At 68.0% G+C, this 55,852-nt stretch carries 53 protein-coding genes and 3 riboswitches (2 of these 56 cut by a window edge); of the genes, 32 read left to right on the top strand and 21 right to left on the bottom strand.

What is annotated here, in order from left to right; all coding sequences use genetic code 11:
- The 3 genes in view from EJO71_RS10250 to EJO71_RS10240 are tightly spaced (at most 15 nt apart) and all read right to left on the bottom strand, a layout consistent with a single transcriptional unit that may run on beyond the window.
- On the bottom strand, positions 1-283 hold the beginning of the coding sequence (locus EJO71_RS10250) for a pseudouridine synthase (RefSeq protein ID WP_125948107.1). It extends 638 nt beyond the left edge of the window; the window shows 283 of its 921 coding nt (coding positions 1-283); the start codon lies at positions 281-283; its stop codon lies off the left edge, out of view.
- Positions 280-1,593 carry a leucine-rich repeat-containing protein kinase family protein gene (locus tag EJO71_RS10245; RefSeq protein WP_125948108.1) on the bottom strand — a complete coding sequence of 438 codons (1,314 nt, stop codon included), beginning with the start codon at positions 1,591-1,593 and terminating at the stop codon, positions 280-282. The genes EJO71_RS10250 and EJO71_RS10245 overlap by 4 nt, the downstream gene beginning before the upstream one ends.
- Before the next feature lie 15 nt (positions 1,594-1,608).
- A complete protein-coding gene (locus EJO71_RS10240) occupies positions 1,609-2,673 on the bottom strand; it encodes an MBL fold metallo-hydrolase (protein ID WP_125948109.1) in 1,065 nt (354 codons plus the stop codon).
- Positions 2,674-2,794: 121 nt separating this feature from the next.
- Between EJO71_RS10240 and EJO71_RS10235 the strand changes: the two genes are divergently transcribed.
- From EJO71_RS10235 to iaaH, 9 genes are all read left to right on the top strand, one after another.
- Positions 2,795-3,214, top strand: a complete 420-nt coding sequence (locus EJO71_RS10235; RefSeq protein ID WP_125948110.1) for a MerR family DNA-binding transcriptional regulator — start codon at positions 2,795-2,797, stop codon at positions 3,212-3,214.
- Positions 3,215-3,241: 27 nt separating this feature from the next.
- A complete protein-coding gene (gene can / locus EJO71_RS10230; protein ID WP_125948111.1) occupies positions 3,242-3,982 on the top strand; it encodes a carbonate dehydratase in 741 nt (246 codons plus the stop codon).
- Positions 3,983-4,025: 43 nt separating this feature from the next.
- On the top strand, positions 4,026-5,846 hold the full coding sequence (gene aceK / locus EJO71_RS10225) for a bifunctional isocitrate dehydrogenase kinase/phosphatase (protein WP_125948112.1): 1,821 nt from the start codon (positions 4,026-4,028) through the stop codon (positions 5,844-5,846).
- A gap of 45 nt (positions 5,847-5,891) precedes the next feature.
- Positions 5,892-7,076, top strand: a complete 1,185-nt coding sequence (locus EJO71_RS10220; RefSeq protein ID WP_125948113.1) for an acetyl-CoA C-acyltransferase — start codon at positions 5,892-5,894, stop codon at positions 7,074-7,076.
- 89 nt (positions 7,077-7,165) lie between these two features.
- On the top strand, positions 7,166-8,413 hold the full coding sequence (locus EJO71_RS10215; RefSeq protein WP_125948114.1) for a glutamate carboxypeptidase: 1,248 nt from the start codon (positions 7,166-7,168) through the stop codon (positions 8,411-8,413).
- A gap of 33 nt (positions 8,414-8,446) precedes the next feature.
- Positions 8,447-9,574 carry an acyl-CoA dehydrogenase family protein gene (locus tag EJO71_RS10210; protein ID WP_125948115.1) on the top strand — a complete coding sequence of 376 codons (1,128 nt, stop codon included), beginning with the start codon at positions 8,447-8,449 and terminating at the stop codon, positions 9,572-9,574.
- A 17-nt stretch (positions 9,575-9,591) separates the two neighbouring features.
- Positions 9,592-9,978, top strand: coding sequence for a hypothetical protein (locus EJO71_RS10205; protein WP_125948116.1), 387 nt, complete (start codon positions 9,592-9,594; stop codon positions 9,976-9,978).
- Positions 9,979-10,025: 47 nt separating this feature from the next.
- Positions 10,026-10,859, top strand: coding sequence for a metallophosphoesterase (locus EJO71_RS10200; protein WP_125948117.1), 834 nt, complete (start codon positions 10,026-10,028; stop codon positions 10,857-10,859).
- Between the two features lie 95 nt (positions 10,860-10,954).
- Positions 10,955-12,475, top strand: coding sequence for an indoleacetamide hydrolase (iaaH, locus tag EJO71_RS10195; RefSeq protein WP_276311651.1), 1,521 nt, complete (start codon positions 10,955-10,957; stop codon positions 12,473-12,475).
- Between the two features lie 14 nt (positions 12,476-12,489).
- On the opposite strand, the gene EJO71_RS10190 is transcribed toward iaaH, so the two are convergent.
- Complete coding sequence (locus tag EJO71_RS10190) at positions 12,490-13,248, bottom strand: helix-turn-helix transcriptional regulator (RefSeq protein ID WP_125948118.1); 759 nt, start codon at positions 13,246-13,248, stop codon at positions 12,490-12,492.
- A 134-nt stretch (positions 13,249-13,382) separates the two neighbouring features.
- Here EJO71_RS10190 and EJO71_RS10185 point away from each other — a divergent pair, with 134 nt between their 5' ends.
- From EJO71_RS10185 to thiC, 3 genes are all read left to right on the top strand, one after another.
- A complete protein-coding gene (locus tag EJO71_RS10185) occupies positions 13,383-15,206 on the top strand; it encodes a hybrid sensor histidine kinase/response regulator (protein WP_125948119.1) in 1,824 nt (607 codons plus the stop codon).
- A gap of 56 nt (positions 15,207-15,262) precedes the next feature.
- A complete protein-coding gene (locus EJO71_RS10180) occupies positions 15,263-15,682 on the top strand; it encodes a YchJ family metal-binding protein (protein WP_125948120.1) in 420 nt (139 codons plus the stop codon).
- A 40-nt stretch (positions 15,683-15,722) separates the two neighbouring features.
- Positions 15,723-15,828: riboswitch (TPP riboswitch) on the top strand.
- Between the two features lie 91 nt (positions 15,829-15,919).
- The gene (gene thiC / locus EJO71_RS10175) at positions 15,920-17,803 is read left to right on the top strand and encodes a phosphomethylpyrimidine synthase ThiC (RefSeq protein ID WP_125948121.1); all 1,884 of its coding nucleotides are present in this window, start codon (positions 15,920-15,922) and stop codon (positions 17,801-17,803) included.
- A gap of 272 nt (positions 17,804-18,075) precedes the next feature.
- Here the strand turns inward: thiC and EJO71_RS10165 are convergent, their stop codons facing one another.
- The 5 genes from EJO71_RS10165 to pgaA are packed head-to-tail and all read right to left on the bottom strand — an operon-like array spanning position 18,076 to position 25,416.
- Positions 18,076-18,873 carry an SDR family oxidoreductase gene (locus EJO71_RS10165; RefSeq protein WP_125948122.1) on the bottom strand — a complete coding sequence of 266 codons (798 nt, stop codon included), beginning with the start codon at positions 18,871-18,873 and terminating at the stop codon, positions 18,076-18,078.
- Between the two features lie 37 nt (positions 18,874-18,910).
- Positions 18,911-19,534 carry a poly-beta-1,6-N-acetyl-D-glucosamine biosynthesis protein PgaD gene (gene pgaD, locus EJO71_RS10160; protein WP_125948123.1) on the bottom strand — a complete coding sequence of 208 codons (624 nt, stop codon included), beginning with the start codon at positions 19,532-19,534 and terminating at the stop codon, positions 18,911-18,913.
- Positions 19,524-20,801 carry a poly-beta-1,6-N-acetyl-D-glucosamine synthase gene (gene pgaC, locus EJO71_RS10155; RefSeq protein ID WP_125948124.1) on the bottom strand — a complete coding sequence of 426 codons (1,278 nt, stop codon included), beginning with the start codon at positions 20,799-20,801 and terminating at the stop codon, positions 19,524-19,526. The genes pgaD and pgaC overlap by 11 nt, the downstream gene beginning before the upstream one ends.
- The gene (gene pgaB, locus EJO71_RS10150; protein WP_125948125.1) at positions 20,798-22,879 is read right to left on the bottom strand and encodes a poly-beta-1,6-N-acetyl-D-glucosamine N-deacetylase PgaB; all 2,082 of its coding nucleotides are present in this window, start codon (positions 22,877-22,879) and stop codon (positions 20,798-20,800) included. The genes pgaC and pgaB overlap by 4 nt, the downstream gene beginning before the upstream one ends.
- The gene (gene pgaA, locus EJO71_RS10145) at positions 22,879-25,416 is read right to left on the bottom strand and encodes a poly-beta-1,6 N-acetyl-D-glucosamine export porin PgaA (protein WP_164546779.1); all 2,538 of its coding nucleotides are present in this window, start codon (positions 25,414-25,416) and stop codon (positions 22,879-22,881) included. Before pgaA ends, pgaB begins: the two co-directional genes overlap by 1 nt.
- Positions 25,417-25,797: 381 nt before the next feature.
- Here pgaA and EJO71_RS10140 point away from each other — a divergent pair, with 381 nt between their 5' ends.
- The 4 genes from EJO71_RS10140 (at position 25,798) to EJO71_RS10125 (ending at position 29,294) form a co-directional block, all read left to right on the top strand.
- Positions 25,798-26,646 carry a creatininase family protein gene (locus tag EJO71_RS10140; RefSeq protein ID WP_125948127.1) on the top strand — a complete coding sequence of 283 codons (849 nt, stop codon included), beginning with the start codon at positions 25,798-25,800 and terminating at the stop codon, positions 26,644-26,646.
- A gap of 124 nt (positions 26,647-26,770) precedes the next feature.
- Entirely contained in the window at positions 26,771-27,433 is a 663-nt protein-coding gene (locus EJO71_RS10135) for a response regulator transcription factor (protein ID WP_125948128.1), read from the top strand.
- A complete protein-coding gene (locus EJO71_RS10130; RefSeq protein WP_240651314.1) occupies positions 27,430-28,830 on the top strand; it encodes an ATP-binding protein in 1,401 nt (466 codons plus the stop codon). Before EJO71_RS10135 ends, EJO71_RS10130 begins: the two co-directional genes overlap by 4 nt.
- A gap of 116 nt (positions 28,831-28,946) precedes the next feature.
- On the top strand, positions 28,947-29,294 hold the full coding sequence (locus EJO71_RS10125) for a DUF4148 domain-containing protein (protein WP_125948129.1): 348 nt from the start codon (positions 28,947-28,949) through the stop codon (positions 29,292-29,294).
- Between the two features lie 16 nt (positions 29,295-29,310).
- Here the strand turns inward: EJO71_RS10125 and EJO71_RS10120 are convergent, their stop codons facing one another.
- The 11 genes from EJO71_RS10120 to EJO71_RS10070 all read right to left on the bottom strand — a co-directional run bounded on the left by EJO71_RS10120 (position 29,311) and on the right by EJO71_RS10070 (position 38,011).
- On the bottom strand, positions 29,311-30,282 hold the full coding sequence (locus tag EJO71_RS10120) for a threonine dehydratase (RefSeq protein ID WP_125948130.1): 972 nt from the start codon (positions 30,280-30,282) through the stop codon (positions 29,311-29,313).
- A 20-nt stretch (positions 30,283-30,302) separates the two neighbouring features.
- Positions 30,303-30,935, bottom strand: coding sequence for a LysE family translocator (locus EJO71_RS10115; protein WP_125948131.1), 633 nt, complete (start codon positions 30,933-30,935; stop codon positions 30,303-30,305).
- A gap of 7 nt (positions 30,936-30,942) precedes the next feature.
- Positions 30,943-31,635 carry a VOC family protein gene (locus EJO71_RS10110; RefSeq protein ID WP_125948132.1) on the bottom strand — a complete coding sequence of 231 codons (693 nt, stop codon included), beginning with the start codon at positions 31,633-31,635 and terminating at the stop codon, positions 30,943-30,945.
- Positions 31,636-31,659: 24 nt separating this feature from the next.
- Entirely contained in the window at positions 31,660-32,583 is a 924-nt protein-coding gene (locus EJO71_RS10105; protein ID WP_171022529.1) for a PhzF family phenazine biosynthesis protein, read from the bottom strand.
- Between the two features lie 5 nt (positions 32,584-32,588).
- Positions 32,589-33,230, bottom strand: coding sequence for a glutathione S-transferase (locus EJO71_RS10100; protein ID WP_125948134.1), 642 nt, complete (start codon positions 33,228-33,230; stop codon positions 32,589-32,591).
- Positions 33,231-33,265: 35 nt separating this feature from the next.
- Complete coding sequence (locus tag EJO71_RS10095; protein WP_125948135.1) at positions 33,266-34,102, bottom strand: PhzF family phenazine biosynthesis protein; 837 nt, start codon at positions 34,100-34,102, stop codon at positions 33,266-33,268.
- 12 nt (positions 34,103-34,114) lie between these two features.
- Positions 34,115-34,753, bottom strand: a complete 639-nt coding sequence (locus tag EJO71_RS10090; RefSeq protein WP_125948136.1) for a LysE family translocator — start codon at positions 34,751-34,753, stop codon at positions 34,115-34,117.
- Positions 34,754-34,772: 19 nt separating this feature from the next.
- Entirely contained in the window at positions 34,773-35,975 is a 1,203-nt protein-coding gene (locus EJO71_RS10085; RefSeq protein ID WP_125948137.1) for a PLP-dependent aminotransferase family protein, read from the bottom strand.
- A gap of 64 nt (positions 35,976-36,039) precedes the next feature.
- Positions 36,040-36,447, bottom strand: coding sequence for a VOC family protein (locus EJO71_RS10080; protein WP_125948138.1), 408 nt, complete (start codon positions 36,445-36,447; stop codon positions 36,040-36,042).
- Complete coding sequence (locus EJO71_RS10075; protein WP_125948139.1) at positions 36,447-37,415, bottom strand: DMT family transporter; 969 nt, start codon at positions 37,413-37,415, stop codon at positions 36,447-36,449. Before EJO71_RS10075 ends, EJO71_RS10080 begins: the two co-directional genes overlap by 1 nt.
- Positions 37,412-38,011 (bottom strand): LysE family translocator, encoded by a 600-nt coding sequence (locus EJO71_RS10070; protein WP_125948140.1) that lies wholly within the window; start codon positions 38,009-38,011, stop codon positions 37,412-37,414. The genes EJO71_RS10075 and EJO71_RS10070 overlap by 4 nt, the downstream gene beginning before the upstream one ends.
- A gap of 122 nt (positions 38,012-38,133) precedes the next feature.
- Between EJO71_RS10070 and EJO71_RS10065 the strand changes: the two genes are divergently transcribed.
- From EJO71_RS10065 to EJO71_RS10055, 3 genes are all read left to right on the top strand, one after another.
- Positions 38,134-39,579, top strand: coding sequence for a PLP-dependent aminotransferase family protein (locus EJO71_RS10065; protein ID WP_125948141.1), 1,446 nt, complete (start codon positions 38,134-38,136; stop codon positions 39,577-39,579).
- Between the two features lie 216 nt (positions 39,580-39,795).
- Positions 39,796-40,548 (top strand): PhaM family polyhydroxyalkanoate granule multifunctional regulatory protein, encoded by a 753-nt coding sequence (locus EJO71_RS10060; protein ID WP_125948142.1) that lies wholly within the window; start codon positions 39,796-39,798, stop codon positions 40,546-40,548.
- A 45-nt stretch (positions 40,549-40,593) separates the two neighbouring features.
- The gene (locus EJO71_RS10055; RefSeq protein ID WP_125948143.1) at positions 40,594-41,874 is read left to right on the top strand and encodes an FIST C-terminal domain-containing protein; all 1,281 of its coding nucleotides are present in this window, start codon (positions 40,594-40,596) and stop codon (positions 41,872-41,874) included.
- A 6-nt stretch (positions 41,875-41,880) separates the two neighbouring features.
- Here EJO71_RS10055 and EJO71_RS10050 read toward each other — a convergent pair whose 3' ends face one another.
- Complete coding sequence (locus EJO71_RS10050) at positions 41,881-43,182, bottom strand: D-amino acid dehydrogenase (RefSeq protein ID WP_125948144.1); 1,302 nt, start codon at positions 43,180-43,182, stop codon at positions 41,881-41,883.
- 92 nt (positions 43,183-43,274) lie between these two features.
- Positions 43,275-43,391: riboswitch (glycine riboswitch) on the bottom strand.
- Positions 43,392-43,394: 3 nt separating this feature from the next.
- A riboswitch (glycine riboswitch) is annotated at positions 43,395-43,495 on the bottom strand.
- 116 nt (positions 43,496-43,611) lie between these two features.
- On the opposite strand from EJO71_RS10050, the gene rfbB reads away from it, so the two are divergent.
- The 13 genes in view from rfbB to EJO71_RS09985 are tightly spaced (at most 40 nt apart) and all read left to right on the top strand, a layout consistent with a single transcriptional unit that may run on beyond the window.
- On the top strand, positions 43,612-44,685 hold the full coding sequence (gene rfbB, locus EJO71_RS10045) for a dTDP-glucose 4,6-dehydratase (RefSeq protein WP_125948145.1): 1,074 nt from the start codon (positions 43,612-43,614) through the stop codon (positions 44,683-44,685).
- A complete protein-coding gene (rfbD, locus tag EJO71_RS10040) occupies positions 44,682-45,572 on the top strand; it encodes a dTDP-4-dehydrorhamnose reductase (RefSeq protein WP_125948146.1) in 891 nt (296 codons plus the stop codon). Before rfbB ends, rfbD begins: the two co-directional genes overlap by 4 nt.
- A gap of 20 nt (positions 45,573-45,592) precedes the next feature.
- The gene (gene rfbA / locus EJO71_RS10035; RefSeq protein WP_125948147.1) at positions 45,593-46,480 is read left to right on the top strand and encodes a glucose-1-phosphate thymidylyltransferase RfbA; all 888 of its coding nucleotides are present in this window, start codon (positions 45,593-45,595) and stop codon (positions 46,478-46,480) included.
- Positions 46,477-47,838, top strand: a complete 1,362-nt coding sequence (locus EJO71_RS10030; protein WP_125948148.1) for a glycosyltransferase family 2 protein — start codon at positions 46,477-46,479, stop codon at positions 47,836-47,838. The genes rfbA and EJO71_RS10030 overlap by 4 nt, the downstream gene beginning before the upstream one ends.
- Positions 47,839-47,866: 28 nt before the next feature.
- Complete coding sequence (rfbF, locus tag EJO71_RS34740; RefSeq protein ID WP_240651347.1) at positions 47,867-48,640, top strand: glucose-1-phosphate cytidylyltransferase; 774 nt, start codon at positions 47,867-47,869, stop codon at positions 48,638-48,640.
- On the top strand, positions 48,622-49,707 hold the full coding sequence (gene rfbG / locus EJO71_RS10020) for a CDP-glucose 4,6-dehydratase (RefSeq protein WP_240651315.1): 1,086 nt from the start codon (positions 48,622-48,624) through the stop codon (positions 49,705-49,707). Before rfbF ends, rfbG begins: the two co-directional genes overlap by 19 nt.
- Positions 49,694-50,248, top strand: coding sequence for a dTDP-4-dehydrorhamnose 3,5-epimerase (rfbC, locus tag EJO71_RS10015; protein WP_125948151.1), 555 nt, complete (start codon positions 49,694-49,696; stop codon positions 50,246-50,248). Before rfbG ends, rfbC (EJO71_RS10015) begins: the two co-directional genes overlap by 14 nt.
- Position 50,249: 1 nt before the next feature.
- On the top strand, positions 50,250-51,476 hold the full coding sequence (locus tag EJO71_RS10010) for a class I SAM-dependent methyltransferase (protein ID WP_125948625.1): 1,227 nt from the start codon (positions 50,250-50,252) through the stop codon (positions 51,474-51,476).
- Positions 51,473-52,327, top strand: coding sequence for an NAD(P)-dependent oxidoreductase (locus tag EJO71_RS10005; protein WP_125948152.1), 855 nt, complete (start codon positions 51,473-51,475; stop codon positions 52,325-52,327). Before EJO71_RS10010 ends, EJO71_RS10005 begins: the two co-directional genes overlap by 4 nt.
- A 40-nt stretch (positions 52,328-52,367) precedes the next feature.
- Positions 52,368-53,378 carry a class I SAM-dependent methyltransferase gene (locus EJO71_RS10000; RefSeq protein ID WP_206169000.1) on the top strand — a complete coding sequence of 337 codons (1,011 nt, stop codon included), beginning with the start codon at positions 52,368-52,370 and terminating at the stop codon, positions 53,376-53,378.
- Positions 53,375-54,115, top strand: a complete 741-nt coding sequence (locus EJO71_RS09995; RefSeq protein WP_125948154.1) for a cephalosporin hydroxylase family protein — start codon at positions 53,375-53,377, stop codon at positions 54,113-54,115. The genes EJO71_RS10000 and EJO71_RS09995 overlap by 4 nt, the downstream gene beginning before the upstream one ends.
- A 23-nt stretch (positions 54,116-54,138) precedes the next feature.
- Positions 54,139-54,681: a dTDP-4-dehydrorhamnose 3,5-epimerase gene (gene rfbC, locus EJO71_RS09990; protein WP_125948155.1), complete on the top strand. Its 543-nt coding sequence runs from the start codon at positions 54,139-54,141 to the stop codon at positions 54,679-54,681.
- A gap of 17 nt (positions 54,682-54,698) precedes the next feature.
- Positions 54,699-55,852, top strand: partial view of a UbiA family prenyltransferase gene (locus EJO71_RS09985; protein WP_164546780.1) — the 5' portion only. Its footprint extends 310 nt past the window's final position; 1,154 of the gene's 1,464 nt are visible here — the first part of the coding sequence; it begins with the start codon at positions 54,699-54,701; its stop codon lies off the right edge, out of view.

The following is a 55,852-nucleotide window of genomic DNA, read 5'->3' as shown; positions in this document are numbered from 1 at the left end:
CCTGCTCCTCGAAAGGGATGCTCGCCTCGCCGTCGAGCGTGCGGTAGTAGTACACGCGCAGTGGCGATTGATAGCGGCGAGCGGCGGTCACGGGCACGCCGTGCTCGTCGATGACGTCTCCCGCTTCGATGCGCTCCAGCCAGGCCTCGCGCGTGATGGCGGGAAAGCGCTCGACAAGGAATTCGGCGATGGTCGGCCACGGGCCGTGCGGCAGGCCGGTGCAGCTCGGGCCGACGCCGTCGCGCGTGGGCAGCGGCAGCCGGGGCGGGCGGCGCCGGGTCATGGCGACGAAGATGCGCGTTGCAGCAGCGACAGCGCCTCGGCAAAGGTCGGGCGCGCGGCGGCGTCTGGTTGCAGGCAGCGGTCTTTCAGCGTGGCCACCGATGCGGGTGCCGCGTCGGTGCAGCGCTCGAGCAGTTCCTCGAGCAGGCAGCCGAAAGCGCGCACCTCCAGCGCCTGGAAGGCTTGCGCCTGCGCTGCATCGAGCGCACCCGTGAGCCACGCGGCACCGAAGTCGCCGAGCCGTCCGCCGCTTTGCGCGTGCCACAGGATGTTGTGTGCGTAGAGGTCGCCGTGAAGAATGCCTTGCGCATGCAGGTGCAGCATGGCCGATGCGATGTCGCGGGCGATGCGCAGGGCCGTGCGGGATGTCCACCGCGCTTCTTCGGCATAGACGTCGCGCGTGCACGATGCGAGGCTCGGCGGTCCCGCGAGGGTGGCGAACATCGGGTCGACCAGCGCCATCACCAGGCCCTCTGTGCCATCGGGGTGTCCGTCGATGCGGCTCTGCGCGGCGATGAGCGTCGGATGCGCGCCGGCCGCGATGCTGGCGGCCATCTCGCTGTGCGGCCAGCCGTCGCTGGTGACCGCGCCCTTGAAGAGCTTGACCGCCACGGGCTGGGCGGTGGCGGGGCCGAGCTCGGCCCGGTGGATCACGCCCGAGGCGCCTTCGCCGAGCTTCTCGCCCAGTGTCAGGTCGCTCCAGTCGACGTGCGGCACCGACAGGGCGACGATCGCCGCATCTTCGGCCTGCGTGTCGAAGGGATTGCCCGCGCAGGCGAGCCATGACAGGCGCGGCAACGAGGGCAACCACCCGGGCAGGGTCTCGAAACGATTGGCCGAGATGCGCAGCAGTTCGAGCCGCTCGAGCGCGGCCATCGATGCGGGCAGTGCGCGCAGGCGGTTGCCCGCCAGCATCAGCTTCTGCATCCGTGTGCATGCGCCGAGTGAATCGGGCAGCTCCTCGATGTCGTTGTCGGTGAGGATCAGCCAGCGCAGCGAGGGCGGCAGTGCTTCGGCCGGAACGCTGCGGATGCGGTTGGCCTTGAAGCCGACGATGTCGAGGCCGCGGCATCGGCCGATCGATTCGGGCAGTTTGGTGAAGCGGTTGTCCGAGCAGAACAGCACGCGCAACCTGTCCAGGCGGTGCAGGTCGTCGGGCAGCGAGTCGAGCGCATTGCCCGACAGGTTCAGCACTTCAAGTGAATCGGCAAGGTCGAAAACCTCGCGCGGAAACTCGGTGAGTCCGCACGAGAGATCGATACGTGTTGCGCCTGCCAGCCGGCCCGCGCGCAGCTGAGCCAGCGTGTCCATGCGGGGGAGTTTAGGTCAGGCGGCTTTGGCGCCGAAGCGGTAGATGCCGTCCTTGCCCAGTTCGCGCTTCACCTGGCCGGAGAACCACAGCAGGTGCAGGTGGGCCACCGTTTCGCCCATCGCGAAGGTCATCTGGTGCAGGTCGAGTTCGCGCTTGAACAGGATCGGCAGGCCCTCGGCGGCCGTCAGCGCGCGCGCCGTGCAGGCTTCGAGCAGTTCGGCCAGCCGGTCGCGGTGATGCTCCTGCAGCTGGTCGACGCGGCGATGGATGCCGCGGAACGGCTTGCCGTGCGAGGGCAGGCCCAGCGTGTCGGCCGGCAGCGTCTTGAACCTGTCGATGCTGTCGAGGAAGAGGCGCAGCGAATTCGCCTCGGGCTCGCCCGCGTACACGCTCACGTTGGTGGAGATGCGCGGCAGCATCATGTCGCCGCCCAGCAGCAGCTTGAGCTCGTCGCAGTACAGCGAGATGTGCTCGGGCGCGTGGCCGTAGCCGCTGATGCAACGCCAGGCGTGGCCGCCGATGTTCACGATGTCGCTATCGAGCATGCGCACGAAACTGTCGGGCACCGAGGGCACCATGTTCGTGTAGTAGTTGGTGCGCGCGCGGATCTTGGCGACCGCCTCAGGGTCGGTCAGCCCGTGCGAGGCGAAGAAGCGCGCCGCCTGCTCGCCGCCCGCCAGGGTGTCGCCGGCGGTGCTGAGCACGCGGGCAACGTGGTAGTCGGTCGAGCTGATCCACAGCGGAGCGTTCCAGCGCTTGCACAGCCAGTCGGCCAGGCCGATGTGGTCGGGGTGCATGTGCGTGACGATGACGCGCAGGATCGGCATGCCCTGCAGCTGCGTCTCGAAGACCTGCTCCCACTGCGCGCGCGCCTCGTCGCGGGCGATGCAGCAGTCGACCACCGTCCAGCCCTCGACGCCGTCAATGCTGTCGCGCAGCAGCCAGAGGTTGATGTGGTCGAGCGCGAAGGGCAGCCGCATGCGGATCCAGCGTACGCCGGGCGCCACTTCCAGGGTCTGGCCGGGCTCGGGGAGCGTGTCGCCGAGGGGGTAGTGGAGTTCGCGTTCGAGGATGTTCATGTAAGATTGACGTTTACGTAAACGTCATGAGTCAAGGGCACCATTGTAGGGATCGCGGCGCAAACCTGCTGTCGCGCCTGTAACGCGCCCCGAAAGGCCCCTTTTCCGGACCATCGCCGTCATGCCCGCGCAAACCTTCACCATCAGCCAGCTCGCGAAGGAGTTCGACCTCACGACGCGGGCCATCCGCTTCTACGAGGACATGGGCCTGCTCACGCCCGAGCGCGCCGGCCTGCAGCGCATCTACAGCACGCGCGACCGGGCCCGGCTCACGCTCACGCTGCGGGCCAAGCGCCTCGGCCTGAGCCTGACGGAGGCAAGAGATATCCTCGACATGTACGACAGCCCGCGCGACACCGTCGCGCAGCTGGAAAAGTTTCTCGGCGTGCTGGGTGCCCACAGGGCCCAGCTCGAGGCGCAGCTGGCCGAGCTGCAGGCCAACCTCGCGGAAGTGAAGGAGCACGAGAAGAAGGGGCGGGCGACGCTCGCCAAGGCGCAGAAGGCCGGCAAGGCCACCAAACCGGCCGAAGCCAAGGCCTGATACACGACTCATCGACAATAGCCGACTATGTCCGACAAATCCGATAACCTCGACGACCTCTTTGCCCACAACCGCGCCTGGTCCGCGCAGATGGAGCGCGACCGGCCCGGTTTCTTCACCGGCCTGGTCAAGCAGCAGACGCCGCGCTACATGTGGATCGGCTGTTCCGACAGCCGCGTGCCCGCCAACCAGATCACCGGCCTGGAGCCGGGCGAAGTGTTCGTGCACCGCAATGTCGCCAACATCGTGGTGCACTCCGACCTCAACGCGCTCTCGGCGATCCAGTTCGCGGTGGAGCACCTGAAGGTCGAGCACATCATGGTCGTGGGGCACTACGGCTGCGCCGGCGTCAAGGCCGCGCTCAGCGGCAAGCGCATCGGCCTGGCCGACAACTGGATCCGCCATATCCAGGACGTGCGTGACCGCCACCACGTGATGCTCGAGAGCCTGCCCGACGAGGACGCGCGCGTCGATGCGCTGTGCGAACTCAACGTCGCCGAGCAGGTGGTCAACGTGGCGGTCAGCACCGTGATGGTCGATGCATGGGCGCGCGGCCAGAAGGTGCGCATCCACGGCTGGACCTTCGGCGTGCACGACGGCCTGCTGCAGGACCTCGGCCTGAGCGTGGACGGCACCCAGCCGCTGGACGCCGCCTACAAGGCCACCGTGCAGCGCATCCGCCACAAGTGGAGCAAGCCGGGCGAGGTGGTGCGCTCGATCACGGCGCAGGGCGCGCAGCCCAAGGCCGAAGACACCGGTCAGGCCTGACACCAAGCGGCCCGCTGCCTTCCTTCCGCGCCTTCGCCCCGCCATGTTTCCGCAGCGCCTCGATTCGCCGCTGGCGTACGACATCGCGAAGGCGATGATGGACGGCTTCAACCGGCACTACCGGTTGTTCAGGGCCGAATCGGCGCGCGCCAAGCACCGCTTCGAAACCGCTGACTGGCACGGCCAGCAGCGCGCGCAGCGCGAGCGCATCGAGTTCTACGACCTGCGCGTGAGCGAGGCCGTGGCCCGGCTCGAGAAAGAGTTCAAGGCCGGCGAGCAGCCCATGGACGTCTGGCACCAGGTCAAGCTGCACTACATCGGGCTGCTGGTCGACCATCACCAGCCCGAACTGGCCGAGAGCTTCTTCAACTCGGTGACCACCAAGATCCTGCACCGCGCGTACTTCCAGAACGACTTCATCTTCGTGCGCCCGGCCATCAGCACCGAGTACATCGAGCCGCGCGGCGCACCCACCTACCGCCCCTACTACCCCGGCCCCGACACGCTGGCCGACACCATCGAGCAGATGCTCGACGACTTCGCGTTGCTGGGCAGCTTCGCCAACAAGCGGCGCGACGCGGAGCGCGTGGCGCACGTCATCCTGAACCGCTTCCACCAGGTCAAGCTGCGCGCCAACTTCCAGCTGCAGGTGCTCTCGGGCCTGTTCTTCCGCAACAAGGGCGCCTACGTGGTCGGCAAGATCATGAACGGCTTCACCGAGCTGCCGTTCTCGCTGCCCATATTGCATGACAGCCACGGCCGGTTCTACATCGACGCGGCCCTCTTCGGCGAAGACGACCTGCAGATGCTCTTCAGCTTCGCACGCGCGTACTTCATGGTCGACATGGAAGTGCCATCGGCCTGGGTGCAGTTCCTGCGCTCGCTCATGCCGCGCAAGCCGCGCGCCGAGATCTACAACGCGCTGGGCCTCGCCAAGCAGGGCAAGACGCTCTTCTACCGAGACTTCCTCTCGCACCTGAACTACTCGAGCGACCGCTTCCGCATCGCGCCCGGCATCAAGGGCATGGTCATGCTGGTGTTCGACCTGCCGTCGTTTCCGTTCGTGTTCAAGGTCATCAAGGACTTCTATCCGCCGCAGAAGGACACCACGCGCGAGCAGATCAAGGGCAAGTACATGCTCGTGAAGCAGCACGACCGCGTGGGCCGCATGGCCGACACGCTGGAGTACAGCGACGTGGGCTTTCCGCTCGACCGCTTCGAACCCGAGCTGATCGAGGAGATCCGCAAGTTCGCGCCCAGCCAGCTCGAGATCGGCGACCGCGACGGCAACGGGGAAATGGAAGTCGTGGTCAAGCACGTCTACATCGAGCGGCGCATGATCCCGCTCAACATCTACCTGCAGGAAGCCTTCGATACGCTGGCCGACCCCGAGAGCCCGGCGCACGCCAGGCGCGCGAAGGACCAGCTGGAGCACGCGGTGATCGAATACGGCAACGCCATCAAGGACATGGTGGCCGCCAACATCTTCCCCGGCGACATGCTGTGGAAGAACTTCGGCGTTACGCGCGGGGGCAAGGTCGTGTTTTACGACTACGACGAGATCGAATACGTCACCGACTGCAAGTTCCGCAAGGTGCCCGCGCCGCGCAACGAGGAAGAAGAGATGAGCGGCGAGGTCTGGTACTCGGTGGGCCCGAAGGACGTGTTCCCCGAGACCTTCGAGCCCTTCCTGCTCGGCAACAAGGACGTGCGCGAAGCCTTCATGGCGCACCACGCCGACCTGCTCGACGCCGCCTTCTGGCAGCACCACAAGGAGCGCATCCAGGCAGGGCAGATGCTCGATGTGTTCCCTTACGAAGAGTCGCAACGCTTCCAGCACGAAGGACACGCGACGCATTTCTGATCGATCGTTCCCGATTCCGTTTTCGCATTACTGAAGGAGACCTCCATGTCCGAATCCATCGTCATCGTCGGCGCCGCCCGCACCCCCATGGGCAGCTTCCAGGGCGACTTCGCCTCCCTCTCCGCGCACGACCTCGGCGGCGCCGCCATCAAGGCCGCCGTCGAGCGCGCCGGCATCGCGCCCGACAGCGTGGGCGAAGTGCTGTTCGGCAACTGCCTGATGGCCGGCCAGGGCCAGGCGCCGGCGCGCCAGGCGGCCTACAAGGGCGGCCTGCCCGACAGCGCGGGCGCCGTCACGCTCAGCAAGATGTGCGGCTCGGCAATGAAGGCTGCGATGCTCGCGCACGACCTGCTGCTGGCCGGTACGCACGACGTGATGGTGGCCGGCGGCATGGAAAGCATGACCAATGCGCCCTACCTCATGCTCAAGGGCCGCGGCGGCTACCGCATGGGCCACGATCGCATCTTCGACCACATGATGCTCGACGGCCTGGAAGACGCCTACCAGCCCGGCCGTTCCATGGGTACCTTCGGCGAGGACTGCGCCGCCAAGTACGAGTTCACGCGCGAGCAGCAGGACGCCTTCGCCATCGCCAGCGTCGAGCGCGCCAAGAAGGCCACCGAAACCGGCCTCTTCAAGGACGAGATCACGCCCGTCACGGTCAAGGGCCGCGGCGGCGACACCGTGATCTCGGTCGACGAAGGCCCGGGCAAGGTCAAGCTCGACAAGATCCCCACGCTCAAGCCTGCGTTCAAGAAAGAGAACGGCACCATCACCGCCGCATCGAGCTCGTCGATCAACGACGGAGCCGCCGCGCTGGTGATGATGACCGAGTCGCACGCGAAGAAGATCGGCGCCAAGCCCATCGCCCGCATCGTCGGCCACGCCACGCACGCGCAGCAGCCCGAGTGGTTCTCCACCGCGCCCGTCGGCGCCGTGCAGAAGCTGTTCGCCAAGACCGGCTGGAAGGCGCGTGACGTCGACCTGTGGGAAGTGAACGAAGCCTTCGCCGTGGTGCCGATGGCGCTGATGCACGAGCTCGACGTGTCGCACGACATCGTCAACGTGCACGGCGGTGCCTGCGCGCTGGGCCACCCGATCGGCGCCAGCGGCGCGCGCATCATGGTCACGCTCATCCACGCGCTGAAGGCGCGCGGCAAGAAGCGCGGCGTGGCGACGCTGTGCATCGGCGGTGGCGAAGGCACTGCCGTGGCACTCGAATTGCTATAAGAGCAACGGCTGGGAACGCCGGGGAGAGGCGTTCACCAGTTTTTTCATTCAGACAACCCGAACGAACAATGCGTAGAGCAGGAGATTTCATGCGCCCATCCATCCACCGCACAGCCATCGCCGCCGTGCTGGCCACCGCCTTCGTCGCGAGCGCCGCCCTGGCCCAGAAGCGCGACAACGTGCTGTTCCAGGCTGCCACCGACGAGCAGCCGGCCGTGATCAAGACGCTGGAGAAGCTGGTCAACATCGAGACCGGCACCGGTGACGCCGAGGGCATCGCCGCCGCCGGCAACTTCCTCGAGGCCGAACTGAAGAACCTGGGCTTCACCGTCACGCGCAGCAAGTCGGCAGGTCTCGTGGTGGGCGACAACATCGTCGGCAAGATCAAGGGCCGCGGCGGCAAGAACCTGCTGCTGATGTCGCACATGGACACCGTGTACCTGAAGGGCATCCTCGCGAAGGCGCCGTTCCGCGTCGAGGGCGACAAGGCCTATGGCCCCGGCATCGCCGACGACAAGGGCGGCAACGCCGTCATCCTGCACACGCTCAAGCTGCTGAAGGACTACGGCGTGCGCGACTACGGCACCATCACCGTGCTGTTCAACACCGACGAGGAAAAGGGCTCCTTCGGCTCGCGCGACCTGATCCAGGAAGAAGCCAAGCTGGCCGACTACGTGCTCTCCTTCGAGCCCACCAGCGCCGGCGACGAAAAGCTGTCGCTCGGCACCTCGGGCATCGCCTACGTGCAGGTCAACATCACCGGCAAGGCATCGCACGCGGGCGCGGCGCCCGAACTGGGCGTGAACGCGCTGGTCGAGGCCTCCGACCTCGTGCTGCGCACGATGAACATCGACGACAAGTCGAAGAACCTGCGCTTCAACTGGACCATCGCCAAGGCGGGCAATGTCTCGAACATCATCCCGGCCAGCGCGACGCTGAACGCCGACGTGCGCTACGCGCGCAACGAGGACTTCGACGCCGCCATGAAGACGCTGGAAGAGCGCGCGCAGCAGAAGAAGCTGCCCGAGGCCGACGTCAAGGTGATCGTCACGCGCGGCCGCCCGGCCTTCAACGCGGGCGAAGGCGGCAAGAAGCTGGTCGACAAGGCCGTGGCCTTCTACAAGGAAGCCGGCGGCAACCTCGGCGTGGAAGAACGCACCGGCGGCGGCACCGACGCGGCCTATGCCGCGCTCTCCGGCAAGCCCGTGATCGAAAGCCTGGGCCTGCCGGGCTTCGGCTACCACAGCGACAAGGCCGAGTACGTGGACATCAGCGCCATCCCGCGCCGCCTGTACATGGCAGCGCGTCTCATCATGGACCTGGGTTCCGGCAAGTAAGCACGAACAGAAGAAAAGACAGGAGACAACGCCATGCTGCTCAGCGCAGACCAGGAAGCCATCCGCGACGCGGTGCGCGATTTCTCGCAAGCCGAACTCTGGCCCAACGCGCCGAAGTGGGACCGCGAGCACAGCTTTCCCAAGGAAGCCCATCAGGGCCTCGCGGCGCTGGGCGCCTACGGCATCTGCGTGCCCGAGGAGCATGGCGGCGCCGGCCTCGACTACCTCACGCTCGCGCTGGTGCTGGAGGAAATCGCGGCCGGCGACGGCGGCACCAGCACCGCCATCAGCGTGACCAACTGCCCGGTCAACGCCATCCTCATGCGCTACGGCAACGCGCAGCAGAAGAAGCAGTGGCTCGAGCCCCTGGCGCAGGGGCGGATGCTCGGCGCCTTCTGCCTCACCGAGCCGCAGGCCGGCAGCGATGCATCGAGCCTGCGCACCACGGCGCGCAAGGACGGCGACGGCTATGTGATCGACGGCGTGAAGCAGTTCATCACCAGCGGCAAGAACGGGCAGGTGGCCATCGTGATCGCCGTGACCGACAAGGGCGCAGGCAAGCGTGGCATGAGCGCGTTCATCGTGCCCACCGACACGCCCGGCTACAACGTCGCGCGCCTCGAAGACAAGCTGGGCCAGCACAGCAGCGACACCGCGCAGATCAACTTCGACGGCTGCCGCATTCCGCGCGAGAACCTGATCGGCGCGGAAGGCGAGGGCTACAAGATCGCGCTCGGCGCGCTCGAGGGCGGGCGCATCGGCATCGCCGCGCAGAGCGTGGGCATGGCGCGCAGCGCATTCGACGTGGCACTGGCCTATGCCAAGGAGCGCCAGGCCTTCGGCGGTTCGATCTTCGACCAGCAGGCCGTGGGCTTCCGCCTTGCCGAATGCGCGACGCAGCTCGAGGCCGCGCGCCAGCTCATCTGGCATGCAGCCAGCCTGCGCGATGCCGGCCGGCCCTGCCTGAAGGAGGCCGCCATGGCCAAGCTCTTCGCCAGCGAGATGGCCGAGCGCGTGTGCAGCGCGGCCATCCAGACGCTGGGCGGCTACGGCTACGTCAACGACTTCCCGCTGGAGCGCATCTACCGCGACGTGCGCGTGTGCCAGATCTACGAAGGCACTTCGGATATCCAGAAGCTGTTGATCCAGCGCGCCATCTAGGCAATGAATCAGCGTCGATGAAAACCTCTTTTGCACTGGCCACGTTGCTTGCCAGTTCGCCCTCTTGTTTTGCGTTGACCTTTGCCGGAGCCACAGAGAATCTTCTGTACTTCGAAGCTGCGACGCTTAGCGCGGATTACTGCGAGAAGCAAAATTTCCCGGTCCGCAACCTTCTCACGAAATGGCAAGCCACACACGAGCCTCTCTATCTGCGAACGATCCAGACTGTGCGGGCCGAAGGTGTCAAGCGCGGTCTGGCGACGGAAAAGGAACAGAATGAGCTCCTGTTCGAGATCATGGGGATGGCAAGCAAGGCCGCGCAAGCAAGCTTGGCTCGCAGAGACCCGCCGTGCCGGAAGTTTGGCCAGTTCATTGATGAAGTGGCGACCTATTTCAAGCGGTAGGGCCGTTGATCGAACTCCCTAATGGCGTTGATCCAACGCGCGCCGGCGTGAGCGCACACCGCGGGCGCCGCTGGGGCTGGATCGCCACGGCACTCATGCTGGCGGCGCTTGCGGTCTGGGGCTTCGTCATCGAGCCGCGCTGGGTTGCGGCGCGCGTAGAGCCACTGGGCTCGGCGGAATGGACTGCACCTGCGGGCCTCAAGGTCGCTGTGGCGGGCGACTGGCACCTCACCACGCGCTCCGCATGGCGTATCACCAGCGTCGAGCGAGCCGCGCGCATCGTCGACGAGATCAATGCCGCGCAGCCCGACGTGGTGCTGCTGCCCGGTGACTTCCTGGCGGGTTCGGGCGACGACGAACCACTGCCCATCGAGGACATGGCCGCCGTGCTCGGCCGTCTCAAGGCGCCTCAGGGCGTGTACGCGGTGCTCGGCAACCACGACTGGTGGCATGGCGGCGAGCGCACAGCCAAGGCGATGAGCGCACAGGGCATCCGTGTGCTTGAGAACGCCTCGATGCGCCTGCCGGGGCACGACATCTGGGTGGTCGGCATCGGCGACCACTCGACCGGTCATTCGGAGCCCATGCGGGCGCTGGCCGGCGTGCCGCCCGGCGCGGCGACTCTGGTCATGATGCACGACCCCTTCAGCTTCGCGACCATGCCGCGCACGCGGGGGCTGGTGGTGGCATCGCACACGCACGGCGGGCAGGTCAGCCTGCCGGGGCTCGGGGCACTGATCGTTCCGGGCGCGGCCCCGCGCGAATGGGCCTACGGCTGGATCACCCACAAGGGCAGGCGCATGTACGTGACCAGCGGGCTCGGCGTGAGCATCCTGCCGGTGCGCTTCAACATGCGGCCCGAGTGGGTGATGTTCCGGTAGGGCGGCGATCCGTTCCTGCCTGTCATCGGTTTGGATGACAGACAGGCATCGCGCGTCGGCGCACCATGGCCGCCTCTCTCCCGGAGGCTCTTGTCATGATCATCCAGAAATCCGTTCCCCTTGCCGCGCGGCTGGCCCTTCTGCCATTCGTCGTCGCGCTCGCCTTTTCCGCCCAGGCCCAGTCGGCGGCGCCCGACATCGCGACGCTGACAGCGACGGAGGCCATGCGTCAGCTGTGCGCAGGCACGCTCACAAGCGAGCAGCTGACGGAGGCCTACATAGCGCAGGCCAAGGCGAAGGCGAACCTCAATGCATTCATCGCTCTCGACGAGGCCGGAGCCCTGAAGCAGGCGCGAGCCGCCGATGCGTTGCGCAAGCGCGGCGGCACCTGCAAGCCGCTGGCGGGGCTGCCCGTGGCCATCAAGGACAACATCCAGGTGCAGGGCCTGCCCGCCACAGCCGGCTCGCCTGCGCTCAAGGGCTTCGTGCCTGCCGCAGACGCTCCGGTGGTCGCCAAGCTGCGCGCCGCCGGCGCCGTCATCCTCGGCAAGACGAACATGCACGAGCTGGCTTTCGGTGTCACCGGCTACAACCCCGGCTTCCACAGCGGGCCCGACGTGGGCGTGCGCAACGCCTACGACGCGACCCGCGTCGCCGGCGGCTCGTCCTCGGGCAACGGCACGGCCCTTGGCGCGCGCATGGCGCCGGCCGCGCTGGGCACAGACACGGGCGGCTCGGTGCGCATTCCCTGCGCGTTCAACGGCTGCGCGTCGCTGCGTCCCTCGATGGGGCGCTATCCGCAGCAGGGCATCGCGCCGATCTCGCACACGCGCGACACCGCCGGGCCGATGGCGCAGTCGATGGCCGACGTGGCGTTGCTCGACAGCGTCATCGCCGGCGGCAAGCCTCCGAAGCCCGCCAACCTGAAGCGCGTGCGTCTGGGCGTGGTACCAGCCTTCCTCGCGAATCTCGACGCCGACACCCGCGCCGCCACCGACGCAGCGCTCGCCAAGCTGCGTGCAGCCGGCGTCACGCTGGTGGATGTGGAGATGCCGAAGCTGATGGAGCTCAACGGCGCGGTCGGCTTCCCGCTTGCGCTCTACGAGGCGAACGACGACATGGTGGCCTACCTTGCGAAGTACCGCACCGGCATCGACATCGCGCAGCTCACCGCAGGCATCGCCAGCCCCGACGTCAAGGGCACCTTCGAGGCCTTCGTGATTCCGCGCAAGCTGCCAGCGCCGAATGGCGTGGTCGACGCGAAGCCGGTCTACGACAACGCGATGCGCGTCGCGCGCCCCGCGCTGCAGAAGCTCTACCGCGACACCTTCACGAAGAACAGGCTCGACGCGCTGGTGTTCCCGACGGTGCCGCGCGTGGCGCTGGCAGCCGCACCCGAGGCCAGCAGTCCCGAGAACTTCGGCGCCCTGATCCAGAACACCGATCCCGGCAGCAACGCCGGCATTCCGGGCGTGCAGCTGCCCTCTGGCCTCGGCGCGACGACGGGCCTGCCGGTGGGGCTGGAGCTGGACGGGCCGGCCGGCAGCGATCGCCGGCTGCTGGCCTTGGGACTTGCAGTGGAGCAGGTGCTGGGCCGCCTGCCGGCGCCGAAGTAACTGGTCGGCAGGCGTCAGCGCGCGGCCGGCATGGTCCGGCCAGCCAGAGCCGAACGGCGCTCGATGCCCAGCTTGTCGAAGATGCGGCGCAGGTAGGTGCGTACGGTGGGCACGCTCACCGCCATGCGTCGCGCGATCTCCTTGTCGGTGAGCCCTTCGCGCACGCAACGCGCCACTTCCTGTTCGCGTGCGCTCAGCGATGTCCATGTGGCGTCGTGCGCGCCGGCCGGCGAGGGCAATGCGGCCGACGCCACGCGCTGCGCCCTCTGAAGCGCCCCGATGAACGCGGGCTCGATCAGGTCCAGCAGCGCCTTCTCGTGATCGCCGAAGTCGCCGCGCCCCTTGCGGCGCCAGATGCGCAGGTCGCCCAGCGCGCGATCGCCCTCGAACGCATGCAGGTTCATGCCCCAGTGCAGCCCGTCGCGCGCGAGGAAGTCGTTGAAGAACGGGGTGCGCATCAGCTCGCGCTGCGGCATCACCTCGGTCACGCGCGTGGCGCGGCGGTGCGACTGCAGCACGAAGGTGATCGGGTCATGGTGCTGGTGCCACTGCGCGTAGCTGTCGAGGTTCGCCGGGTCCATGTGCAGCGCGACGCGCGCGCCGAAGCTGCCGCTTTCGGCGTCCCACACGAACGAGGCGAACTGGTCCGCGTGCAACAGGTCGAGCAGCGCCCAGCCCAGGCGCTCGCGGATCTTGCGCTCGTCTCGGTCGTCTTCGGCCAGCAGCGCAAAAACGCCGCGCAGGGCCTGCTGTTCAGGGGCTGTGAGGTACATCGCCGACTTTCTCGATGGGGCCGTTGTAACGCTAACGTTTAGCAAGCGCCGCGCCAAGAGTGGATGTCCGCGGGCGCGCACGAACGAGCCATCCGCAATGCGCGCAAAATCGGGCGCCGGTTTCCTGTCCGCCAATGCAGTCGCCTTCCCCCAGCTCCACCCGCGCGCCTTTTCCGGCGGCGATGTTGCAGCGCCTGCGCGACTACTGGGTCGAGTCGCCCAACCCCAATCCGCTGGTCGACCAGAGCCTCGCGCGGGCCTATGTGGACGACACCTACGACACGCCGCTCATGGCGGCCAGCGTCGCCGCCATCTTCTGGATCACCTTTCTCGTGCTCACGCACAACCTGGGCGCGCTGGTGTGGGGGCTGCTGGTGCATACCTCGCAGTGGCAACGGCACCGCCACCTGCGTCGCTTCGACCCCGCCAGCATCGACGTTGGCAACGCGGTGCGCATGCGGCGCCGGCTCGAAGTGCGCATGCTGGTGCCGGGGCTGGTCTGGGGGCTGGCACCGTGGCTCTTCTTTCCGCACGACAACCTCACGCTGATCCTGCTGATGTACTTCTTCATCAGCGGTGTTTCCAGCGTCGTCATCGCGGCGCTCGCGCAATGGTGGCTCGCCGCGCTGTGCTTCAGCGTGCCGATGTTCCTCGGCATGGCGCTGCGGCTGGTGGTGGAGCCGGGCAGCGTGACCATCCTCATGGGCTGCCTGGTGGTGTCGCAGATGTTCGCGGCGCTCTATTACGCGCGCAAGCAGAACCGGCTGATCGTGCGCTCCATCGAGCACGGCTTCGAGAACGCGCGGCTGGCCGATGCGCTCGCCCGCCAGCTCGATCACGTGGCCCAGCTCGCGGCGCAGCGCGCGCGCATCTTCGCGGCCGCCAACCACGACCTGCGCCAGCCGATGCATGCGCTGGCGATCTTCGTCGACGCGCTCAACACCCGCAGCGCACCGAGCGCCGACAACCTGCGCTTCATGCGCGACAGCGTCGATGCGCTGCGCGGTTCGGTCGATGCCCTGCTCGACATCGCACAGCTCGACGGCGGCGTGGCCCCGGTGCGGCTGGAGGCGGTACAGCTGGACCCGGTCTTCGAGGCACTCAACGGTCGTTTCGCCGCTCTGGCCGATGCCAAGGGGTTGGCCCTGCGCATTCGCCCGACAGAGGCCGTGGTGCGCGCCGATGCGCGCATGCTCGCGCGGCTGCTGGGCAATCTCGTGGACAACGCCATCAAGTACACGCCGTCGGGCACGGTCTTCGTCTTCGCGCGCCGGCTGCAGTCTTCGTCCGGTGGTGCGTCCGCGGCGTGGCGCATCGAGGTTCGCGACTCGGGCGTGGGCATCGAGGCCCGGCACCAGGCGCATGTGTTCGAGGAGTTCTTCCAGGTCGACAACCCTGGCCGCGACCGAAGCAGGGGCCTCGGGCTGGGCCTGTCGCTGGTGGCGAGCATGGCGCAGGCGATGGGCTCGAACATCCAGGTGCGCACGGCGCCGGGGCGTGGAAGCACCTTCTCGCTGGTGCTGGAGGAGGCGGTCGTGTCGGCCGATCGGATCGCGCTCGCCGACGAGGAGCCGGCCGGGCCCGCCGCCGGCACGGCCCTGGCGCCGATCCGCATCCTCGTGCTGGACGACGAGCAGCCCGTGCGCGAAGCCATGCGCTCGCTGCTGACCGGCTGGGGCCACGAGGTCGCGCTGGCCTCGAATCCGCGCGAAGCCCTGCAGCACGGCGGCGTGTTCGACCTGATGCTGAGCGACCTGCGGCTGGGCAGCGGGCTTTCCGGCCTGGCTGCGGCGCAGGCCCTGCAGGCGGTCGGCAAGGCGCGCAACGTGGTCGTCCTCACCGGCGAGACCGCGCATGCGACGCGGGCCGAAGTCGAGCGCGCGGGCTATGCGCTGATCTACAAGCCGGCTGGCGCGCAGGCCCTTCAGGAAGCCATCGCCGCGAGCCGGCCTTCCTAGCCTCGGGGCTTGCCCTGTCGGCACCCGGGCCGCGAGGTGTTCCAATAGCGGTCTTCATGAGTGCCATCGATCCCCCTACCGGGCCTTGCCCCTGCGGCCGAACCGACCGCCGCGACAAGCCCATTGCCTACGCCCTGTGCTGTGGCCGCTATCTCGACGATTTCGACAACACCCCCGCACCCGACGCCGAATCGCTGATGCGCTCGCGCTATTCGGCCTTCGTGCTGGAGCGCGGCGAATACCTGCTCGCCACCTGGCATGCGTCGAAACGGCCGGCTTCCGTCGAGTTCGAGCCGGGCGTCAAGTGGCTGGGGCTCGACGTCCGCTCGCGCTCGGTGCTCGATGCGGACCACGCCGAAGTCGAGTTCGTCGCGCGCCAGCGCGGCCCCTCGGGCGCCGCCACGCGCCTGCACGAGCGCAGCCGCTTCGTGCGCGAAGACGGGCGCTGGTACTACCTCGACGGCGACCTGCAGTAACAACCCCGGGTTGACGCGCCGGGCCGGGGCTCGCACAATCGGCCCCGCTCCGGGGTGCACGCATGTGGCGTGCTGAGATGGCAAAGCTGCCGACCCGCGAACTTGATCCGGGTCATACCGGCGTAAGAAGAGCTGCACTCCCTGACTCCGGTCCGTCACTCCCCCTTCCGTGACGGGCATCCCGAAGTCCACCGAGCGATTGCGGAGCACCCTTTCCCTCAACAAGGAGTGCCTCCGATGAATGCCCCCGACAAGTTCACCTCGCTGCTTTCGCTGACGCGCGAGCCCTTTCCCGCGTCGCACAAGTGCGTGATTCCGGGCAGCCGGCCCGACCTGTTCGTGCCCGTTCGCGACGTGCAGCTGACCAACGGCGAGACCGTGTCGCTCTACGACACCTCGGGCCCGTACACCGATCCGAAGGTCGAGATCGACGTGCGCCGCGGCCTGCCCGACGTGCGCGGCGCCTGGGTGCTGGAGCGCAACGACACCGAAAGCTACGAAGGCCGCTCGCACCATGCGCTCGACGACGGCGCCAAGAACGAGGACCGCGATGCGCAACGCCTGGCCGAACTGCGCGCCGGCGCCTCGGCGCTGCAGCGCACGCCGCGCCGCGCGAAGTCGGGCGCCAACGTCACGCAGATGCACTACGCGCGCCGCGGCATCGTCACGCCCGAGATGGAATACGTGGCGCTGCGCGAGAACGGCAAGCGCGAGTGGATGGCCGAATACCTCGCCAACGAGGAGCGCGCCAAGCGCGTGGCGGGCAACCCGATGGGCGCGAGCATTCCGCGCATCATCACGCCCGAGTTCGTGCGCGACGAAGTGGCGCGCGGTCGCGCGATCATCCCGGCCAACATCAACCACCCCGAAGTCGAGCCGATGGCCATCGGCCGCAACTTCAAGGTGAAGATCAACGCCAACATCGGCAACTCGGCCGTCACCTCGAGCATCGAGGAAGAGGTCGAGAAGCTGGTGTGGGCCATCCGCTGGGGCGCGGACAACGTGATGGACCTGTCGACCGGCAAGAACATCCACACCACGCGCGACTGGATCGTGCGCAACAGCCCCGTGCCCATCGGCACCGTGCCGATCTATCAGGCGCTCGAGAAAGTGGGCGGCGTGGCCGAGGACCTCACCTGGGAGATCTACCGCGACACGCTCATCGAGCAGGCGGAGCAGGGCGTCGACTACTTCACCATCCACGCCGGCCTGCGCCTGCCGTTCATCCATCTCACGGCCAACCGCATGACGGGCATCGTGTCGCGCGGCGGCTCGATCATGGCCAAGTGGTGCATCGCGCACCACAAGGAGAGCTTCCTCTACACGCACTTCGAGGACATCTGCGACATCATGAAGGCCTACGACGTGAGCTTCTCGCTCGGCGACGGCCTGCGGCCCGGCTCGGGCGCCGACGCCAACGACGAGGCCCAGTTCGCCGAACTGCGCACGCTGGGCGAGCTCACGCAGATCGCGTGGAAGCACGACGTGCAGACCATGATCGAAGGGCCGGGCCATGTGCCGATGCACATGATCCAGTCGAACATGGACGAGCAGATCAAGCATTGCCACGAGGCGCCGTTCTACACGCTCGGGCCGCTGACCATCGACATCGCGCCGGGTTACGACCACATTGCCAGCGCCATCGGCGCGGCGATGATCGGCTGGGCCGGCACGGCGATGCTCTGCTACGTGACGCCGAAGGAGCACCTGGGGCTGCCTGACCGCGATGACGTGAAGCAGGGGATCATTGCGTACAAGATCGCTGCGCATGCTGCCGATGTGGCGAAGGGGCATCCGGGGGCCCGGTCGCGGGACGATGCGTTGAGCAAGGCGCGGTTCGAGTTTCGTTGGCAGGATCAGTTCAACCTGGGCCTGGACCCTGACACTGCGCGCGAATTCCACGATGAGACCTTGCCTAAGGATTCGAGCAAGGTGGCGCACTTCTGCTCCATGTGCGGGCCGAAGTTCTGCTCGATGAAGATTACTCAGGAAGTGCGGGAGTACGCAGCGAAGAAGGGCGTGGCCGAGGCCGCTGCCGTGGCTGAAGGCATGGAGGAGAAGTCGAAGGAGTTCATGGCGGGCGGGGGCGAGATGTATATCCCCATCCGGGCCGTGTCTTGAGATTGCTTTCCGGGGCCGGGACTCGCCCCGGCGGGCGACCTGCTTTCTTTTGCTTCGCCAAAAGAAAGTAGGCAAAGAAAAGGCGACCCCACTGTCTGCGTCCCTCCGCTTCGCTGCGGGCAACCTGCGGTGCTCGCGTTTCGCGGGGGCTCGCCCAAACTCGCTTCGCTCAAACAAGGGCGAGCCCTGATCCGCGAAACGCTGCGCTCCTCGGCGCAGCCAGAGGGGAGGGGAGACGGACGGGCCTTTGCTTCGCTCGGCCCGCTTTTCTTTCAGATCATCGGAGTGACTGCGCCGTCCATTGCCACGATGGCGCCGGTCACATAACTCGCCTTCGGCGACGCCAGGAACACCACTGCGTTGGCGATCTCTTCCGGCGTCGCGATGCGGCCGAGCGGCAGCCTTGCCTTGGCGCGCTCCAGCGCCTCGTCGGTGCCGATGCCCTGCAGCTTCGCGTCGGCCTTCATGCCTTCCTGCAGCCGCTCGGTCAGCGTGAGGCCGGGGTTCACGGCGTTCACGCGCACGCCCTTGCCGGCATAGGCGGCGGCCATGCCGGCGCTCACGAGCATCAGGGCGGCGTTGGCGGCGCCGCCGGCCATGTGCACGGGGCTCGCGACCTTGCCGCCCTGGCCGATGACGTTGACGATGGCGCCGCGTCCGCGCTGGCCCATGCGCCTGACCACGGGGTGGATCATGTGGACGTAGGTGAAGTACTTCGCGTCCATTGCGTCGTGCCAGGACGCGGCCGTGAGTTCGTCGGGCGGGGTGCGGCGCGCGGCGCCGGCCGAGTTGACGAGGATGTCGACCGGGCCGAAGGCCTTTTCGGCTGCGTCGAGTGCCGCCTCTGCGCCGGCCGGGTCCTTGAGGTCGGCCGCATGGATCGACACGCGGCCCTCGGCCTGCGCGAACGATTCGACGAGCGTCCGGCGGCCCTGCTCGAGGTTGGCGACGTCGCGCGACACGAGGCTCACGCGCGCGCCTTCGCGCAGGAAGCCCAGCGCGCAGGCCAGGCCGATGCCCTTGCTGCCGCCGGTGATGAGAACGTGCTGGTCCTGGAGCTGGAGGTCCATGAAACGGGTCCTTGGTGTGTGGGGTGCGGCGATTGAATCACCGCCGCGAAACCCCTGCACGCGCCCCGGCCGGATGGGCTGCGGGCTCTCGGCGCCTTTTCGTCGTCTCGGGCTCCAGCGCGCCGGGCGCGGTATCGATGGCGTCGCGCAGGTGGCCGTTGTTGTCGTGGTGCACCAGCAACTGCCGTGTGCGCTGCCAGGTCGACAGGCGCGCCGGCGGCACCTCGATGTAGGTGGCCAGCGCAGACAGCGACGACTTCTCCCGCTCGGGCGGCGCCTCCCGACGGTGCTGGCGGCGGCGCCATGGCGCCATCACCAGCATGGACAGCAGGATCGCGCTGATCACCAGGCCGTACAGGCTCAGCAGGTGCAGCACCTCGGGTTGCGAACGCGCGCCCAGCACGTAGGGCCATGCATACCAGACTGCGCAGAACCAGATGGTGACGGTGATGGCGGGGCGCAGCAGGCGCAGCCACAGGTACATGGCCAGCGCGCGCTGCGGCGAGCGGCCGCTGCCGAAGGCGCGCAGCGGGATGCGCGCGGCGTCGATGATCGGCTCGTCCACCGGGGGCTGCCCCCAGGAGCGGCTGCGGCTCGGGGGCGAGGCATCGTTGTGCGTCTCGGGCGGATAGCTCGAGGGGAAGACGGACTCATGGGACATCGGAAACTCCTCGGTCGGGACTTGTCCACACCGCGCGTTTTCCCCGGCGGCGTATCAGGGCTTTGGGAAGGGCGATGACGGTGGTGGCCATCGTGATGGTCCAGAAGGCGATCGGATACCAGATCGTTCCGGCGAAGTAGCGCATCAGGTCGCGGTCGTAGCGGCGGTCGATCCACAGGCTCAGCAGCATCTGCAGGATGCAGGTCATGGCCAGCAGCGTGCCCTGCCAGTGCGGCAGCAGCGCCGAATGCCAGGACGAGTCGTGCGGCAGGAAGGGCCGCACCAGGCTGATGACCAGCACCAGGGCCATGGCATAGGCCCAGAAGATGCTCGTCATGTACTCGAAGTACACGGGCCACATGCGCCAGTGGCGCGGCCGCAGGATGTGCGAGGTGCAGCGCAGCATGGTCTGGATGCCGCCGATGGCCCAGCGCAGGCGCTGCTTCCAGAGACCGCGCAAGGTCTCGGGCATCAGGATCCAGCACAGCGCGCGCGGCTCGAAGCGCAGCTGCCAGCCGGCGATCTGCAGCTTCCAGCTCATGTCGATGTCCTCGGTGAGCACGTCGGGGCTCCAGAAGCCCACGTCGATCACCGCGCGGCGGCGGAACATGGCGATCACGCCCGACACCGTGAACAGCGTGCCCGCCAGCTGCTGCGAGCGCTTGATGAGGCCGATGATCGAGGAGAACTCGCCCACCTGCATGCGCCCCAGCAGCGTGGTGCGCGTGCGGATGCGCGGGTTGCCGGTGACCGCGCCGATGCGCTCCGAAGCCAGCATCGGCAGCAGCATCCACGCGATGGCGTCCTCGTCGATCAGCGCGTCGCCGTCGATGCCCAGGATGTACTCGCCGCGCGCGAGCTGGCAGGCGGTGTTGAGCCCGACGGCCTTGCCCTGGTTGCTGGCGTTGTGGATCACGCGCAGGCGGCCGTACTCCTGCGTCATCTGGTCGAGCAGCTCGCCTGTGCCGTCGGTGCTGCCGTCGTTCACGGCAATGACCTCGCAGTACGGGTAGCGCGTGCGCATCAGCTGCTCGATCACCTCGCGCAGGTGCGGCGCCTCGTTGAAACACGGCACGACCACTGTGACCAGCGGGCGCGAGGGCAGCAGGTCGAGCGGATTGACGTCCACGTCGCGCTTGCGCTCGAAAACCATCGCATGCGAGAGGCCGCCCGCCATCCACACGTAGGCCATGAAGAACGGGTAATAGAAGACGAAGCCGAACAGCAGCGAGGGCAGCGTCTGCGCCAGGAACTCGACGGTGCTCATCGTGGATGCTCCTGCGGCGCGGCCTGTGCCGGCAACTGCACCGGCACCTGCGCTGCAGACGTCGCCCGCAGCGCGCGCGGCAGCATCGTGCGCACCGAGATCGCGCGGCGCACGGTCTCCAGCGAAGGCTGGTCGTTGAGGAAGTCGTCGGGGTAGTAGCCCAGGTGGCGCACGCCGGCGCGCTGCAGCAGCGTCCACTGCCGCGTGAGCTCCGCGTCGGGCACGGGCTTTCCGGTGCGCCAGTCGCGCGCCTGCAGCTCGAACACGGTGCCGTCGAGGCCGCGCGGCGTGTCGGCGGCGCGCCTGGCCAGGCGCGCGAGCCAGCCGTCGGCATCGGCCTCGCGCTCCATGCGCGGCATCGCCATCAGCGCGACGTAGTCGTAGGCGGCGAGCGAGGCCTCGTAGTTCTGCGCGAACCATTGCTCTGCCTGCGGCTCCAGCACCGGCCGCGCGTAGAGGTTGCGGGCGGTCTCCAGCGCGGGCCGCCAGGCGCCCGTGCGCGCGGCGAGCTCCTGCGTGAATTCGATCAGGTAGCGCGTCTTGGCCGTGGTCCAGCGCGCCATCAGCCCGGGGTTTGCGCGGATCGCCGCCACGTCGGCCGGCAGGCCCCATTTCGCGTAGGTGGCGAGCGCGGCGGGGCTGGCGTCCTCGTCGTCGGACAGCGTCGCGTCGTCGTGGAACAGCAGGCCCTCGAAGAAGGTGTAGCGGCCCAGGTCTTCGTAGATGTCGCCGACCAGCGCGCGTACCGCGGGGTCGAAGGGCGTGAGCCGGTGGTAGCGGCCGGCCGGCATCGCGCCGCCTTGCGCCGTCACCGTGCGGGTGGCGAGCGGGTTCGATGCCGGCAGCTTGAAGGCCGTCACCGGCATCCAGGCGTAGACCTTCACGCCGGCGCGGCTGCGCAGCTGCCAGGCCGCGCGGGCGAACAGGTCGGCGCGCATCGGCAGGTGGCGGTTGGGAAAGTACAGCGCGTCGGCCACGCCGTCGCCGTCGGGGTCGGCGTAGGCCTGAAGGAACACCGCGCGCGGGCGCACGGCGGCCACGCGGTCGATCAGCATCGAGAGGTTGCGCTCCTGCTGGGCCGGGTCGGGGTCGTACACGTAGTCCAGGTCCACATGCATCACGCGGTTGACCGGACGCACCTCGCCGCCCACGGGGCTGCGCAGCATGCGATCGAACGAGGGCGCCTCGTTGTCGTAGGCCGCCAGCGCGCGGCGGATGCGCGCGAGCGGCACGGCGGCCGTGTTCGGTCCGTCATCGAGCGTGAAGGTGATGGGCATGCCCGCGCGAGCCGATGCCTGGAGCGCCGCCGTGTTGTACGCGCCGTAGGGCCACACCATCGAGCGCACCTTCGCGCCGGTGCGCTTCTCGATGAGTTCGCGGCTGCGGCGCAGGTCGGCCTCGACGCGCCGCACGTAGGCGTCGTCGTCCTCGTAGCGGCCGGTCTTCGGGTCGTAGCGGTGCGTGGCCGCGGCCGGCAGCAGGTTGCCCTGCGGATTGGCGACGATGCCGGTGTGCATGGCGTCGCTGTGGCTCGCGAATTCGACGAGGCCCGAGCGCGCCATCTCGGCGGCCTCGCTCCACAGCAGGAAGTTCTCGCGCGGCGCGGGCTTGTCGCCCCAGTGCACCTGCTGTCCTTCGGGCACCTCGAGCCAGCTGGTCACCAGCGCCATCACCGCCGGATAGTTGTAGCGCTTGAGCAGCGGAAAGACCTTGGTGTAGGCGCTGCGGTAGCCGTCGTCGAAAGTCAGCAGCACCGGCCTGGGCGGCAGCGGCTTGCCGCCGGCGCGCGCGTCGACGATCTGCTGCAGGCTCACCGGGTGGTAGTCGTTGTACTGCAGCCAGGCGAGCACGCCCGCGAAGGTGTGCTCGTCCATGGCGGTCTCGTCGGGCGAGGTCTCGAAGCTCTCGCGAACGTTGGCGCGCACGTCGTGGAAGGAGATCACGCGAAAGCTCACGCCGTCGTCGGGGTCTGCGGGCGGCAGCGGCTGCGCGAGCGCCGGCAGCGAGAGCGCCATCAGCAGCAGCCACGGCAGGACCGTGCGCAGGAAGGTGAAAGGGTTCGTCGTCGTTCTTCGCATCACGGCAGGGGCGTCGAGAGGTTCAGGAAGACGCCGCGCTGTCGCTCGCGCACGCCGTCGTAGGGATGGCTGGAAACGAACGCGCCGTAGCGCAGCGTGAGCCGTGGCCCGAAGTTCCAGCGGTGCTCGTAGCGCAGACTCCATATCGGGCCGCTGCCGAAGCCGGCCTGCCGGTAGCTGCCGCCGCCGAGCTCGACGATCTGGAAGAACTGTCGGTCGTCGCGCTTCCAGTTGAGCCACTGGGCGCGCACGCCGAGCTGCACGCTGCCGTCGCTCGACGGGTTGAAGTAGGGCGCCTCGACGGCGCGGCCGCGGCTCGCGTCGGCACCGAGCCGGGTTTCGAGCTGGAAGGCCGGCGTGCTGATCCAGCGCTCGCGCCAGCCGATGTCCAGGCCGTTGCGCACGTTGCCGTCGCTGAAGTCGAGCTGCTGCCACTTCAGGTCGAAGCGGCGCGACTCGTCGACCACATAGCCCACGCTGGCGCCGACCTCGTGCGCGCCGATGCCGGCCACGCGCGCCTTCCACGGCAGCTCCTTGCTGTCGCCGTCGTAGGTGGCCGACAGCCGCCACGCGTCGCCCGCGCGGTAGTCGAGCCGGCCGGCCACGCTGTTGCGATAGGGGCCCGCGTTCGCGTGCTGCACGATGCCTTCGGCCAGCCAGCGCCCTTGCTGCCAGCCCAGGCCGAGGCCGCCGCGCGCCCAGTTCGCGTTGCCGATGTCGGTGCTGCCGCGGCCCAGCGTCTGGTCGTAGAACACGCGCCACCGGTCGTCGATGAGGCCCGAGCTCAGCCGGCTGTCGATGCGCCATTCATGGCTGGCGATGGCCGCGCCGCCGGAGGAAGCCTCGGCGTCCACGTCGAGCCGCGGGCCGACGAGGGCGCGCCGCTTGCGTTCCATCTCGCGCACCTGCACCGAGTCGGGCAGGTCGGCCGTGAGCGATTCGGCGCGCCGGCGGGCCTCGGCGAACTCGTCCGCGTCGAGCAGCGCCTCGACATGGCCGATGCGCGCGCCGGTGTCGTAGGGGGAGTCGGCCGCCAGCGCCTCGAAGCGGGCGACGGCAGCCTCGGGATGCTCGCGCAGCCGCGCGGTGAGCGCCGCGCCCTGGGCATAGCCGGCGTTGAGCGGCGCTTCCCGCGTCAATACCGAGAAGCTCCGCTGCGCGAGTGCCGGACGGTCGGAGTAGAGCTGGACGAGGCCGCGCAGGCCGGTGACCTCGGTGTACTCGCCGTTCGGGCGGCCCGCTTCGGGCGCGAGGCGCAGCATCGCGGGCGTGGCGGCTTCGATCCGGTCGAGCAGCGCTTCGGCGTCGGCGAACCGGCCCACGTCCAGGTAGGCGTAGATCAGCCCGTAGTGAATCTCGCTGGGCATCGGCAGGTCGGCACCGCCGCTGGCCACGGCCGCCTCGTAGAGCGGAACGGCCTCGATGGAGCGTCGCTCCTGCGCGAGCGCCCGGGCCGCGGCCTCGAGCCCGTAGGCGGGGAGCTCGGTGCCCGTGGCGCGCAGGCTGTCGTAGAGCGCGATGGCATCCGCAGGGCGGCCGCGTTCGACCAGCGCCAGCAGGCGATCGGATTGCAGCCGCACCCGTACCGTGCGCCATGCGGCGGCATCGGCGGGGTCGGCCTTCGGGGCTGCCGCGTCGGCCCGCGCCAGCGCGGCTTCCTGGTCGGCCAGCACCCGGTCGAGCGCGACCACGCGCTCCGCGCCCAGCCGCTGGTCGCGTGCGCGTATCGCCCAGCGCAGCCGCTGCGCCAGCGCCTCCTGCTGCAGGGTGGAAAGCGCCAGCGGCGAGAAGCTGCCCGGAGCGGCGCGTTCCGCCGCCTCCGCGTTCTCGAAGGCGCTCGATGCGGCACCGCTGGCCGCGAGCAGGAAGTCGGCCTCGCGGCGGAGGTCGAGGCGTCCGGGCCGCAGCGCATTGGCCTCGGCGTAGGCGCCGAGCGCCTGCAGCGGGTCTTTGTCGGCACGCGCCAGGGCGCCGCGCAGTTCCAGCAGCGCGACGCGGTCGTCGATGCGCGTGGGCGCGGGTTGCGACAGCGCGCGGTACAGCGCCCGGGCGCCGGCGATGTCGCCGCTGTCGAGGCGCCACCAGGCTTCGTGGACGCGCGGCTCGCGGGCATCGGGCTGCCGTGCGCGCCAGATGCCGATGACTTCGCCCTGCAGGCCGGTGTCATGGGTGCGCCGTGCCGCGAGCGCGAGCGGGCCCAGGGCGTAGTCCTCCAGCTTCGAAGGAGTGGCCTGGCGACCCAGCGCCACGGCCTCGGCGTACTGGCCGTCGGCGGACGCGATCGCGACGGCATCGGAGGCCACGCGCCGGCGGGCGTCGTCGCCGATCGGCGATGCGAGCCATGCCTTCAGCTGGCGCAGCGCTTCTGCCGCGTTGGTGCGGCCTTCGCGGCGCGCGACGATCAGCGCGTCGTGCTGGCGCGCGTCATAGGGCAATGTGCTCCGGTCGACGACGGGAGGCAGGGCCGCAGGCGGCGTGAGAGCCGGCTGCGCGAACGCCGCCGGCGCGCCGAGGAGCAGCGTGCATGCCAGTGGCAAAGGGGGAATTTTTTGCGCATTCCGCGCGAATCGGAGAAGCGCCGGGCCGGCGAGCGCCGGTTTGCGCTTGGCCGAGACCGTGCCTCCAGCTTTTTTCTGGATGAACACCTTGCTCCCTTGGAAACTCGAAATACGGTCCCCGGGAGGCCATGACGACGCCGCGAGAACCGGAGATGCCGATGTGACAGGCCGGCAGCCTCGGAAAAACTATTCAGGAATCACTCTAGACATGATTGTTAACAGTGGCAAACAAAAGTCCGAATAATTGGTTATATGTGTGAACAGATCCGCGTTTTTGGCGCCTGCGCTGATCGCTTTTGTCGGACAGGTGCCCAAAGAGTCCGGCGTCCGTCCGACCCGGGCCCGACCTAAGATCGCGCGATGAACGCTGCTCCCCAAGCCCCTTCGCCTTCGTCCTCCCCGCTCCCCCGCTTCTGGTCCCGGCTCACCACGCGCGACTTCGCCTCGCTCGACCCGGCGGCCACCGTCGCGGTGCTGCCGCTGGGCGCGACCGAGCAGCACGGCCCGCACCTGCCGCTGGGCGTGGACACGGTGCTGGCCGACGGCATCGTCGCCGCGTCGCTGCCGCTGCTGCCGGCTTCGCTGCCGGTGCTGTTCCTGCCGACCCAGCAGATCGGCCTCAGCCCCGAGCACGCGCGCTTCGCGGGCACGCTCACGCTGTCGGCCGAGACGCTGATCCGCCTCTGGAGCGAGATCGGCGCGGGCGTGGCGCGCGCGGGCGTCAAGAAGCTGGTGCTTTTCAATGCGCACGGCGGCCACGTCGGCGCAATGGACATCGTGGCGCGCGAGCTGCGCGCGGCGCACGGGCTCATCGTCTACAGCGTGAGCTGGTTCAACCTGCCGCTGGGCGACGCGGGCGCGCAGTTCAGCGCGCACGAGCACCGCTTCGGCGTGCATGCGGGCGAGATCGAGACTTCGATGATGCTGGCGCTGACGCCGCAGCTGGTGCGCATGGGCGAGGCGCGCGACTTCCCCTCCACCTCCGAGCAGCGCGCGGCCGGCTACCCGATCCTGGGCAACGGCAGGAGCGCCAAGCTCGGCTGGGCGATGGAGGACTACAACGCCCACGGCGCCGCCGGCAACGCGGCGGCGGCCACGGCGGAGCATGGCCAGGCGGTGATCGATGCCGCGGCGCAGCAACTGGCGCTGCTGCTGGAGGAGGTGTCGCGGCTGCCGCTGGACACCGCCAACACCGGCCCGCTGCCCTGAGCCCTGGCGCAGGGAACGATCGGCGGGGGCTCGCTTCGGCGCCCGTGTCGCGTTAACGTTGATCTAACGGTTCTGCGCTAACTTCGCGGCGCACCAACGAACCAATGAAGCAACGGGAGCCGTCGTGCGCGTGCTGCTTGTCGAAGACGATGAAATGATCGGAAACAGCCTGGTCCGCGGCCTGGAGAGGTCGGGCTGGGCCGTGGACTGGGTGCGCGACGGCCTGCTCGCGCGCAGTGCGCTGGCCGACGGCGACTACACCTGCATGCTGCTGGACCTGGGCCTGCCGGGGCTCGACGGCGTCGAGGTGCTGCGCCACGCGCGCGGCCTGGGCAACGCCACGCCCATCCTGATCCTCACGGCGCGCGACAGCCTCGGGCAGCGGGTCGAGGGGCTCGACCTCGGCGCCGACGACTACCTGCTCAAGCCCTTCGAGTTCCCCGAGCTGCTGGCGCGCATGCGCGCGGTGGTGCGGCGCCGCCACGGCGCTGCCAACTCGGTGATCGGCAGCGGCAGCGTGCAGCTCGACCTCACCACGCGCGAGGTGCTCTACCGGGGCACGCGCGAGACGCTCACCGCCCGCGAGTTCGCGCTGATGCACGCCATGCTCGAGCGCCCCGGCGCCATCCTGTCGCGCGAACAGCTCGAGAACCGCATCTACGGCTGGGGCGAGGAAGTGATGAGCAACGCGGTCGACGTGATCATCCACAACATGCGGCGAAAGCTCGGCGCCGACACCATCCGCAACGTGCGCGGCCTGGGCTGGCGCGTGGTGGATTCCCCGTGAGCTCCGCGATGACCGCCGCGCCGGGCAGGCCCTGGTACTCGCCGGGTTCGCTGCGCAACAAGCTGCTGCTCTGGCTGGTGCTGGTGCACCTGCTCGCCGCGGTGGGCGTGGCCTGGTACACCTATGCCAGCTACGACCGGCTCATCGTCACCTCCAAGGACGACCAGATGCAGACGCTGGCCGAGTCCTATGCGGGCAACGTCACCGTGCCCGAGCTGAGGCCGACCGACGAGCGCAACATCTTCGAGCGTGGCGCCCTTGTCATCCAGGTCTGGAACGGGCGCGGCGAGCTGCTGGCGAGCTCGTGGCCCGAACTGGCCATGGCCCGTCAGCCCTCGGAGGGCATGAGCATCGTGCGCATGGAGTCCGGCGGTAGCGACGACGTGTGGCGCGTGTACTCCACCGGGCCGGTGGCCGACCCGGGCCGCTTCCAGGTGCAGGTGATCCAGAGCGGCGGCTTCGTGCGCCGGCTGGTGGCCAAGCGCGCGCTTTCGCTGACGGTGCCCATCGCGCTGCTGCTGCCGATGTCGCTGGCCGTGCTCTGGCTGGTGGTGTGGACCTCGTCGCGCAAGCTGCGCAGCGTGGCGCTCGACGTCGCCGCGCAGGACGAGCGCAGCCTGTCCGAGCTCCAGGTGTCGAGCGTGCCCGCCGAGATCGCGCCGCTGGTGGAGGCCTTCAACAGCCTCCTCGGCCGCCTGCGCCATGCCTTCGCCGCGCAGCGCCGCTTCGTGCAGGACGCCGCGCACGAGCTGCGCACGCCCATCGCCGCCATCGGCCTGCAGCTGGACAACATGCGCGCGGAGGTGCCGGCCGAGGTCATCGCCGATCACTACGTGCAACTCAAGGGCGGCGTGACGCGCGCCCAGCACCTGATCGAGCAGCTGCTGCGCCTGTCGCGCCAGGAAAGCAGCACCGAGCTCGAGGCGCCGGTGCCGCTCGACGTGGCGTCGGTGCTGCGCGACAGCGTGACCCAGCTGATGGTGATCGCCGACCGCCGCCGCATCGACATCGGCTTCGAGGGCGGCACCGCCGTGACGGTGACCGCACCGCCGGCCGAGCTGCGCAGCATCTTCGACAACCTGATCGACAACGCGCTGCGCCACTCGCCCGAGGGCGGCGTGGTCGACGTGCGCCTGCACGAGGTGGAAGGGCGCCCGGTGGTCGACGTGGTGGACAACGGGCCGGGCATTCCGCCCGCGCTGATGGAGCGCGCCTTCGACCGCTTCTTCCGCGTGCCGGGCACGGCGGCGGAGGGCAGCGGCCTGGGGCTCGCCATCGCGCGCATGGCCGCGCAGCGCAACGGCCTGCGCATCGTGCTGGCCAACCGGCACGACTCGCAGGGCAGGCAGTCGGGGCTGCAGGCGCGCGTGCACCTGGGCGATCCGGCGGCGGCTTAACGCTCGGGTAACTCTCGCCTAAAGGTCGCATAAAGCGGCCTTCCTACAGTGACTCCAGCCGCGAAAGCGGCCGCGCCGCAAGGCGCCAACCCAGTTCTCGAAAAGGAGTTCACGACATGCGAAAGACCTTCGGCCTCCTGGCCATCCTTGCCCTGGCCGGTGCGGCCCATGCGGAAACCTACGACGGCGTGCACCAGGGCCCCGGCCTGCTCGCGCGCAGCGACGTGGCTGCCCAGGCCGTGACCACGGCCCACGCCCCCGACCAGAACGTGACGCGCGGCTCGCGCGGGCCCGACCCCTTCACCTCCACCGTCTCGCGCGAGGCCATGCGCCAGGTCGCGGTGGAGACCGCCCGCGCCCCCGACCAGAACGTGGTGAGCGGCTCGCGCGTCAACAGCGTCGTGATCTCCACGATGCCGCCGGTGCGCGCCGCCGCAGAGGGCGCGACCGGCACCAGGCTCTGAGGCTGGTGCGAGGCGCCTAGGACGCGCTGCCTCCCAGCACGCCGGCGAACATGCCGGTGTCGACATTGCCGCCGCTCACGCACACGCCGACCGTCTTGCCGCGCCAGCGCTCCTGCTGCTGGAGCGCGGCGGCCAATGCAGCCGCGCCAGCCCCTTCGGCCACGTTGTGCGTGTCGCTGAAGAGGATGCGCATGGCCCCGGCAACCTCGTCGTCGGTGACGGTGACCACGTCGTCGGCTTCGCGCAGGATCACCTCGACCGACTCGGGTACCGGCACGCGGCAGGCCATGCCGTCGGCCAGCCGCGTGGTGACGGGCGACTCGACCGGCTTGCCCGCGCGGAAGGAATCGCGGTACGCCGTGGCATGCGCCGACACCACGCCGATGAGCTTCGTCGACACGCCGCAATGCGCGCGCGCCGCCGCCGCCGCGGCAAAGCCGGAGCCCAGGCCGATGGGCACGAACAGCACGTCGGGCGGCGAATCTTTCAAGGCGCTGAAGAACTCCACGTACGCCGTCGAAACGCCGCGCACCAGCTCGCGGTGGAACGAGGGCACGCGGTGCAGGCCGTCGCGCTCGGCCAGCGCTGCTGCGTGCTCGGCGGCGGCCTGGAAATCGTCGCCGTGCTCGATCAGCGTGACGCCGAGCGCGCGCATCGCGGCGTTCTTCTCGGTCGAGTTGCCGTGCGGCACCACGATGGTCGCGGCCAGCCCGTGGCGGCGCGTGGCGAAGCCGACCGACTGGCCATGGTTGCCGCGCGTGGCGCTGATGGCGTGGCGCACTTCGGGCTGCTCGCGCGCCAGGGTCTCGAAGTAGGTCAGGCCGCCGCGGATCTTGAATGCGCCGGCCGGCGTGTGGTTCTCGTGCTTGGCCCACACGGTGGCGCCCAGGCGCTGCGAGAGCAGCGGCCAGGCGTACTGCGGCGTGGGCGGCATGGCCGCATGCACGGTGCGCTGCGCGGCTTCGATCTCTTCGCGGGTGAACTTCATCGGATGTCTCTCTTCTTGTCTTACTTGCGTTCGGTGAGTGCCACGCGAACGGCCAGCGCGGCCAGCACGCTGCCCATGATGTAGCGCTGCGCGCGCAGCCAGCCAGCGCTCTGCGACAGCACGGCCGTGATGCTCGCGGCACCGACGATCATCACGGTGTTGACCGCGGCGCTGGCGGTCATCTGCGCGATGCCCAGCTGCACACTCTGCAGCAGCACCGAACCGCGCTCGGGGTGGATGAACTGCGGAAAGAACGAGAGGTAGAACATCGCCACCTTCGGGTTCAGCAGGTTCGTGAGAAAGCCCATGCGGAACAACCTGCCCGGCGGGTCGGCCGGCAGCGCACGCGCCTCGAAGGGCGCGGTGCCGCCCGGCTTCACCGCCTGCCACGCGAGCCACAGCAGGTAGGCCGCGCCCGCGACGCGGATGGCGTCGAAGGCGATCGGCACGGCCAGCAGCAGGGCAGTGAGCCCGAGCGCCGCGGCCATCAGGTGCACCAGGAAGGCCAGCAGCACCCCGCCCAGCGAGATCAACCCGGCGCGGCGGCCCTGGATCAGCGTGCGCGAGACGCAATAGATCATGTTCGGCCCCGGCGTGAGTGCCAGCAGCAGCGATGCGAGAGCGAACAGGGCGATTTCGGTGAGGCTCAGCATGATCGGTTCAGAGTCCTTGCGATTCGAGGGTGACGGGGCCGCGCGGCGTGTCGAGCACGGCGACGAGGTTGGGCGGACCGGCTTCGACCTCCATGCCGGTCATGCCGATGGCCGAGAGGGCGGCGGCCAGCGCCGGTGCGCGCGGATGCACGGCGCGCAGCGAACGCAGGGCGAGGCCCGACTTCGGCATCGCGTCGGTGGGATGCACCGCGCCCCACTGGATCAGCGTGGGCAACGTGCCGTAGAACAGCCGCTGGCCATCGTCGCGCACCGTGATCTGCCATTCGAGCCGGCCGGCGGGCGTGTCGCGCGAGGCTTCGAGCAGCTGGCCGCGGTCGATGTGCGCATGCTCCTCGCGTGCGAGCGCCCGTGTCGCCGCATGCGCGTCGGGCACGCGGGCGGCGAAGTGGATCAACCTCGGGCCTTGCTTCGCGAGCGCGGCTTCCAGCGCGGCGTCGTCCAGGTCGAACCATCGCCGTGTCTTCGGTCGCGAGGGCTCCTTGCCTGGCTCGATGGCGATGATCTCCGCGTAGGTAGCCGGAAAGGCATCGCCCGAGATGTTCAGCAGACGGTTGTGCGTGCCCATCAGCGGATGCGAACCGCCCGGCGCGGGCGTGACGCCGAGCGTCGCCTCGCACCAGGCCACGCCCTCGGCGAGCGAGGCGGCGGCAATCACCAGATGGTCGAGCTGCGCGTGCATGGTGCGATGCCTTTCTTCAGGGTGTCAGAGCGTGACGCTGCCGTCCACGCAGGTCACGGCGTCGCCGCCGACCCAGATCTTTCCTTCGGCGTCGCGCTCGATGTAGACGCGGCCCGCGCGGCCCAGGCACTGGCCCTGTGCGGCGAGGTAGCGCTCGGGCATGTGGCCGTCGGCGATCAGCCACTCGGCCAGGCTGGCGTTGAGGCTGCCGGTGACCGGGTCTTCCTGCACGCCGATGGGCTCGGCGAAGGCGCGCACTTCCAGGTCGATGCGGGTGCCGTCCTCGTTCGGCACCGCGGGCCGGTTGCCGAAGGCGCGTGCCTCGCGGTTCGAGCGGCCGATGAGCAGCGAGGTGTCGTGCGCAGCGGGCACGCCCGCCACGCCGGCCTTCACGCCCAGTTCCTTCAGCGCGCGGTGGTCGGGCTGCAGCGCCAGCACCGCGTCGGCGTCGTTCACCAGCAGGCCGAACCAGACCGGGCCGTTGTCGAGCACCTGCGCCGCGATCACCTGCTGCGCCTTCAGCCCCAGTGCGCCCGCCACCTTGGCAAGCAGGGCGGGGCTGGGGGCGCTGCGCTTGAGCGGCGGCGCGGCGAAGGCGAGGCGGCTGCCGTCGCGGCGCAGCGGCACGAGGCCCGCGCCGCACTGCTGCACGACCATGCCCGCCGCCTTGGGCTTGCCGCCGGCCTGCAGCCACGCGTGGCAGCTGCCGATGGTCGGGTGTCCGGCAAAGGGCAACTCGCCGCCGGGCGTGAAGATGCGCACGCGGTAGTCGGCGGCCGGGTCGGTGGGCGGCAGCAGGAAGGTGGTTTCGGACAGGTTGGTCCACTGCGCGAAGCGCTGCATCGCGGCGTCGTCGAGGTCCTGGCCGTCGATCACCACCGCGAGCGGGTTGCCGTAGTAGGCGGTGGCTGTGAAGACGTCGACTTGCTTGAAGGGGCGGGATTTCATCGGGTTCATTCGAGGGTGAGGTCAAGCACGCCACGCGTGCCTGGGCGGGAAAGCAATTCGGCGTACCAGCGCTCGACGTTCGGCCATACCGGCCGGCGGTATTCGGTGCCCGGCAGGCCGAACCAGCGGTGCGTTTCGCATCCGATGGGAATGTCGGCCATGGTGAAGCGCTGGCCGGCCATGTAGGGCTGGCGCGCGAGGTGGGCGTCGAGCATCGCGAACAGCGCCTCGCTGGCGCGCACCGAGGCTTCGCTGAGCGCCGGCTGGCGTTCCGAGGGCGGCGTGCGCACCCACTGGATGAAGGCGTCGCGGCTCGCGCGGTTGAGGGTGGTCTGCTGCCAGTCCATCCAGCGCTCGGCGTCGAAGCGCGCGGGCAGCTCGCTCGGATACATCGTGCCGTGCGAATGCTTCGCGCAGAGGTAGCGCACGATCACGTTCGATTCCCACAGCGTCACGCGCTCGGCGCCCTCGCCGTCGTCGATGGTGGGCACCATCGCGTTCGGATTGAGCGCGAGGTATTCGGGCGTCTGCACCACGCCGAACTTGCCGCCGGCCTCGGTGCGCTGGAAGTCGAGCCCGAGCTCCTGCGCGCACCACACCACCTTGCGGACATTGATCGAGCTGATGCGGCCCCAGATGTTGAGCATGTTCTGTTTCTTTCTTTCGTTGGTTTCCAGGCGACTCAGGCCCGCATGACGCGCGCGGTGCCAGATACGCGGATCGAGCTGCCCGGCGCGGGCGAAATGTCGGCATGCAGGCGCGACAGCATGCCCATGTCCTCGCCCTGCACCACGTCTATGGCGCCGCCGTGCGGCCAGCCGATGTCGCGCAGGTAGCCGGCCAGCGCGGCCGTGGCGGCGCCGGTGGCGGGGTCTTCGTACACGCCGCCGGACGCGAAGGGGTTGCGCGTGTGCAGCAGTTGCGCGGTCTCTGCATAGACCAGCACGATGGTCGTGAGCCCGGCGCGGGCCATCAGCGCGCGGCCGGCCTCCAGTTCGTAGTGCATCGCCGACAGCGCCGCGCGGCTCGACAGGGCCAGCACCAGATGGTCGGCGCCCGCGTGGGCGACGGCCGGCGGAATGCGCGGGTCCAGGTCGTGCGGTGAATAGCCGAACAGGGCCAGCGCGTCGGACAGCAGTTCGGGCGATGCGGCGGCGCTGCGCGTGGGCGGTGACTGCAGTGCGGCCTCGACCACGCTGCCGCTGCGCCGGCCTTCCACGGTGATCCGCGCATTGTTGAGCGTCAGCGGGAATACGCCGTCGCCTTGCTGCATTGCCAGCGCGGCACCCAGCGCGATCGTCGCGTGGCCGCAGAAGGGCACTTCGGACTGCGGAGCGAAGTAGCGCACGCGCCAGCCGCCGCCGTCGGCCGGAGCGGCGAACGCGGTTTCAGAAAAGCCGACTTCCGCCGCAATGCGCTGCATCTGCGCCGCGGGCGGCAGCGCATCGGCGATGACGACGCCGGCGGGGTTGCCGCCCGTCTCTCCATCAGAGAAGGCTGCGATCTTCAGGACATTCATGTGAAAGCCTCTTCAGCGGGGCGAAGGTCGGTCCAGGAACAGCAGGCGCACGGCCAGCCCCAGCATCACGGCGGCCAGCAGGCCGCTCTGGAAGCGCGCCGCGCCGGGGCGGTTGTGCAGCCAGCGTCCGATCTGGCCGCTGCACGCGCCCAGCAGCGTGTTGAAGGCCAGCGCCGCCATCGACAGCACCACGCCGAGTTGCACCAGCTGCAGCGGCACGCTGCCGCGCGAGGGGTCGACGAACTGCGGCAGGAACACCATGAAGAACAGCAGCGCCTTCGGATTGACGAGGTTGTTCAGCAGGGCCATGCGCACGATGCGGCCGAAGCCGGCGGGCTGCGCCTGCGCGCCCATGCGCAAGCCGCCGCCGCTGCGTAGCGCCTGCACCGCGAGCCACACAAGGTACAGCGCGCCCGCATAGCGCAGCACGTCGAACGAGGGCGGCCACGCGGCCACCAGCGCGGTGACACCGGTGGCGGCGAACAGCGTGTGCACGAGGTCGGCCGCCGAGATGCCGACGGCCGCCGCGAACCCGCCGCGCGGACCATGAGCCACGCCGTGCGAGAGCACGAAAGCCATGTTCGGGCCCGGCGACAGGAAGAGCGCCAGTACCGCGAGCAGGAAGAGCGAGAGCGTGGCGAGGCCGATCAAGGAAGGCTCCCGGTTGGTTTCAGACCTGCGCCACGGCCGGCGTCTTCTCGCCGAGCAGCGCCAGTTCTTCGCGCAGCGTCTGGGCCAGTGCGGCGATGGCAGTGTCGATCTCGTCGACGCTGGCCGTCACGAACGACAGGCGCAGCGTGCGCGGATCGCCTTCGCCCGCATAGAAGGGCGCGCCGGGCACGAAGGCCACGTTGCGCTCCACCGCCTTGGGCAGCAGCTTCACGGTGTCGACGCCCTCGGGCAGGCGGGCCCACAGGAACATGCCGCCCTTGGGTGCGTTGAACTTCACGTCCAGGCCGGCCATCTCGCGCTTGAGCGCGGCGATCATCGCGTCGCGCTGGCGCTTGTAGAGGGCGCGGATGGTGGGCACGTGGCGATCGAGGAACTTGTCCTTCATCACGGCCGAGACCATGCGCTGCGTGAAGATCGGCGTGTGCAGGTCGACGGCCTGCTTGGCCTGCAGCAGTTTCGGGTAGATGGACTTGGGCGCCACCAGGAAGCCCAGGCGCAGGCCGGGCGCCAGAACCTTCGAGAACGAGCCGAGGTAGATCACTCCCTCGGGGTTGCGCGCGGCCAGCGGCAGCGGCGGGGCTTCGTCGAACCAGAGCTCGCCGTAGGGGTTGTCTTCCACGATGGGCAGGCCGGCGGCGGCTGCGGCTGCCGAGACGGCGGCGCGGCGCTCCTCGGTCATGGTGCGGCCGGTGGGGTTCTGGAAGTTGGGCAGCAGGTAGACGAAGCGTGCGTCCTTCGCCTTGGCCACGAGGTCTTCGACGACCACGCCGTCGTCGTCGCTCGCCACGCCCACGGGGTGCGGCTCCATCGGGCCGAAGGCCTGCAGCGCGCCGAGGTAGGTGGGCGTCTCGACCAGCACCTTGCTGCCCGGATCGATCAGCACCTTGGCCACGAGATCGAGGCCCTGCTGCGAGCCGGTGGTGATGAGCACCTGCGAGGCGTCGACGTCCCACGGCAGCATGTCGGCCACGGCCTGGCGCAGCGGCGCGTAGCCTTCGCTGGCCGCGTACTGCAGCGCGGCCTGGCCGTCGTTGTGCAGCACCTCGGCGCAGGCGTCGGCGAATGCCTGGATCGGGAAGGTCTTGGGCGAGGGCAGGCCGCCGGCCAGGCTGATGATGCCGGGGCGCTCGGTGACCTTGAGGATTTCACGCAGCACCGAGGGATTCATCTTGGCGGCGCGGGCGGCGAGTTTCCAGTTCATGGTTTTCTTCTTTCAGGCGGTGAGGTGAGATTCGGATGAATAGAGGGTACAGGCGGGCCGGAAATCAGTCCGCCCGGATGTCGCCACGGTATGCGACATGGATTTTGTTGCCGTCCGGGTCGCGCAGGTAGGCGCCGTAATAGCCATGGCCGTAGCGTGGGCGGGGGCCCGGCCGACCTTCGTCGCGGCCGCCGTGGCGCAGGGCCGCCTCGTGGGCGGCATTCACGGCAACGGTCGAGGCCGCGCTGAACGCGACCATGCTGCCGTTGCCGACGCTGGCGGGTTCGCCGTCCAGCGGGATGTACACATAGAAGCGCGGCAGCGCCTGCCCGGGCGCGACCCAGCAGGCCGCCTCGGGGCCGCCGTCGGGCGCGACGGGGCGGCGCTCCAGGCCGAGCGGGGCGAGCAGCGCGTCGTAGAAGGCGGCGGCGCGCGGCAGGTTGGTGCAGCCGACGGTGACGTGGCTGAACATCAGCGGCTCCTTCCGGAGCCTGCCGCGCCGGCGGGCAACGAGGCTGCAACCGGCGTGGCCGGCGGCTGCGAGAGGCGCTTGCCGATGACCACCGTGGCCACCACGGCCATGGCGAAGCCCAGCGTCACCACGTCGAGCGGCTCGCCCAGGATCGGGATCGACGCCAGGATCGACAGGAAGGGCTGCAGCAGCTGCGTCTGGCTCACCCGCAGCGCGCCGCCCATGGCCAGTCCGCGATACCAGGCGAAGAAGCCGATCCACATCGAGAACGTGCCGACGTAGACGAAGCCCAGCCATGAAGACGTGGCGACGGGCTGCTGCGGCCACAACGCCAGCGTGGCCGGCAGCGTGACGGGGAGCGCCATCACGCACACCCAGCAGATCACGCGCTCGGCGCCCAGCGAGGGCGTGACCTGCGCGCCGTAGACGTAGCCCAGCGATGCGGCGATGACCGCGCCCACCAGCAGCAGGTCGGCCCATTCGAAGCCGAAGCCGAAGCCGTGCCCGGCCTGGCTCGCGCGCAGCACCGAGAACACCACCACCAGCAGGCTGCCCGCGATGGCGCAGAGCCAGAAGCCCAGCCGTGCGCGCTGGTGCAGTACCCAGGCCGCGACGGCGGCCGTGACCAGCGGCAGCAGGGCTGTCACCACCGCTGCGTGGCTGGCCGTGACCACGCGCAGCGCGTAGGCCAGCAGCAGCGGAAAGCCGATGGCATTGCCCAGCACGGCCATGCCCAGCGGCTTCCACTGGTGCGGGGCCGGACGCGGTGAGCGCGTGACCAGAAGGAAGATGGCCGACAGCACCCCCGCCAGCGCGGCGCGCCCCAGCGTGACGAACCACGGCGACAGCTGCGGCGCCTCCTGCGAGCCGGTGGCGAGGCGCGTCATTGGCAGCGTGACGGCGAACATTGCCACGCCGAGGACGCCCAGCCACATGCCGAGCGTCTCGTCCTTGATGTCGAGCTTCATACGCTGACCATCCACCAGGCTGTGAGTACGAGCACCAGCCCCATCGCGCGGTTGAACCACAGCAGCCGCGAACCCTTGGCCAGCCATTCGCGCAGCAGCGCGCCGACCAGCGCATAGGCGAAGTTGCTGGCGAAGGCATAGGTCAGCATCACCGGCGCCACGATGGCGAAGCGGCGCAACGCATCGGGCTGCCCGGCGATCCAGCCGGCAACCAGCGTGAGCGCCAGCAACCAGGCCTTGATGTTGACGAACTGCAGCATCACGCCCTGGCCGAAGCCGACCGAGAGGCTCTTGCCGTCGGCCTTGCCGAGCGTGGCGCTGCCGCTGAGCTTGTACGCGAGCCACAGCAGGTAGCCGATGCCCAGCGCCTTGATGGCCAGCCGCAGCGAGGGCACCGCCACCACCAGCGCGCCGATGCCGGCGGCGCACAGCGCCAGCAGCAGCGTCCAGCCGACCGGCACCGCGACCACGAAGCGCATGGCGCGCGGCAGGCCCCCGTTGGCGGCCAGTGCGGTGGAAAGCGTGGTGTTGGGGCCGGGCGAGAAGCTCATCGCCGTGGCCAGCACCAGCAGCGCGGTGAATTCTTGCCAGTTCATGACACACACTCTAAACTTGCGACCATTACAGTTCCAGTACAGATGATCGAACAATCAGGCAATCTGTATTGGTCAGCCCTTCGACACAGAAGCCGGAAGCGCCGGCACAGCCTGGACGACGCATGCTCACTCGCACCTCCACACAGTCGCTGACAGGGCAGCTGGCGGACCGCCTGGCCGAGCGCATCCGCACGCGGCTGCTGCCGCCAGGAGCGCGCCTGCCCTCGGTGCGCGAATGCGCGCGGCAGCAGGGCGTGAGCCCGTACACCGTGGTCGCCGCCTACGACCAGCTGCTGGCGCAGGGGCTGGTGGAGGCCCGCCGCCAGCGCGGCTTCTATGTGCGGGACTCGGCGCCGGTACAGGACGGTCGCCAGGGCAACGGCGCGGACGCCGGCGGCGTGAGCGGCATGCCGGCCGCGATCGCGGTGCAGATGATGGCCTCGCGCGTGCCGGCCGACGCCAGCTCGCTGATTCGCAGCATGTTCCACCGCCCGAGCGACAAGCCGCAGCCGGGCATGGGCGTGTTCCCGCCCGACTGGATGGCGTCGACCTTCATGCCGACGGCCGTGCGGCGCATGACCAGTACAGCCGCGCTGCAGGAGCTGTCGCTCCAGTACGGCGAGCCGGCCGGCGACATGAGCCTGCGGCGCAGCCTGTCGCAGAAGCTGGTGGGCATCAACGTGCCGGCCTCGCCCGACCAGATCGTGACCACCGTCGGCGCCACCCACGCGCTGGACATCGTGAGCCGCACCCTGCTGCGCGCGGGTGATCCGGTGATGGTCGAGGAGCCGGGCTGGGCGCTCGAGTTCGCCCGGCTGGAGGCGCTGGGCATGCAGATCCTGCCCGTGCCGCGCCGCGCCGACGGCCCCGACCTGGAGGTGATGGCCCAGTACTGCAGGCTGCACAGCCCCAAGCTCTTCGTCAGCGTGAGCGTGCTGCACAACCCCACGGGCTACAGCCTCACGCCGGGCAGCGCGCACCGCGTGCTCAAGCTGGCCAACGAGCACGACTTCCACATCGTCGAGGACGACACCTACAGCCACCTCGCGCCCGAGCACGCCACGCGGCTGAGCGCGCTCGACGGGCTGCAGCGCACCATCTACGTGAGCGGCTTCGCGAAGATCCTGGCGCCCAACTGGCGCATCGGCTTCCTGGCGGCGCCGCCCGCGCTGAAGGAACGGCTGCTCGAGACCAAGCTGCTGGCCACGCTGACCTCGCCCACGCTGTTCGAGCGGGCCTTGTCGTGGTGCATCGACCAGGGGCAGTTGCGCCGGCATTCCGAGCGCGTGCGCATCCGGCTCGACGGGGCGCGGGGGCGGGCGGTGAAGCTGGCGATGGCGCACGGCTGCACCTTCGCCTCGGAGCCGGCAGGGCTTTTCGGCTGGGTCGACACGGGCGTGGACACCGATGCGCTCACGCAGCGCATGCTCGACCAGGGCTACCTGCTGGCGCCGGGCTCGCTCTTCCACGCGCGCCGGCCGCCCAGCACGATGATGCGGATCAACTTCGCGACCTCCCAGGATGCGACCTTCTGGAAAGTGTTCAGCAAGGTGCGAAGCGAGCTCTAGCCTGGCTCGCCCCCAGGCTTCGCGCACTTCGTGTCGCGCACGCCTTCCCCCTGCCGGGGGCAACACCGACGGCCCGGCAAAGCCGGTTCCGTGGTGTTCCGCGAAGGGGGAAATCCTCGTTGGGAAAAGGCGGCACGGGGAGGTCAAATGCAGGAGGCTTGGAGTAAGCTGGCAGCACAAGAAAGTTCATACCCAGCCCCCCAGGAGACCTCCCGCATGAGCAACGCCAGCAAGCCATTCGACTTCAGCCAGTTCGTTCCCGGATTCGACTTCCTGAAGAACCTCGCCGGCGGCGCGGCGTCGGGGGGCGGTTCGGTGCCTGGCATTCCGAGCCTCGCGAGCTGGGTGGCGCCCACGCTGAGCGTGGAAGAGGTCGACAAGCGCATCCAGGAGCTCAAGACGGTGCAGTACTGGCTCGAACAGAACGGCCATGCCCTCAAGGCCACGATCCAGGCGCTCGAGGTGCAGAAGATGACGCTGTCGACGCTGCGCGGCATGAACGTGCGGATGGAAGACATCGCCAATGCCTTCACCAAGCAGGCTGCTGCCATGGCGCCCGCGCCTGCACCTGCCGCGGCAGCCCCGGAGCCTGAACCCGAAGAGATCGAGGAAGAGGACGAAGCGCCTGAAGAAGAGGTGCCGGCCCCGAAGAAGCCGCGCCGCAAGCCGGCAGCAGCCAAGGCGGAAGCCGGGTCTGCCAACGGCGCCGGCGTGGTCGACCCCATGCAGTGGTGGGGCTCGCTCACGGAACAGTTCCAGCAGATCGCCAGCACGGCGCTGCAGGACGCGGCCCAGCTGAAGGTGCCGGCCATGGCGCAGCCGCTGGCCGACGCGGTCGGCTCGGTCATGGGCGGCAAGCCGGCGGCGGCTGCCCTCAAGCCCGCCGCTGCAGCGAAGAAGGCTGCGACACCGGCCGCGAAGAAGAAGGCGTCGACCGCCGCGCGCAAGCGAACCTCCGCGCGGCGCTGACGTCATACACACATCACTTTTGAAGAGAACGGGTTGGCACGCATCATGAAGTTGTTTCCCTCCGGTCATGCCACCCATCCGCAATGGCGCATGGCGGCCGGCCTCGTGCTGGCCCAGTTGCGCGCGCAGATGACATTGCCCGACTACGCCTCGTCGCCGACGCTCGGGTTGCTCTACATCACCGACCACTACGCAAGCGACGCGCAGGACATCCTCGACCACCTGAGCGCCGAGCTGCCTGAGGTGACCGACTGGTCGGGCACCGTCGGCATCGGCGTGTCGGCCAACAACGCCGAGTATTTCGACGAGCCCGGCATGACCCTGATGCTCTGCGCGCTGCCGAGCGACCAGTACCGCGTGTTCTCCGGCGTGGCGCCGCTGGGCAATTCGGAAATGAGCGGCTTCGAGGCGCACACGGCACTGGTGCACGCCGACCCGGCAACGCCCGACCTGGCCGAGCTGATCGGCGAGATGGCGGGGCGCACCGATACGGGCTACCTGTTCGGCGGCCTGTCTTCGGGTCGTGGCAGTGCGCTGCAGTTCGCCGTCGGCGGCAACGGCAACATCCGCGGGCACGGGGCTGCGGGCGGGGTGTTCTCGGGCGGCCTGTCGGGCGTGGTGTTCGGCGACGGCGTGCGGCTGGTGTCGCGCGTCACCCAGGGCTGCCAGCCGCTGCGCTCGGGCGCGGTGCGCGAGCGAGAGATCACCGAGGCCGACGGCAACCTGCTGCTGAAGCTCGACGGCGAGCCTGCGCTCGACGTGCTGCTGGCCGACCTGCAGGTGTCGCTCGAACGGCCCCAGGAGGCCATCGATGCGGTGCGCAACACGCTGGTAGGCCTGGCCGACGCGGGCAGCGACGGCATCCGCCGCACCGGCGACCTGGGCGCCGACGTGCTCGTGCGCCACATCATCGGGCTCGACCCCACGCGCCGTGGCATCGCCATTGCCGATACGGCCGAAGCCGGCATGCGGCTGACCTTCTGCCGGCGCAACGCCCAGGCCGCGCGCGCCGACCTGATGCGCATCTGCGCCGAGATCCGCGAGGAACTGGAGCCCGAGGAGCAGACGCTCGCCACCGCGCGTGCCGTGGCGGCGGGCGAGGCCGAGGCGGCACCGCATCCGGCGCGACGCATCGCGGGGGCGGTGTATGTCAGCTGCTCCGGCCGTGGTGGCCCGCACTTCGGCGCGCCGGGCGCCGAATTGCAGATCGTGCGGCACGCGCTGGGCGACGTGCCGCTGGTCGGCTTCTTCGCCGCGGGCGAGATCGCCCGGCATCACCTGTATGGCTATACCGGGGTGTTGACGGTGTTCACCGCCGACGATTGAGCCCGATCAGGCTGGCTGCAGCGCGCGCGGCGCGGGCGCCGGCATGCCGGTGAACGCGAAATCGACTTCCGGCGCCAGGCCGCTCACGATCCGCGCGATCGACTTGCCCGAGCCGCAGGCATGCGTCCAGCCGAGCGTGCCGTGGCCGGTGTTCAGGAACAGGTTCGGCAGCTTCGTCTTGCCGATCAGCGGCACGTTGCTCGGCGTGGCGGGGCGCAGGCCGGTCCAGAACTGGGCCTGCGTGGTGTCGCCGGCGCCCGGGAACAGCTCCTCGACGCGGCGCACGATGGCTTCACAGCGCACGCGGTTCAGGTCGCGGTCGTAGCCGTTGAGTTCGGCCGTGCCGGCGATGCGCAGGCGGTCGCCCGACTCGGAGGTGTAGCGCGAGAACACCAGCTTGAATTCGTCGTCGGTCAGCGAGACCTGGTGGGCCTTGGAGGCGTCCTTGACGGGCAGCGTCACCGAATAGCCCTTGGCCGGGTAGATCGGCAGGCGGATGCCCAGCGGCGCGGCGTACAGCGGGCTGAGCGAGCCCATCGCCAGCACGAAGGCGTCGCCGCGGATGCGCTGGAAGCGGCCTTCGCTGTCGGTGGCCTCGACGTGGTCGATGCTGCCGCCGGCTTCGCGCAGCGCGGTCACGGTGTGGCTCATCAGGAACCTGACGCCTGCCGCGGTGGCGAGGCCAACGAGCTCGCGCGCGAAGCGGTTGGCGTCGCCCGATTCGTCCTCGGCCGTGTAGGTGGCGCCGGCCAGCTTCGGGCGGATGTGGGCGAGGGTGGGCTCGATCTTCACGGCCTCGTCGGCCGAGATGACCTGGCGCTCGCAGCCCAGGGTGCGCATCTGCTCGGCGGGCGCGAGGGCGCCGTCGAACTCCTTTTGCGTCGTGTAGAAGTGCAGGATGCCCTGGGTGCGCTGGTCGTAGCTGAGGCCGGTGTCTCGGCGCAGCTGTTGCAACATCGAGCGGCTGTATGTGCCCAGACGAACGATCTGCTCGATGTTGTGGCGGGTGCGCGCGGGCGTGCATTCGCGCAGGAACTGCAGGCCCCACAGCCACTGGCGCATGTCGGCGCGAATGCGGAAGAGCAGAGGGGCGTCTTCCTTGCCCAGCCATTGCAGCACCTTCAGCGGCGCGCTGGGGTTGGCCCAGGGTTCGGCATGGCTGACGGAGATCTGCCCGCCGTTGGCAAAGCTTGTTTCGGCGGCCGGGGTGGCCTGCCGGTCGATCACGGTCACTTCGTGGCCGAGTTGCTGGAGGTAGTAAGCCGAGGTCACGCCGAGCAGGCCGGCGCCGAGAACGATCACGCGCATTTCAAGTACCTTTGAGGTGCAGCGCTTGAACGGCGGAGGTGGATTGCTATTGAATGAATAGCAAAAGCAACCGGACGACCGCAGTCCAAGTTGCCGCTCCCCCTGTCCTCGGTACCTGAGAGATTCACCCGCTGCGCCCGCAGAGGGTTTGCTCCTTCGGTGCATCGCGACCACGGTGGGCGGTGCGATGGCTCTCCAGACGGCGTTTCAGTTGGTGCAGTACAGGTCCCTTGTTCGGACCGACCTGAGCGTTTATGGGAGTTTGCGCCTTCGGTAGGGCCACCGGGGTGGCCCGCTCTCCTGCAGTGGGGCGATTGTAGGCGGGGCCTGGACGGGCGCCAACCTTTGATTTTTCTCCTTTGGCGCGATGGGATAATCGCCTGTTGATCTGCCGCAGGGCGATCGTTCCATACAACAGCAGGGGACTTCATGATCCTGGTTACCGGCGGTGCCGGCTTCATCGGCGCCAATTTCGTACTCGACTGGATCGCGAACAGCGACGAGCCGGTCGTGAACCTCGACAAGCTGACTTATGCGGGCAACCTCGAGACACTCGCGTCGCTCAAGGGCAACCCCAAGCACATCTTCGTGCAGGGCGACATCGGCGACAGCGCCCTGATCGACCGCCTGCTGGCCGAACACAAGCCGCGCGCCGTGGTGAACTTCGCCGCCGAGTCGCACGTCGACCGCTCCATCCACGGCCCCGAAGACTTCGTGCAGACCAACGTGCTCGGCACCTTTCGCCTGCTCGAATCGGTGCGCGGCTTCTGGGGCGCGCTGCCGGCCGATCAGAAGGCCGCCTTCCGCTTCCTGCACGTGTCGACCGACGAGGTCTACGGCTCGCTCTCCAAGACCGACCCGGCCTTCACCGAGGAGAACAAGTACGAGCCCAACAGCCCGTACTCGGCCAGCAAGGCCGCCAGCGACCACCTCGTGCGCGCCTGGCACCACACCTACGGCCTGCCGGTGCTGACCACCAACTGCTCGAACAACTACGGTCCTTTCCACTTCCCCGAGAAGCTGATCCCGCTGATGATCGTCAACGCGCTGGCCTGCAAGAACCTGCCCGTATACGGCGACGGCATGCAGGTGCGCGACTGGCTCTACGTGAAGGACCACTGCAGCGCCATTCGTCGCGTGCTCGAAGCCGGCAAGCTCGGCGAGACCTACAACGTCGGCGGCTGGAACGAGAAGCCCAACATCGAGATCGTCAACACCGTGTGTGCGTTGCTCGACGAGCTGCGCCCGCGTGCCGACGGCAAGCCGTACAAGGAACAGATCACCTACGTCACGGACCGTCCCGGCCATGACCGCCGCTATGCCATCGACGCGCGCAAGCTCGAAGCCGAACTCGGCTGGAAGCCCGCCGAAACCTTCGACACCGGCATCCGCAAGACCGTCGAGTGGTATCTGGCCAATGGCGAGTGGGTGCGCAACGTGCAAAGCGGGGCCTACCGCGAATGGGTGGAGAAGCAATACGACACGACGAAGGCCGCGGCATGAAGCTCTTGCTGCTGGGCAAGGGTGGACAGGTTGGCTGGGAGTTGCAGCGCAGCCTGGCGCCGCTGGGTGAACTGGTCGCGCTCGATTTCGACAGCACCGACTACCACGCCGACTTCAGCCGGCCGGAGCAGCTGGCCGAGACGGTGCTGAAGGTGCGTCCCGACGTGATCGTCAATGCGGCGGCGCATACCGCCGTCGACAAGGCCGAGAGCGAGCCCGAGTTCGCGCGCAAGCTCAATGCCACCTCGCCGGGAATCGTGGCCGAGGCGGCCCAGCAGATCGGTGCGCTGATGGTTCATTATTCGACCGACTACGTCTTCGACGGCAGCGGCACCAGGCCCTGGAAGGAAGACGACGCGACCGGCCCGCTCAGCGTGTACGGGCGCACCAAGCTCGAAGGCGAGCAACTGGTGGCGCAGAGCTGCGCGAAGCACCTGATCTTTCGCACCAGCTGGGTGTACGCCGCACGTGGTGGCAACTTCGCCAAGACGATGCTGCGGCTGGCGAAGGAACGCGACAAGCTGACCGTCATCGACGACCAGTTCGGCGCGCCCACGGGTGCAGAGCTGCTGGCCGACGTGACGGCGCATGCCATCCGGGCGACGCTTCAGGACCCGGCAAAGGCCGGCCTCTACCACGCCATCGCCGGCGGCGAGACCACCTGGCATGGCTATGCGCGCTTCGTGATCGAGCAAGCCAAGGCGGCGGGCGTCGAACTCAAGGCCGGCCCAGAGGCCGTCGAAGCGGTGTCCACCAGTGCTTTTCCAACCCCGGCGAAGCGCCCGCACAACTCGCGCCTGGACACCACCAAGCTCCAGGCTACCTTCGGCCTGCGCCTGCCACCTTGGCAAGAAGGCGTGGCGCGCATGCTGCGCGAAACGCTTTGAACTTCACGCAAAGAGAACACATGACGCAACGCAAAGGCATCATCCTGGCCGGTGGCTCGGGCACCCGGCTGCACCCCGCGACCCTCGCGCTCAGCAAGCAGCTGCTGCCGGTGTACGACAAGCCGATGATCTACTACCCGCTGAGCACCTTGATGCTGGGCGGCATGCGCGACATCCTGATCATCAGTACGCCGCAGGACACGCCGCGATTCCAGCAACTGCTGGGGGATGGGAGCCAGTGGGGCATCAACCTGCAGTACGCGGTGCAGCCCAGTCCTGACGGGCTTGCGCAGGCGTTCATCATTGGCGACAAGTTCGTGGGCAACGATCCCAGCGCGCTGGTGCTGGGGGACAACATCTTCTATGGGCACGACTTCGTGCATCTGCTGTCCGATGCAGACACGAAGACCTCCGGAGCCACGGTGTTCGCGTACCACGTTCAGGACCCGGAGCGCTACGGCGTGGTGGCCTTCGACGCCAAGGGCAAGGCCAGCAGCATCGAAGAGAAGCCGCTGAAGCCGAAGAGCAGCTATGCGGTGACGGGGCTGTACTTCTACGACAACCATGTGGTGGATATCGCCAAGGCCGTCAAACCCAGTGCACGCGGGGAGTTGGAGATCACCGCGGTGAACCAAGCCTATCTCGACCGCGACCAGTTGAACGTGCAGATCATGCAGCGCGGCTATGCATGGCTGGACACGGGCACGCACGACAGCCTGCTGGAAGCGGGGCAGTTCATTGCAACGCTGGAGCATCGGCAAGGGCTGAAGATTGCCTGCCCGGAAGAGATCGCATGGCGCAACGGGTTCATTGACACTGCCCAGCTCGAGAAGCTCGCCGCACCGCTCGAGAAGAGCGGGTATGGCAAATACCTGAGGCACCTGTTGACGGACAAGGTGCGTTCGTGAGCGGTCATGAGTTGATGACCAAGGAGTCAACCCACACAATCACGGTCATCATTCCCACCTTCAACCGGCGGGTGCAGCTGCAGAAGGCAATTGAAAGCGTCCTGCAGGAGCGCCGTGTGCCGGTGCTGGTGCACGTGTTCGACAACGCCTCGACGGACGAAACCGAAGCATACGTGTTTTCTCTCATGGTGCAGGACCCACGCGTACGCTACCTGAGGCGGCCCGAGAATATCGGCTCTACCGGCAACTACCAGGACGCGCTGGCGCACGTTTCGACGGCCTATTTCGTACCCTTGGCGGACGACGACTGGCTGTTGCCCGATTTTCTGCACGACGCGTATCAGATCCTCGAGACACGTGCCGAGGTGGGTGCCGCGGTGTTCGTGACCGAGGTGCGAGATGCCGAGGGCGTCCTGCACGGCACGTATCCCTCGCCGCTCGACCAGTTTCGCTTCGGATTGCTGCAACCGCGCGAGCACCTCGCGGAGTGGCTGCGCCACGGCCACTATGTATGGACTTCCATACTGTGGCGCCAGGAGACCCTAGCGTGCCTAGGCGCGCCTTACCTGTGCACGGGCTTGCCAAGCGACGTCGACTTCCAGGCCCAGATCTTTTGCGAGTATCCGGTCTACCTGCGCAATCAGCCCGGTGCCGTTTTCTTCGCGCATGCCGACCAGGCCAGCCGAGGGTTCAATGCCTCGCACATCACTTCGTGGCATTCGGTGTTCGAGCGGCTGGATCGCGAGATCGCGCGCAAAGGTCTCTTTTCGCCTGAAGAGTATCTGGCGCTTCGCGCGATCGCCGAAAAGCGTTACAAGGGCGCCTGGAGCGCGCCGACCGGCGTCAGCCTGCCGGACCGGGAAAAAGTCATTGCGGCCCAGGTCGCCGGGTTTCGCCTCGGTGACTGGAAGACGGCGTTTTCGTTGATCGAGGGCGTCAAGGTGCAGCCACGAAGTGTGGGACGCGAAGTGTTCAGGCTTCCGCTCGTCGGTCGCATGGCGACTGCGTCAGTGGCTGGCACCGCCGCCGACGCCGACGAGTTGCTGGACCACGTCGTCGGGTGGATGAAGCAGGCGAGCGAAGCCATCGCGCAACTGGAAAAGGATGCTGATCGACTGGAGCAGGAGAAGGACGAGCAGCGCGTTCAACTGTCGGCGGAAATCGATCGGCTCGCGTGGCAGCGCAACGAAGTGGCACTCGAGTTGTCGATCTGCAGGCGCAGCGAGGCGGATGCGCTGGCACGTGCCGACACATCGGAGCGCCAATTCCTGGAATTGGCGCAAAAGGTGCAGCGATGGCGTAGCCATCCATTGGTAAAAATGGCGACGAAGCTTGGCCTTCGTCGATTCTTTCGATGAACAGCGTTGTTTGCGGGGCCTGTCGCGTATGAAAGCAGTCATTCTGGCGGGCGGCCTGGGGACGCGCATTTCCGAAGAGACGCATCTCAAGCCGAAGCCCATGATCGAGATCGGTGCCAAGCCCATGCTGTGGCACATCATGAAGCTGTACTCGGCCTACGGCATCCACGACTTCATCATCTGTTGCGGCTACAAGGGCTACGTCATCAAGGAGTACTTCGCCAACTACTTCCTGCACATGTCCGACGTGACCTTCGACATGCGCAGCAACGAAATGCACGTTCACCAGCGCAATGCCGAACCCTGGAAGGTCACGCTCGTCGACACCGGCGACGAGACCATGACAGGTGGACGCCTGAAGCGCGTCGGCGAATACCTCAAGAACGAAGAGGCGTTTTGCTTCACCTATGGCGATGGCGTGGCCGATCTGCGAATCGACAAGCTGATCGACTTTCATCGAGCGCATGGGCGCCTGGCGACGGTTACCGCTGTGCAACCTGCCGGGCGCTACGGCGCGCTCGAACGCGATGGTGATGCCGTGCGGGGCTTCATCGAGAAGCCGCGCGGCGATGGCGGCTGGATCAATGGTGGTTTTTTCGTTCTGTCGCCCCGATGCCTCGACTACATCGAAGGCGATCAGACCAGTTGGGAGGGGCTGCCGCTGGCCAAGATATCCGGGGACGGGCAGTTGATGGCATTCGAACACGCCGGCTTCTGGCAGCCGATGGATACGCTGCGCGACAAGACCTATCTGGAGCAACTCTGGGCCAGCAATTCGGCGCCGTGGAAGGCGTGGTCGTGAATCGCTTGTCTTGGCAGGGCCGCCGCGTCTTGGTGACGGGGCATACCGGCTTCAAGGGAAGTTGGCTGGCGATGTGGCTGCATGCGCTCGGTGCCGAAGTCCACGGCTTCTCGCTGCCGCCGCCAACGCCGACCAACCTGTTCACGCAGGCACGCGTCGCCGATCTGCTGCAGGGCCATGCGATTGCGGACGTGCGCGACGGCCAAGCGCTCAAACATGCCGTTCGCGAGGCGATGCCGGAGATCGTTTTTCATCTGGCCGCGCAGCCCCTGGTTCGGTACTCCTACCAGGAACCGGCCGAGACCTATGCCACCAACGTGATGGGCACCGTCAACCTGCTGGAGGCTGTTCGCGCCTGCGAGGGCGTGCGCGCGGTCGTGAATGTCACGACCGACAAGTGCTACGACAACCGCGAGTGGCTGTGGGGCTACCGGGAAAGCGAAGCGCTTGGCGGGGCCGACCCCTATTCGAGCAGCAAGGCGTGCGCCGAGCTGGTAACGGCCGCCTACCGGGCTTCCTTCCTCGCGCAGGCCGGTGTGGCGGTCGCCACGGCACGGGCCGGCAACGTGATCGGCGGCGGCGACTGGGCCGACGATCGACTCGTTCCCGATTTCTTCCGCGCTCTCCAGGCACAAAGAGCGCTCGATGTGCGTTATGCCGGTGCCACCCGACCCTGGCAGCACGTGCTGGAGCCGCTCTCGGGTTATCTGATGCTGGCCGAGCGGCTCGTCAAGGGCGACGCGCTGGCGGCCTCCGCCTGGAACTTCGGCCCCGCGGACGAGGACGCGATCCCCGTGCGCCAACTCTTGGACCGCCTGGTCGGCAAGGTGCCAGGCACGCAGTGGCGGGAAACGCATGCCAAGACCGTGCACGAGGCCGGCTACCTCAAGCTCGACAGCAGCAGGGCACGCAGCGAACTGGGATGGCACCCCCGCTGGAGGCTCGACGAGGCGCTTGACAGGATCGTCGAATGGGATCGCGCCTGGCGTGCGGGTGAAGACATGCAGGTGGTCAGCCTGGGGCAGATCGCGGCGCACGAACGCGGGGCAACGCATGCCGAGGTTTGACGTCACCGCCACCCGCCTCGGCGGGCTCAAGCTGATACAGCGGCACAAGCTGGAGGACTCGCGCGGGTTCTTCAGCCGCTTCTTCTGTGCCGAGGAACTGGCCTCTGCGGGGTTTTCGCAGCCGGTCGCCCAGATGAATCACACCTTGACGCACCGGCGCGGCTCAGTGCGCGGGCTGCATTTCCAGTACCCGCCGCATGCCGAAGACAAGCTGGTCAGTTGCCTGCGCGGCAAGGTCTTCGACGTTGCCGTCGATCTGCGCAGGGATTCGCCGACCTTCCTGGCCTGGCACGCCGAAGAATTGAGCGCCGAGAACGCGCGCAGCCTGTTCATCCCCAAGGGATTCGCACACGGCTTCCAGACACTCGCCGACGACACCGAATTGCTGTATTTACATACCACTCCCTACGTGCAAGGCGCCGAAGGCGGGCTGAACCCCGCAGACACCGCGCTTGCCATCGCCTGGCCGCTCGCGTTCGCAGACCTGTCCGCACGCGATGCCGCGCACCCTTTCATCCCTTCCGACTTTCGCGGTGTCTGACATGAAGTGCCGCCATTGCCACGCAGAACTGTCGCTGCAACTCATGGACCTGGGCTCATCCCCGCCTTCGAATGCCTACCTGGGCGCCGCGCAACTCGCAGCACCGGAAAAGTGGTATCCGTTGCGCGTGCTCGCCTGTTCCCAATGCTGGCTCGTCCAGACCGAGGACTACGCGCACTACGCGGAGCTCTTCTCCAGCGACTACGCCTACTTCAGTTCGTATTCGACGAGTTGGCTCGCGCACAGCAAGCGCTACGTCGATGAGGTCGTGCGGCGTTTTGCACTGTCACCAGCATCGCACGTGGTCGAGGTGGCTGCCAACGACGGCTACCTGCTCCAATATGTGCAGCAGGCCGGTATCCCCTGCACAGGCATCGAACCGACGGCCGGCACGGCACGCGCTGCGCGCGAGAAGGGCCTGAGCGTGGTCGAGGCGTTCTTCGGCGTGGCACTGGCCCGGCAACTGGTTGCCGAGGGTAAGGCCGCGGACCTAATCGCCGCCAACAATGTGCTGGCCCACGTGCCGGACATCAACGACTTTGTGGCCGGCTTTGCTGAGCTGCTGAAGCCGCATGGGGTGGCCACCTTCGAGTTTCCACACCTGATGCGGCTGGTGGCCGACTGTCAGTTCGACACCATCTATCACGAGCATTTTTCCTACCTGTCCCTGAGCGCGGTGCATCGGCTGTTCGAGGCCAATGGCTTGTGCGTCTTCGATGTCGAGGAGCTCGCCACGCATGGCGGCAGCCTGCGGGTCTTCGCGCAACGTCGCGACACGGGTGAGCGTGCGGTCGAGGCAACCGTGGCGCGCCTGCTGGCCGTCGAATTGGATGCCGGACTGACGACCCCGGCCTACTACGAAGGCTTCCAGTCGCGGGCCGACGACGTGCGCGACGGCATCGTCACCTTCCTGATCGAGGCCCGCAGGGCCGGCAAGCGCGTCGGTGCCTATGGCGCCGCGGCCAAGGGCAACACCTTGCTCAACTACGCCGGCATTCGGCCCGGCCTGCTGCCCTGGGTTGTCGACAGGAATCCCGCCAAGCAGGGCCAGTACATGCCCGGCAGCCGCATTCCGATCGTGGACGAGGCGCGCCTTCAGCGCGAAAAGCCCGACTACGTGCTGATCCTTCCTTGGAACCTCAAGGCGGAAGTGATGAGCCAGCTGGCCTACATCCGCGAGTGGGGTGGGCAGTTCGTCTGCGCCGTGCCCGGCCTGGAAGTCCTATGAAGGTCGCAGTCACCGGTGCCAGCGGTTTCATCGGCCGGCACGTGGTTCGCCGGTTGTCCTTGCTGCCCGGCGTCCACGTCGTCGCCGTGTCGAGGCGGGGCGCGGGCGCCTGGCTTCCAGAGGGCGTCGCGCATGTGGCGGCTGACATGAGCGCGGCTTCCGAAGGCGCCTTCGAATGGCTTGGACGGCCCGATGCGCTTATTCATCTGGCGTGGAGCGGCCTGCCGAACTACCAATCGCGGCATCATTTCGACACGCACCTGGGCGAGCAGTACCGGTTTCTCGAACAGCTCGTGAAGGCCGGGCTGTCGACGCTGGTGTGTGCCGGCACCTGCTTCGAATACGGCATGCAATCCGGCGAGCTCGACGAATCGCTTCCGACGGATCCTCGCAACCCCTACGGCTTCGCGAAGGATGCATTGCGTCGGGAGCTCGAGTTCCTGGCCGCGGACAGCCAGGTTCGCCTGACGTGGGCGCGGCTGTTCTACATGTACGGCGAAGGGCAGGCGCCGGGCGCGTTGTACACCCAGTTCATGGCGGCCGCCGGGCGTGGCGATGCCGAGTTCCGGATGTCTGGCGGCGAGCAATTGCGCGATTTCCTGCCCGTGGCCGACGTGGCGCAGCACCTCGTGGCCCTGGCCCTCGGCCACGCGGCGCACGGGATCGTCAATGTCTGCTCGGGCCGGCCCACCTCGGTGCGCTCGCTCGTCGAGGGCTGGCGCGATTCCCTTGGCTCGCCGATCGAGCTCGCCCTGGGACACTTTCCCTATCCGAGTTACGAGCCGATGGCGTTCTGGGGCAGCAATGCCAAACTGATTCGACTGACGCGGGAGGTGGCCGATGCATCGTGAACTCTTGCGCATCGAGGGGCTGCCTGTCCTGCAGAACCGCGTGTTCGACAGCGTCGAGGAGGGCATCGGCTCGGCCCGGGGCGACATGGTCCTGGTGTGGGACGAGGTCACGGGGCTTGTTTTCAACGAGGCATTCGACCCGGCGCTGCTGACCTATGACGCCGATTACCAAAACGAGCAGGCATGCTCGTCGGTCTTCCGAGAGCACCTGGACGCCGTGCTGAGCATCATCAGGCGTCACTTTCAGACGCCGTCGCTGATCGAGGTTGGCTGCGGCAAGGGCTACTTTCTGAACCACCTGCGCGAAGCCGGCTACGAAGCGACCGGCATCGACCCCGCCTTCGAGGGTGAGAGCCCGCATGTCGTTGCCGCTCCCTTCTCGCGAGCACTCGGGCTGTCCGCGGACACCATCGTGCTTCGCCACGTGCTCGAGCACATTCCGCAACCCTTCGAATTCCTGAAGGAGATCGCCGACGCCAATGGGGGGCAGGGCAAGATCTACATCGAGGTGCCGTGCTTCGACTGGATCTGCCGGCACGGTGCCTGGTTCGACATCTTCTACGAGCACGTCAACTACTTTCGCGCGACGGACTTCGAGAGGATGTTCGAATGCGTCCATGAGGCGGGACACGTGTTCGGCGGCCAGTATCTCTATGTCGTCGCAGACCTCGCATCGTTGCGGCAGGCTGTAGCGCCGCCGCGCGAGTCGATCGCGTTGGCGGCCGACTTCATGGCCGGTGTCGAACAGAGCAAGGCCCTTGCGCTCGCCGATTCCGGGCCCATGGCGATCTGGGGCGCCTCTTCCAAGGGCGTCATCTTTTCGCACCACCTTCGCGCCGCAGGCGTGAAATTCGACGTGGCGATCGACATCAACCCGGTCAAGCAAGGCAAGTACATGGCCGGCACGGGGCTGGCCATCGTCTCTCCCGATCGCGCGCTCGAGTCGCTGCCGCCGGGCGCGCACGTGTTCGTGATGAACTCCAATTATTTCGAAGAGATCGTGGCACAGTCCCGCGGCAGATTTCGACTCGTAAAGGTAGACAAAAAATGACGTTTGACGATGAAGTGGCCGCGCGCGTTGCGGCCAACGAAACCAATTCGACCTTGCAGGCGGACGCCAAGGCGCTGATCGGCTCCTCCATCCGCGCAGGCTATTCCTACAACTTCTCCTGGATGGGGCGCCCCATCATCCAGTATCCGCAGGACATCTTGGCGATGCAGGAGCTCATCTGGCGTGTGCAGCCTGACCTGATCATCGAGACGGGCATCGCGCACGGCGGCTCGCTGATCTTCTCCGCGGCGATGCTGGAGCTGAATGCGGCGTGCGGCGGCCCGGCCGATGCACGGGTGCTGGGCATCGACATCGACATCCGTTCCCACAATCGCAAGGCCATCGAGGCGCATCCCATGATGAAGCGCATTTCCATGATCGAAGGCTCGAGCATCGCGCAGGACGTGATCGACAAGGTCAAGGCAGCGGCCTCCGACAAGCGGTCCGTCTTGGTCTGCCTTGACAGCAACCACACCCATGCCCACGTGCTCGATGAGCTGCGCGCCTACGCGCCGCTGGTGAGCGTCGGCAGCTACTGCGTCGTGTTCGACACCATCGTGGAAGATCTGCCCGACAGCCTGTTTCCCGACCGTCCATGGGGACCCGGCGACAATCCGAAGACAGCGGTTCACGAATTCCTCAAAACGCATGCGCATGCGTTTGAGATCGACCGGGCCATCGACAACAAGCTTCTCGTCAGCGTGGCCCCGGACGGCTACCTTCGCCGCGTGGCCTGACCCATTTGAGTTTTGGACAAATCATGAAAGCAACACCGACCGCCATACCCGACGTGCTGGTGATCGAGCCCAAGGTCTTCGGTGACGCGCGCGGCTTCTTCTTCGAGAGTTTCAACGGCAAGGCCTTCGACGAGGCCGTCGGGAAGCACGTCGAGTTCGTCCAGGACAACCATTCGCGCTCGGCCAAGGGCGTGCTGCGCGGTCTTCACTATCAGATCCAGCAGCCGCAGGGCAAGCTGGTGCGTGTCGTGCGCGGGGCGGTGTTCGATGTCGCCGTCGACATCCGCAAGTCGTCTCCGACCTTCGGGCGCTGGGTGGGCGTGGAGTTAACGGACGAAAACCACAAGCAGCTCTGGGTGCCTGCCGGCTTTGCCCATGCGTTCCTGGTGTTGAGCGACACGGCCGAGTTTCTCTACAAGACCACCGATTACTACGCGCCGGCGTACGAGCGCTGCATCGCGTGGAACGATCCGACCTTGAACATCGTCTGGCCCGACATGTCCCCTCAACTGTCCGCCAAGGATGCCGCCGGGGTTTCGCTGGACAAGGCCGATCTGTTCCCATGACTGCGTTTGAGCAAACGATGAGCCTGGGCGATGCACGATCGGGTCGCGCCACTGCGGGCCGCCGGGTCATCGCGGTCGACCTCGACGGAACGCTGATTCGATCTGACCTGCTGGTCGAGAGCGTCTTCCTGATGCTGCGCTACCAGCCCCTGCTGTTCCTGAAGGCGCTGTTCTGGCTGTTGAAGGGAAAAGCCTATTTCAAGCGGCGCGTCGCCGACGTGGCAACGCCGGTCATCGCCACGCTTCCCTTCAACAAGCCTCTGGTGGCCTGGCTCGAGAGCCAGAAAGCCCTGGGCGACGTGCACCTGGTGCTCGCAACGGCTTCCGACGCGCGGCTTGCACGCCAGGTGGCCGACCATCTGGGCATCTTCGACGAGGTGCTCGGCACCGAGGCGAAGAACCTTGCTTCTGCACACAAGCGGGATGCCCTGGTTTCCCGCTACGGCGAACAGCGCTTCGAATATGTCGGCAATTCGACCGCCGACCTGGACGTCTGGCGTTCCGCGAACGTCGCCCACGTGGTGAACCCCGAGTTCAATGTGTTGGCGCGCGCGCGCCGTCTCGGACGTTTGGGCGAGGTGTTCGACGATCGCGTGGGATACCTGCGTGTGTTGCGCAAGGCGCTGCGGCTGCACCAATGGGCCAAGAACCTTCTCGTGTTCGTGCCATTGCTGGCAACGCACAAGTTGAGCCACTGGCAACTGCTGGGCGATTGCGCGCTCGCGTTCCTGTGCTTCGGTGCCTGTGCCTCCAGCGTGTACCTGCTGAACGATCTGCTCGACCTCAAGGACGACCGCAGGCACCGCACGAAGTGCAATCGGCCGCTGGCGGCCGGGACATTTCCGGTCTTCCACGCCATGGTCTGGATGCCCGCGCTGCTGGTGTTCGCGTTTGGTGCGTCGCTGCTGTGGCTGCCAGCGAGATTCGCGGTGGTTCTCGGGGTGTACTACCTCCTGACGCTGGCGTATTCGCTCTGGATCAAGCGCGTGGTCATGCTCGACGTGGTCACGCTGGCGATGCTGTACACGGTGCGCGTTGTCGCCGGCGCCGCCGCGATCGTCGCGCCGTTGACGTTCTGGATCCTGGCGTTCTGCATTTTCATGTTTCTGAGCCTGGCCTTCGTCAAGCGGTACACCGAACTCTATGAAGCCAGGGAGCAAGGGCGGGACGA

Source organism: Variovorax sp. 679 (assembly GCF_003952185.1).
Lineage (GTDB): Bacteria > Pseudomonadota > Gammaproteobacteria > Burkholderiales > Burkholderiaceae_C > Variovorax.
This window is presented reverse-complemented; position numbering and strand designations above follow the sequence as displayed.

Excerpts from the sequence above, each read along its gene's own strand:
- EJO71_RS10245 (WP_125948108.1), bottom strand. The coding sequence starts at position 1,593 with ATGGACACGCTGGCTCAGCTGCGCGCGGGCCGGCTGGCAGGCGCAACA.
- EJO71_RS10240 (WP_125948109.1), bottom strand. The coding sequence starts at position 2,673 with ATGAACATCCTCGAACGCGAACTCCACTACCCCCTCGGCGACACGCTC.
- EJO71_RS10235 (WP_125948110.1), top strand. The coding sequence starts at position 2,795 with ATGCCCGCGCAAACCTTCACCATCAGCCAGCTCGCGAAGGAGTTCGAC.
- can (WP_125948111.1), top strand. The coding sequence starts at position 3,242 with ATGTCCGACAAATCCGATAACCTCGACGACCTCTTTGCCCACAACCGC.
- aceK (WP_125948112.1), top strand. The coding sequence starts at position 4,026 with ATGTTTCCGCAGCGCCTCGATTCGCCGCTGGCGTACGACATCGCGAAG.
- EJO71_RS10220 (WP_125948113.1), top strand. The coding sequence starts at position 5,892 with ATGTCCGAATCCATCGTCATCGTCGGCGCCGCCCGCACCCCCATGGGC.
- EJO71_RS10215 (WP_125948114.1), top strand. The coding sequence starts at position 7,166 with ATGCGCCCATCCATCCACCGCACAGCCATCGCCGCCGTGCTGGCCACC.
- EJO71_RS10210 (WP_125948115.1), top strand. The coding sequence starts at position 8,447 with ATGCTGCTCAGCGCAGACCAGGAAGCCATCCGCGACGCGGTGCGCGAT.
- EJO71_RS10205 (WP_125948116.1), top strand. The coding sequence starts at position 9,592 with ATGAAAACCTCTTTTGCACTGGCCACGTTGCTTGCCAGTTCGCCCTCT.
- iaaH (WP_276311651.1), top strand. The coding sequence starts at position 10,955 with ATGATCATCCAGAAATCCGTTCCCCTTGCCGCGCGGCTGGCCCTTCTG.
- EJO71_RS10190 (WP_125948118.1), bottom strand. The coding sequence starts at position 13,248 with ATGTACCTCACAGCCCCTGAACAGCAGGCCCTGCGCGGCGTTTTTGCG.
- EJO71_RS10185 (WP_125948119.1), top strand. The coding sequence starts at position 13,383 with ATGCAGTCGCCTTCCCCCAGCTCCACCCGCGCGCCTTTTCCGGCGGCG.
- EJO71_RS10180 (WP_125948120.1), top strand. The coding sequence starts at position 15,263 with ATGAGTGCCATCGATCCCCCTACCGGGCCTTGCCCCTGCGGCCGAACC.
- thiC (WP_125948121.1), top strand. The coding sequence starts at position 15,920 with ATGAATGCCCCCGACAAGTTCACCTCGCTGCTTTCGCTGACGCGCGAG.
- EJO71_RS10165 (WP_125948122.1), bottom strand. The coding sequence starts at position 18,873 with ATGGACCTCCAGCTCCAGGACCAGCACGTTCTCATCACCGGCGGCAGC.
- pgaD (WP_125948123.1), bottom strand. The coding sequence starts at position 19,534 with ATGTCCCATGAGTCCGTCTTCCCCTCGAGCTATCCGCCCGAGACGCAC.
- pgaC (WP_125948124.1), bottom strand. The coding sequence starts at position 20,801 with ATGAGCACCGTCGAGTTCCTGGCGCAGACGCTGCCCTCGCTGCTGTTC.
- pgaB (WP_125948125.1), bottom strand. The coding sequence starts at position 22,879 with ATGCGAAGAACGACGACGAACCCTTTCACCTTCCTGCGCACGGTCCTG.
- EJO71_RS10140 (WP_125948127.1), top strand. The coding sequence starts at position 25,798 with ATGAACGCTGCTCCCCAAGCCCCTTCGCCTTCGTCCTCCCCGCTCCCC.
- EJO71_RS10125 (WP_125948129.1), top strand. The coding sequence starts at position 28,947 with ATGCGAAAGACCTTCGGCCTCCTGGCCATCCTTGCCCTGGCCGGTGCG.
- EJO71_RS10120 (WP_125948130.1), bottom strand. The coding sequence starts at position 30,282 with ATGAAGTTCACCCGCGAAGAGATCGAAGCCGCGCAGCGCACCGTGCAT.
- EJO71_RS10115 (WP_125948131.1), bottom strand. The coding sequence starts at position 30,935 with ATGCTGAGCCTCACCGAAATCGCCCTGTTCGCTCTCGCATCGCTGCTG.
- EJO71_RS10110 (WP_125948132.1), bottom strand. The coding sequence starts at position 31,635 with ATGCACGCGCAGCTCGACCATCTGGTGATTGCCGCCGCCTCGCTCGCC.
- EJO71_RS10105 (WP_171022529.1), bottom strand. The coding sequence starts at position 32,583 with ATGAAATCCCGCCCCTTCAAGCAAGTCGACGTCTTCACAGCCACCGCC.
- EJO71_RS10100 (WP_125948134.1), bottom strand. The coding sequence starts at position 33,230 with ATGCTCAACATCTGGGGCCGCATCAGCTCGATCAATGTCCGCAAGGTG.
- EJO71_RS10095 (WP_125948135.1), bottom strand. The coding sequence starts at position 34,102 with ATGAATGTCCTGAAGATCGCAGCCTTCTCTGATGGAGAGACGGGCGGC.
- EJO71_RS10085 (WP_125948137.1), bottom strand. The coding sequence starts at position 35,975 with ATGAACTGGAAACTCGCCGCCCGCGCCGCCAAGATGAATCCCTCGGTG.
- EJO71_RS10080 (WP_125948138.1), bottom strand. The coding sequence starts at position 36,447 with ATGTTCAGCCACGTCACCGTCGGCTGCACCAACCTGCCGCGCGCCGCC.
- EJO71_RS10075 (WP_125948139.1), bottom strand. The coding sequence starts at position 37,415 with ATGAAGCTCGACATCAAGGACGAGACGCTCGGCATGTGGCTGGGCGTC.
- EJO71_RS10070 (WP_125948140.1), bottom strand. The coding sequence starts at position 38,011 with ATGAACTGGCAAGAATTCACCGCGCTGCTGGTGCTGGCCACGGCGATG.
- EJO71_RS10065 (WP_125948141.1), top strand. The coding sequence starts at position 38,134 with ATGCTCACTCGCACCTCCACACAGTCGCTGACAGGGCAGCTGGCGGAC.
- EJO71_RS10060 (WP_125948142.1), top strand. The coding sequence starts at position 39,796 with ATGAGCAACGCCAGCAAGCCATTCGACTTCAGCCAGTTCGTTCCCGGA.
- EJO71_RS10055 (WP_125948143.1), top strand. The coding sequence starts at position 40,594 with ATGAAGTTGTTTCCCTCCGGTCATGCCACCCATCCGCAATGGCGCATG.
- EJO71_RS10050 (WP_125948144.1), bottom strand. The coding sequence starts at position 43,182 with ATGCGCGTGATCGTTCTCGGCGCCGGCCTGCTCGGCGTGACCTCGGCT.
- rfbB (WP_125948145.1), top strand. The coding sequence starts at position 43,612 with ATGATCCTGGTTACCGGCGGTGCCGGCTTCATCGGCGCCAATTTCGTA.
- rfbD (WP_125948146.1), top strand. The coding sequence starts at position 44,682 with ATGAAGCTCTTGCTGCTGGGCAAGGGTGGACAGGTTGGCTGGGAGTTG.
- rfbA (WP_125948147.1), top strand. The coding sequence starts at position 45,593 with ATGACGCAACGCAAAGGCATCATCCTGGCCGGTGGCTCGGGCACCCGG.
- rfbF (WP_240651347.1), top strand. The coding sequence starts at position 47,867 with ATGAAAGCAGTCATTCTGGCGGGCGGCCTGGGGACGCGCATTTCCGAA.
- rfbC (WP_125948151.1), top strand. The coding sequence starts at position 49,694 with ATGCCGAGGTTTGACGTCACCGCCACCCGCCTCGGCGGGCTCAAGCTG.
- EJO71_RS10010 (WP_125948625.1), top strand. The coding sequence starts at position 50,250 with ATGAAGTGCCGCCATTGCCACGCAGAACTGTCGCTGCAACTCATGGAC.
- EJO71_RS10005 (WP_125948152.1), top strand. The coding sequence starts at position 51,473 with ATGAAGGTCGCAGTCACCGGTGCCAGCGGTTTCATCGGCCGGCACGTG.
- EJO71_RS09995 (WP_125948154.1), top strand. The coding sequence starts at position 53,375 with ATGACGTTTGACGATGAAGTGGCCGCGCGCGTTGCGGCCAACGAAACC.
- rfbC (WP_125948155.1), top strand. The coding sequence starts at position 54,139 with ATGAAAGCAACACCGACCGCCATACCCGACGTGCTGGTGATCGAGCCC.